This is a genomic window from Paenibacillus sp. 1SOY10, from assembly GCF_056836745.1.
This window is the reverse complement of record NZ_JBXENK010000002.1, coordinates 860523-918193: the sequence shown is the minus strand read 5'-3', so window position 1 is coordinate 918193 and position 57671 is coordinate 860523. Positions and strand designations below refer to the sequence as shown.

General features: G+C 51.1%; 56 protein-coding genes, 1 tRNA gene and 1 riboswitch (1 of these 58 only partly in view). Of the genes, 6 read left to right on the top strand and 51 right to left on the bottom strand.

Annotated features, from left to right (window positions below):
• Window positions 1-436, top strand: the 3' portion of a protein-coding gene (locus AC1VOR_RS10185) for an RluA family pseudouridine synthase (RefSeq protein WP_482617498.1). It extends 329 nt beyond the left edge of the window; only the last 436 of its 765 coding nucleotides appear in the window; its start codon lies beyond the left edge, outside the window; its stop codon occupies window positions 434-436.
• Window positions 437-506: 70 nt separating this feature from the next.
• Here the strand turns inward: AC1VOR_RS10185 and AC1VOR_RS10180 are convergent, their stop codons facing one another.
• Both AC1VOR_RS10180 and AC1VOR_RS10175 read right to left on the bottom strand, forming a co-directional pair.
• Window positions 507-917, bottom strand: a complete 411-nt coding sequence (locus AC1VOR_RS10180) for a MarR family transcriptional regulator (RefSeq protein ID WP_482617497.1) — start codon at window positions 915-917, stop codon at window positions 507-509.
• 108 nt (window positions 918-1025) lie between these two features.
• Complete coding sequence (locus AC1VOR_RS10175) at window positions 1026-2099, bottom strand: branched-chain amino acid aminotransferase (RefSeq protein WP_482617496.1); 1074 nt, start codon at window positions 2097-2099, stop codon at window positions 1026-1028.
• 139 nt (window positions 2100-2238) lie between these two features.
• Between AC1VOR_RS10175 and AC1VOR_RS10170 the strand changes: the two genes are divergently transcribed.
• Window positions 2239-3114, top strand: a complete 876-nt coding sequence (locus AC1VOR_RS10170) for a LysR substrate-binding domain-containing protein (protein ID WP_482617495.1) — start codon at window positions 2239-2241, stop codon at window positions 3112-3114.
• Window positions 3115-3166: 52 nt separating this feature from the next.
• On the opposite strand, the gene nadE is transcribed toward AC1VOR_RS10170, so the two are convergent.
• From nadE to AC1VOR_RS10120, 10 genes are all read right to left on the bottom strand, one after another.
• Window positions 3167-3988, bottom strand: a complete 822-nt coding sequence (nadE, locus tag AC1VOR_RS10165) for an ammonia-dependent NAD(+) synthetase (RefSeq protein WP_482617494.1) — start codon at window positions 3986-3988, stop codon at window positions 3167-3169.
• A 43-nt stretch (window positions 3989-4031) separates the two neighbouring features.
• Window positions 4032-4643, bottom strand: a complete 612-nt coding sequence (gene nadD / locus AC1VOR_RS10160) for a nicotinate (nicotinamide) nucleotide adenylyltransferase (protein ID WP_482617706.1) — start codon at window positions 4641-4643, stop codon at window positions 4032-4034.
• A 17-nt stretch (window positions 4644-4660) separates the two neighbouring features.
• A complete protein-coding gene (locus AC1VOR_RS10155; protein ID WP_482617493.1) occupies window positions 4661-6151 on the bottom strand; it encodes a nicotinate phosphoribosyltransferase in 1491 nt (496 codons plus the stop codon).
• A gap of 57 nt (window positions 6152-6208) precedes the next feature.
• On the bottom strand, window positions 6209-6787 hold the full coding sequence (locus AC1VOR_RS10150; protein WP_482617492.1) for a cysteine hydrolase family protein: 579 nt from the start codon (window positions 6785-6787) through the stop codon (window positions 6209-6211).
• 41 nt (window positions 6788-6828) lie between these two features.
• Entirely contained in the window at window positions 6829-7602 is a 774-nt protein-coding gene (locus AC1VOR_RS10145) for an NUDIX hydrolase (RefSeq protein WP_482617491.1), read from the bottom strand.
• Between the two features lie 180 nt (window positions 7603-7782).
• Window positions 7783-10215 carry a DNA gyrase subunit A gene (gyrA, locus tag AC1VOR_RS10140; RefSeq protein WP_482617490.1) on the bottom strand — a complete coding sequence of 811 codons (2433 nt, stop codon included), beginning with the start codon at window positions 10213-10215 and terminating at the stop codon, window positions 7783-7785.
• A 13-nt stretch (window positions 10216-10228) separates the two neighbouring features.
• Window positions 10229-12214: a DNA topoisomerase IV subunit B gene (gene parE / locus AC1VOR_RS10135; RefSeq protein ID WP_482617489.1), complete on the bottom strand. Its 1986-nt coding sequence runs from the start codon at window positions 12212-12214 to the stop codon at window positions 10229-10231.
• Window positions 12215-12304: 90 nt separating this feature from the next.
• Window positions 12305-13294 carry an ABC transporter permease gene (locus tag AC1VOR_RS10130; RefSeq protein ID WP_482617704.1) on the bottom strand — a complete coding sequence of 330 codons (990 nt, stop codon included), beginning with the start codon at window positions 13292-13294 and terminating at the stop codon, window positions 12305-12307.
• The gene (locus AC1VOR_RS10125; protein ID WP_482617488.1) at window positions 13287-14249 is read right to left on the bottom strand and encodes an ABC transporter ATP-binding protein; all 963 of its coding nucleotides are present in this window, start codon (window positions 14247-14249) and stop codon (window positions 13287-13289) included. The genes AC1VOR_RS10130 and AC1VOR_RS10125 overlap by 8 nt, the downstream gene beginning before the upstream one ends.
• A gap of 53 nt (window positions 14250-14302) precedes the next feature.
• A complete protein-coding gene (locus AC1VOR_RS10120; protein WP_482617487.1) occupies window positions 14303-15109 on the bottom strand; it encodes a GDSL-type esterase/lipase family protein in 807 nt (268 codons plus the stop codon).
• Between the two features lie 169 nt (window positions 15110-15278).
• Between AC1VOR_RS10120 and AC1VOR_RS10115 the strand changes: the two genes are divergently transcribed.
• Window positions 15279-15351, top strand: a tRNA-Lys gene (locus AC1VOR_RS10115).
• A 128-nt stretch (window positions 15352-15479) separates the two neighbouring features.
• Here AC1VOR_RS10115 and AC1VOR_RS10110 read toward each other — a convergent pair.
• The 3 genes from AC1VOR_RS10110 to AC1VOR_RS10100 all read right to left on the bottom strand — a co-directional run bounded on the left by AC1VOR_RS10110 (window position 15480) and on the right by AC1VOR_RS10100 (window position 17318).
• Window positions 15480-15986: a DUF4178 domain-containing protein gene (locus AC1VOR_RS10110; protein WP_482617486.1), complete on the bottom strand. Its 507-nt coding sequence runs from the start codon at window positions 15984-15986 to the stop codon at window positions 15480-15482.
• 32 nt (window positions 15987-16018) lie between these two features.
• Window positions 16019-16690 carry a PspA/IM30 family protein gene (locus AC1VOR_RS10105; protein WP_482617485.1) on the bottom strand — a complete coding sequence of 224 codons (672 nt, stop codon included), beginning with the start codon at window positions 16688-16690 and terminating at the stop codon, window positions 16019-16021.
• Window positions 16691-16772: 82 nt separating this feature from the next.
• Window positions 16773-17318, bottom strand: coding sequence for a CAP domain-containing protein (locus AC1VOR_RS10100; protein WP_482617484.1), 546 nt, complete (start codon window positions 17316-17318; stop codon window positions 16773-16775).
• Between the two features lie 282 nt (window positions 17319-17600).
• Here AC1VOR_RS10100 and AC1VOR_RS10095 point away from each other — a divergent pair, with 282 nt between their 5' ends.
• Complete coding sequence (locus AC1VOR_RS10095) at window positions 17601-18191, top strand: hypothetical protein (protein WP_482617483.1); 591 nt, start codon at window positions 17601-17603, stop codon at window positions 18189-18191.
• Window positions 18192-18225: 34 nt separating this feature from the next.
• Here the strand turns inward: AC1VOR_RS10095 and AC1VOR_RS10090 are convergent, their stop codons facing one another.
• From AC1VOR_RS10090 to AC1VOR_RS10070, 5 genes are read right to left on the bottom strand one after another with little or no spacing between them, the layout of a single operon-like run.
• On the bottom strand, window positions 18226-18930 hold the full coding sequence (locus AC1VOR_RS10090; protein ID WP_482617482.1) for an ABC transporter ATP-binding protein: 705 nt from the start codon (window positions 18928-18930) through the stop codon (window positions 18226-18228).
• Window positions 18927-19727 (bottom strand): ABC transporter ATP-binding protein, encoded by an 801-nt coding sequence (locus tag AC1VOR_RS10085; protein WP_482617481.1) that lies wholly within the window; start codon window positions 19725-19727, stop codon window positions 18927-18929. Before AC1VOR_RS10085 ends, AC1VOR_RS10090 begins: the two co-directional genes overlap by 4 nt.
• Entirely contained in the window at window positions 19724-21031 is a 1308-nt protein-coding gene (locus AC1VOR_RS10080) for a branched-chain amino acid ABC transporter permease (protein ID WP_482617480.1), read from the bottom strand. The genes AC1VOR_RS10085 and AC1VOR_RS10080 overlap by 4 nt, the downstream gene beginning before the upstream one ends.
• Window positions 21032-22015 (bottom strand): branched-chain amino acid ABC transporter permease, encoded by a 984-nt coding sequence (locus tag AC1VOR_RS10075; protein WP_482617479.1) that lies wholly within the window; start codon window positions 22013-22015, stop codon window positions 21032-21034. It lies immediately after the preceding gene.
• A 40-nt stretch (window positions 22016-22055) separates the two neighbouring features.
• Window positions 22056-23261: a branched-chain amino acid ABC transporter substrate-binding protein gene (locus tag AC1VOR_RS10070; RefSeq protein WP_482617478.1), complete on the bottom strand. Its 1206-nt coding sequence runs from the start codon at window positions 23259-23261 to the stop codon at window positions 22056-22058.
• A 501-nt stretch (window positions 23262-23762) separates the two neighbouring features.
• Here AC1VOR_RS10070 and AC1VOR_RS10065 point away from each other — a divergent pair.
• Window positions 23763-23924, top strand: a complete 162-nt coding sequence (locus AC1VOR_RS10065; RefSeq protein ID WP_482617477.1) for a nucleoside triphosphate pyrophosphohydrolase family protein — start codon at window positions 23763-23765, stop codon at window positions 23922-23924.
• Window positions 23925-23928: 4 nt separating this feature from the next.
• On the opposite strand, the gene AC1VOR_RS10060 is transcribed toward AC1VOR_RS10065, so the two are convergent.
• The 30 genes from AC1VOR_RS10060 to lepB form a co-directional block, all read right to left on the bottom strand.
• The gene (locus tag AC1VOR_RS10060) at window positions 23929-24834 is read right to left on the bottom strand and encodes a helix-turn-helix transcriptional regulator (protein WP_482617476.1); all 906 of its coding nucleotides are present in this window, start codon (window positions 24832-24834) and stop codon (window positions 23929-23931) included.
• A 95-nt stretch (window positions 24835-24929) separates the two neighbouring features.
• The gene (locus tag AC1VOR_RS10055) at window positions 24930-25391 is read right to left on the bottom strand and encodes a GNAT family N-acetyltransferase (RefSeq protein ID WP_482617475.1); all 462 of its coding nucleotides are present in this window, start codon (window positions 25389-25391) and stop codon (window positions 24930-24932) included.
• A complete protein-coding gene (purT, locus tag AC1VOR_RS10050) occupies window positions 25388-26575 on the bottom strand; it encodes a formate-dependent phosphoribosylglycinamide formyltransferase (protein WP_482617474.1) in 1188 nt (395 codons plus the stop codon). The genes AC1VOR_RS10055 and purT overlap by 4 nt, the downstream gene beginning before the upstream one ends.
• 135 nt (window positions 26576-26710) lie before the next feature.
• On the bottom strand, window positions 26711-30367 hold the full coding sequence (locus AC1VOR_RS10045) for a dynamin family protein (protein ID WP_482617473.1): 3657 nt from the start codon (window positions 30365-30367) through the stop codon (window positions 26711-26713).
• Between the two features lie 228 nt (window positions 30368-30595).
• Window positions 30596-30871, bottom strand: coding sequence for a hypothetical protein (locus AC1VOR_RS10040; protein ID WP_059052657.1), 276 nt, complete (start codon window positions 30869-30871; stop codon window positions 30596-30598).
• Window positions 30872-30896: 25 nt separating this feature from the next.
• Window positions 30897-31580, bottom strand: coding sequence for an endonuclease III (gene nth, locus AC1VOR_RS10035; RefSeq protein ID WP_482617472.1), 684 nt, complete (start codon window positions 31578-31580; stop codon window positions 30897-30899).
• A 112-nt stretch (window positions 31581-31692) separates the two neighbouring features.
• Entirely contained in the window at window positions 31693-34419 is a 2727-nt protein-coding gene (locus AC1VOR_RS10030; protein WP_482617471.1) for an S-layer homology domain-containing protein, read from the bottom strand.
• Between the two features lie 116 nt (window positions 34420-34535).
• The gene (locus tag AC1VOR_RS10025; protein ID WP_482617470.1) at window positions 34536-35117 is read right to left on the bottom strand and encodes a GerMN domain-containing protein; all 582 of its coding nucleotides are present in this window, start codon (window positions 35115-35117) and stop codon (window positions 34536-34538) included.
• Window positions 35118-35143: 26 nt separating this feature from the next.
• Window positions 35144-36541, bottom strand: a complete 1398-nt coding sequence (locus AC1VOR_RS10020; RefSeq protein ID WP_482617469.1) for an N-acetylmuramoyl-L-alanine amidase family protein — start codon at window positions 36539-36541, stop codon at window positions 35144-35146.
• Between the two features lie 246 nt (window positions 36542-36787).
• Entirely contained in the window at window positions 36788-37399 is a 612-nt protein-coding gene (locus AC1VOR_RS10015; RefSeq protein ID WP_482617468.1) for a GerMN domain-containing protein, read from the bottom strand.
• Between the two features lie 35 nt (window positions 37400-37434).
• Complete coding sequence (locus AC1VOR_RS10010) at window positions 37435-38940, bottom strand: N-acetylmuramoyl-L-alanine amidase family protein (RefSeq protein WP_482617467.1); 1506 nt, start codon at window positions 38938-38940, stop codon at window positions 37435-37437.
• A 244-nt stretch (window positions 38941-39184) separates the two neighbouring features.
• A complete protein-coding gene (gene leuD, locus AC1VOR_RS10005) occupies window positions 39185-39784 on the bottom strand; it encodes a 3-isopropylmalate dehydratase small subunit (protein ID WP_482617466.1) in 600 nt (199 codons plus the stop codon).
• A gap of 27 nt (window positions 39785-39811) precedes the next feature.
• Window positions 39812-41239, bottom strand: coding sequence for a 3-isopropylmalate dehydratase large subunit (gene leuC / locus AC1VOR_RS10000; RefSeq protein WP_482617465.1), 1428 nt, complete (start codon window positions 41237-41239; stop codon window positions 39812-39814).
• Between the two features lie 177 nt (window positions 41240-41416).
• Window positions 41417-42349 carry an AEC family transporter gene (locus AC1VOR_RS09995; protein WP_482617464.1) on the bottom strand — a complete coding sequence of 311 codons (933 nt, stop codon included), beginning with the start codon at window positions 42347-42349 and terminating at the stop codon, window positions 41417-41419.
• A 153-nt stretch (window positions 42350-42502) separates the two neighbouring features.
• Window positions 42503-43630 (bottom strand): glycine oxidase ThiO, encoded by a 1128-nt coding sequence (gene thiO, locus AC1VOR_RS09990; RefSeq protein ID WP_482617463.1) that lies wholly within the window; start codon window positions 43628-43630, stop codon window positions 42503-42505.
• A gap of 44 nt (window positions 43631-43674) precedes the next feature.
• Window positions 43675-44523, bottom strand: coding sequence for a thiazole synthase (locus tag AC1VOR_RS09985; protein ID WP_482617462.1), 849 nt, complete (start codon window positions 44521-44523; stop codon window positions 43675-43677).
• Window positions 44524-44528: 5 nt separating this feature from the next.
• A complete protein-coding gene (gene thiS, locus AC1VOR_RS09980) occupies window positions 44529-44729 on the bottom strand; it encodes a sulfur carrier protein ThiS (protein WP_482617702.1) in 201 nt (66 codons plus the stop codon).
• A gap of 5 nt (window positions 44730-44734) precedes the next feature.
• The gene (gene thiE, locus AC1VOR_RS09975; protein ID WP_482617461.1) at window positions 44735-45361 is read right to left on the bottom strand and encodes a thiamine phosphate synthase; all 627 of its coding nucleotides are present in this window, start codon (window positions 45359-45361) and stop codon (window positions 44735-44737) included.
• Window positions 45362-45396: 35 nt separating this feature from the next.
• The gene (locus tag AC1VOR_RS09970) at window positions 45397-46419 is read right to left on the bottom strand and encodes a ThiF family adenylyltransferase (protein WP_482617701.1); all 1023 of its coding nucleotides are present in this window, start codon (window positions 46417-46419) and stop codon (window positions 45397-45399) included.
• Window positions 46420-46602: 183 nt separating this feature from the next.
• A riboswitch (TPP riboswitch) is annotated at window positions 46603-46713 on the bottom strand.
• Window positions 46714-46782: 69 nt separating this feature from the next.
• Window positions 46783-47517: a KDGP aldolase gene (locus tag AC1VOR_RS09965; RefSeq protein WP_482617460.1), complete on the bottom strand. Its 735-nt coding sequence runs from the start codon at window positions 47515-47517 to the stop codon at window positions 46783-46785.
• Between the two features lie 25 nt (window positions 47518-47542).
• A complete protein-coding gene (locus AC1VOR_RS09960; protein WP_482617459.1) occupies window positions 47543-48646 on the bottom strand; it encodes a DgaE family pyridoxal phosphate-dependent ammonia lyase in 1104 nt (367 codons plus the stop codon).
• Between the two features lie 23 nt (window positions 48647-48669).
• A complete protein-coding gene (locus AC1VOR_RS09955) occupies window positions 48670-49338 on the bottom strand; it encodes a DUF4310 family protein (RefSeq protein WP_482617458.1) in 669 nt (222 codons plus the stop codon).
• 1 nt (window position 49339) lies between these two features.
• On the bottom strand, window positions 49340-50116 hold the full coding sequence (locus tag AC1VOR_RS09950) for a DUF4311 domain-containing protein (RefSeq protein WP_482617699.1): 777 nt from the start codon (window positions 50114-50116) through the stop codon (window positions 49340-49342).
• A 39-nt stretch (window positions 50117-50155) separates the two neighbouring features.
• On the bottom strand, window positions 50156-50494 hold the full coding sequence (locus tag AC1VOR_RS09945) for a DUF4312 family protein (RefSeq protein WP_482617457.1): 339 nt from the start codon (window positions 50492-50494) through the stop codon (window positions 50156-50158).
• A gap of 7 nt (window positions 50495-50501) precedes the next feature.
• Window positions 50502-50867 (bottom strand): SFCGS family glycine-rich protein, encoded by a 366-nt coding sequence (locus AC1VOR_RS09940; protein WP_482617456.1) that lies wholly within the window; start codon window positions 50865-50867, stop codon window positions 50502-50504.
• A gap of 31 nt (window positions 50868-50898) precedes the next feature.
• Window positions 50899-51258, bottom strand: coding sequence for a PRD domain-containing protein (locus tag AC1VOR_RS09935; RefSeq protein WP_482617455.1), 360 nt, complete (start codon window positions 51256-51258; stop codon window positions 50899-50901).
• Window positions 51249-52382, bottom strand: coding sequence for an amidohydrolase/deacetylase family metallohydrolase (locus AC1VOR_RS09930; protein ID WP_482617454.1), 1134 nt, complete (start codon window positions 52380-52382; stop codon window positions 51249-51251). The genes AC1VOR_RS09935 and AC1VOR_RS09930 overlap by 10 nt, the downstream gene beginning before the upstream one ends.
• A 20-nt stretch (window positions 52383-52402) precedes the next feature.
• A complete protein-coding gene (locus AC1VOR_RS09925; protein WP_482617453.1) occupies window positions 52403-54310 on the bottom strand; it encodes a BglG family transcription antiterminator in 1908 nt (635 codons plus the stop codon).
• A 27-nt stretch (window positions 54311-54337) separates the two neighbouring features.
• Complete coding sequence (locus tag AC1VOR_RS09920) at window positions 54338-54595, bottom strand: HPr family phosphocarrier protein (RefSeq protein ID WP_482617452.1); 258 nt, start codon at window positions 54593-54595, stop codon at window positions 54338-54340.
• 247 nt (window positions 54596-54842) lie between these two features.
• Window positions 54843-55403 (bottom strand): signal peptidase I, encoded by a 561-nt coding sequence (lepB, locus tag AC1VOR_RS09915; protein ID WP_482617451.1) that lies wholly within the window; start codon window positions 55401-55403, stop codon window positions 54843-54845.
• A 165-nt stretch (window positions 55404-55568) separates the two neighbouring features.
• Here lepB and AC1VOR_RS09910 point away from each other — a divergent pair, with 165 nt between their 5' ends.
• Window positions 55569-56492, top strand: coding sequence for a LysR family transcriptional regulator (locus AC1VOR_RS09910; RefSeq protein ID WP_482617450.1), 924 nt, complete (start codon window positions 55569-55571; stop codon window positions 56490-56492).
• Here the strand turns inward: AC1VOR_RS09910 and AC1VOR_RS09905 are convergent.
• Window positions 56480-57298, bottom strand: a complete 819-nt coding sequence (locus AC1VOR_RS09905; protein WP_482617449.1) for a carbon-nitrogen family hydrolase — start codon at window positions 57296-57298, stop codon at window positions 56480-56482. The two genes, AC1VOR_RS09910 and AC1VOR_RS09905, sit on opposite strands and share 13 nt — an antisense overlap.
• Window positions 57299-57671: the final 373 nt, after the last annotated feature.

Sequence of the window (57671 nt, the reverse complement as noted above, 5' to 3'; positions counted from 1 at the left end):
GCCTCCGCAACCGCAAGGCGCACTGTCTGATACGCTATTGAAGGATGAGCGAACGAACACGGTATCCGTCGTCCCGGCGGGAACGCCCGGTGGGAAGGATGCAAGACTGGATTACCGGGTGCTGGGCAGCTCAGCAGCAGACAACCTGAGTCTTGTCCAGGTAGAACTGCACACAGGCCGTTCGCATCAAATCAGGGTGCAATTGAGTCATCTCGGCTGCCCTCTCTACGGCGATCAGAAATATGGAGCCTCCCTGAACCAGCCTGGTCAGCAAATCGCCTTATGGTCAATGTACGTCGGCTTTCCCCATCCAGTGACCAAGGAGCCCATCGACCTGGTCTCCCCCCCTCCGCGTCAGTATCCGTGGAGCCTCTGGGAGGAACGAACGTTTAGCCAGTTGGCAGACATGCTTCGTGCAGGAGAGAACGGATTCTAAAGTGAGGTAACATAAAGGCGGGAGTTCTGGAGCATCTGCTCCAGGCTCCCGCCTTTGTCATTAATTCCGCCTATTTGGTTCCGGAGATCTTCCCCAGCAAATAAACCAGTAACTGTTGATTATGGGTGGATATGCGATCAAGCACTCCGCTCAAATAAGCATTTCGGACAGCAACGCCCCGCTCTACCTCAGCTTGCCCTTTATCCGTAATGGACACCCACACGTTCCGTCGATCATGCTCATCCCGGTCACGGCGAATCAATTCCCCGCGCTCCATCCGATCCAGCAGCATCGTAACCGCCGCAGGCGTTGTGGATAGGAATGGAATGAGGTCAGACGGCTTCAGGCTTCCTTGCTGCTCCAGCAGTTCCAGCACGGTAAGCTGGGACGTGGTCAACGTCGGAGCCAGTTCCTCTTCCATATGAGTCTGATAGTCCTTGACGATAAGGTCCAGCAATCTGGAAAACTCGGCGGTATGCAAATCTTACCCCTCCTTGCCTAACATCACCATCCTTCCTAATTCGCTATGTTCCTATGGAATTCCTTCTCAAGTTCCATCATTTGTCGTACTTGGCTTGCCGTGGCCGTCTCAGGCTTCACAAACCGTGTATCTCCAGCCCCGAGGGTCTTCACGGTCTCCCCGCTGGATACCCGTGAGCGTATCATAGAGCCGATGGGACAGCTCTCCGGTTTGTCCACCGCAAATCTCAATCTCACGGCCCTCCCACTGCATGCTGCCGATGGGCGAAATGACCGCAGCCGTCCCAGTACCGAATGCCTCCAGTAGGGTACCAGCCTCATGTGCTTCAAACAGTTCAGAGATCGAAATTTTCCGTTGTTTGACCGTAATCCCCCATTCCTCCAGCAAACTGATGACCGAATTACGAGTAATTCCAGCTAGAATGCTGCCGTTCAGTTCCGGTGTAACAACTTCATCCCCAATCTTGAAGAACACGTTCATACTGCCAACCTCTTCAACGTAGCGGTTCTCAATACCATCCAGCCACAATACCTGTGAGAAGCCAAACTCCTTGGCCACTTCCTGCGCTTTAATCCCGGCGGCATAGTTGCCTGAGGTTTTCGCCTCCCCGGTTCCTCCACGCACGGCCCGTACATACTGATCCTCCACGTAAATGCGAACGGGGTGAATCCCTTCGGCATAATAAGCACCAACCGGCGACAGGATAACGATCAATTGATATTCACTGGACGCACGCACGCCAAGCCCTGCTTCAGTCGCAATCATGAAGGGACGGATATAGAGCGAATTGCCTTCGCCTTCCGGCACCCAATCCCTCTCCAGCTCGATCAGTTGGCGAATCCCCTCAAGTACTTCCTCCGTGTCCACCTGTGGCATGCTAATCCGGGAACAGGACTCATTCAACCGCCGCAAATTCATGTCAGGACGGAACAGCGCAATCTTCCCTTGCGGTGTCCGATAAGCCTTCATGCCCTCAAAGACCTCTTGACCGTAATGCAACACCATAGCGGAAGGATCAAGCACCAGTGGTCCATAAGGAACGATCCGTGGATGATGCCATCCCAATCCATCTGTATAATCCATCAATAACATATGATCGGTAAAATATTTCCCGAAGCCCAATTGATCAGCGGCAGGCTTGGGCTTCTTATCCGTAGCAGGTGTAATTGGCCATGAATTCATCGTTTAACAATCTCCTTTATTTTGAGAATCCGAATCGGTAAGTTGATTTAACTATAACGATTCTCCATTCATTGATCAATAATATAATTTCAATTATAATCATTGATAAAATCTATCGTTAGTGAAGGGAGCTGGCGTATTGGAGCATCGCTTGCTAGAGTATTTCATCGCGGTTGCCGAAGAATTGCATTTCACTCGGGCTGCTGAGCGGCTGGGCATTACCCAACCCACATTAAGCCATCAAATTCGGCTACTTGAGCAAGAGCTTGGTACTCCCTTGTTCCAACGTACTGGCAAGAAGAATTATTTGACCCAGGCCGGGGAAATTCTGCTGGAACATGCCCGGCGAGCCGTCTATGAGCTTGAACAGGCCAAGCGACAAATCAAGCTACTAAGCGGTTTGCAGCAAGGACATCTGCGGATCGGCTGCTCGGGTAATCATTTACTGGAGAGCAAGCTGATTTCCTTCCATCGACAATATCCTGGAATCGGGTTAACCGTACTGGAGCTGGCAACTGAGGAAACGTACAATGGTCTGATGAATAATCAGCTTGATCTAGGCGTGGTGTTCCTCCCTTTACAGGATGAACAAATCGTGACCCAGCCTCTGTACGACGAAGAGCTGGTACTGGTGGTCTCCGACCGTCATCCGTTTGCCCGCATGGCAGAGGTACCTGTTGGCCAATTAGCTGAGCTACCGCTGGTGCTGTTCCCGCCTAAATTTTATGTTCGCCAGTTGTTTGATGCATCCTGCGCTGAACAGGAGATCGTCTTGAAGCCAATCATGGAGCTGTCCACCATGGAATCTCAGGTGCATATGGTTCGCCAGCAAGCTGGAGGAACCGTACTGCCAAGCTCCTACGCCCGGACCTTAATTGGCACCCATCTGGGAAGTGGCGTGGCTGTTGTTCCCCTCAGTGAGCCCACGCCACGGAAGAAGGTAGGTCTGGTGTACCGCAAGAGTACCTCCCTGGACTTCGCCCTGCAAGCATTTATAGAACATCTGACTGCATAAAAAAGGATGCTCCCAAAGTAAATATGGAAACATCCTCAAGCAGATCTGTTTGTTACTTTTTCCACCAGGCATCAAAGGGGGAAGCTGGAAGCTCACGTTTGTGTGCCGTTACCTGATAGCGTCGCTCAATATTAGCCTTTGCTTCAGGAGCAACCTCTTGCCCTGTTAAATATAGATCCAATACATCATAGGATAAGCCAAGCTCAGTCTCATCCGCTTGCTGTGGCTTGTTATCGAGCAGATCAGCCGTAGGTACTTTAAGATAAATACGCTCTTCTGCTCCTAATGCTTGCAACAACTCACGACCTTGCCCTTTCGTAAGCCCGGTCAATGGGAGTACGTCTGCTCCGCCATCCCCGTACTTCGTGAAAAATCCCGTAATGGCTTCTGCTGCATGGTCTGTTCCGACAACAAGACTTCCATGCTCTCCAGCGATTGCATATTGCGCAATCATCCGCATTCTTGCCTTCACATTTCCCTTGTGATAGTCTGCTAACGGCGCAGACGCGGTCTCCTTGTAGCTACTAGCCACGGCATCTACACTATCCTGAATGTTGAACACAAGTGACTTATCCGGCTTGATAAATGCCAGTGCTGCTTGTGCATCGTCCTCATCATGCTGAGATCCATAAGGCAAGCGTACCGCGTAGAAGGTAGCGTCAACTCCTTCCGCACGCAAACCTTCCACCGCTAACTGAGCCAATCTTCCTGCCAGGGAAGAGTCCTGTCCGCCACTAATGCCTAACACTAGTCCTTTAGCGCCTGAGGATTTTAGATAATCTTTCAAAAATTGTACACGCTCTTTAATCTCTACCTCTGCATCAATGACAGGCTTAACCTGCAAACTACGTATGATTTCTGCTTGTAAACTCATCTCTATCCATCCTTTCTATACCTCATTTATCTTAGTCAGCTATTTAGTACAGCTCATGCTGTTTAATATACTGATAACAAGACTCAGGCAATAAATATCTTGGCTCTCCTCCACGGTGAAATTCTTCCCGGATATACGTAGAGCTAATCTCCATCGCGAGGCCTTTATCAATCAGATGAAACGTATGTCCATCGTCCGCATTACGCAAAATCGGAGACTTACTGATGGCCGCTAACATGCTAATTCCCTCTCGAGCCATAACTATAAATTTATTCTCCTGAATCAGTTCTTCGGATTTTTTCCATTTTCCTTCGCCAATATCCAGCAGCAGATCGGCACCCATAATAAAGTAAATTTCATCATCGGGATACACGCTTTTAAAGTGCTTTAAAGTTAAATAAGTGGCAATTTCCCAAGCTGGTAAATCCATTTCATAGCGATTGCTAGTAAACTTATCATTTCCACGGATGGCAAGTTCAATCATATTCCACCGATGTTCATCGGAGATCGTAATCGTTTTATCCGTCCGCTTGCTAGAGCATGGTAAGAAGATCACCTGATCTAGCTTGCAACGATGAGCAATCGTGCTTGCTGTCCATAAATGTACATTCGTGATTGGATCAAATGACGAACCATAAATCCCGATCTTACCCATGATTGACGACACCTCTCCTAAGCCTCCAGGCTCCCATTCACCTTTTCTCGTACCGCTTCAATCAATTTCATCTTATTATCCCAGCACTGCTGACTCAAGTTCACAGGATATTCCGCAGGATTTAACATCCGCTTGTATTCCTCCCATAACACTTCAAGATTATTGCTGGCAAATGCTTGTATGTCAGCGAGCGTAGGAAGAGCATACACTAGCTTTCCTTGTGCAAAAATAAGCTGATGCAGCTCCTGTGCTTCAAAGTTCGTTACGAATTTTGCAATGTACGTATGCACAGGGTGGAACATTTTCAGCTTCTGCTCGGCTTGCGGTTTCTCACTCGCCAGTGCCACATAATCACCTTCGGATTTACCACTAGCTCGGTTAATAATACGGTATACCTTTTTGATGCCAGGTGTCGATATTTTTTCAGGATTAGCGCTTATTTTAATCGTATCCACCATGGTACCAGCCTCATTTTCAATCGCAATCAATTTATATACCGCACCAAGCGCAGGCTGATCATAAGCTGTAATGAGCTTCGTTCCCACACCCCACACATCAATTTTAGCGCCTTGTGCCTTGAGGTTCATAATCGTATACTCGTCAAGATCATTGGAGGCATAGATTTTAGCGTCCGTATAGCCTGCTGCATCTAGCATTTTACGTGCTTCCTTCGACAAATACGCAAGGTCACCACTGTCCAAGCGAATCCCGCGGAAGTTGATATTATCACCTAGCTCCCCGGCTACTTTAATCGCATTAGGCACACCAGACTTTAATGTATCATACGTATCCACGAGAAAGACACAATCCTGGTGAACCTCTCCGTATTTACGGAATGCTGTATATTCATCCTGATAAGCCTGCACAAAAGCATGTGCATGTGTGCCTGAAACCGGAATATGAAATAGCTTCCCTGCCCTTACATTCGACGTTCCATTGAAGCCTCCGATATAAGCTGCTCGTGTCCCCCAGATCGCCGCATCCATTTCCTGTGCACGTCTAGTCCCGAATTCCATGCTGATTCCATCACCAATCACTTGCTTGATACGCGATGCCTTCGTAGCGATTAGCGTCTGGTAATTTACAATATTCAGTACCGCCGTTTCAATGAGCTGGGCCTCGGCCAAAGGGGCTTCAACTCGTAGAATCGGTATATTGGCAAACACAAGCTCCCCTTCACGCATGCCATATAAATTACCGGTAAATCTTAACTCCTTTAAGTAGGCAAGATAATCTTCGGCATAGCCCTCTTCTCTTAAATAAGCAAGATCACTGTCACTAAATTTAAAATCATGCAAGTATCGAATCACACGTTCTAGTCCTGCAAAAATAGCGTAGCCATTTTGGAACGGCATTTTGCGAAAATACACTTCAAATATCGCCTTACGATTATGAATTCCGTCTCTAAAATAAGCTTCCACCATGTTAATCTGATAACGATCCGTATGAAGTGCCAAGCTATCGTCGGTATAAGGACTTTGTGGCAGTTTAACTTCTGTCATATTCATCTCGGGTTGCTCCTTCTTCATCTTGTCGTGTTGGTAATCATCGTGTTGAGGAATAACTTATCTTATCTCGGCACCTAATGAACCTTTGAAATGACGTAATGCCCAGGCGTGGCCCTCTGCGTCAAAGCTTGCAATCGCTCCTTCATGAATTACAATCTCAAAGCCTTTATTATAAGCATCTACAGCGGTATGCAATACACAAATATCACTACACACCCCCACTAAATGCAATACTTCAATTTTACGTTCACGTAGTCTTAACTCTAAATCCGTCCCTGCAAACGCACTGTATCTCGTCTTATCCATCCAATATACATTTTCGTTATCACGATTACCATCGTACACGGTCTGTAGTTCACCATATAAATGACGTCCACTTGTACCTGCAAGGTTGTGAGGAGGAAATAGCTTAGTTTCCGGATGCAATTCATCCCCCTGCTTATGCAAATCAATGGCAAATACAACATAATCCCCACGTTCGATGAACTGCCTAGTAACGGCTACAATCGTATTTTCAATCGCTTGCCCCGGCTCTCCACAAGTTAACGCCCCATCCGTAGCTACAAAGTCATTCGTATAATCGATATTGATCAAACCGTGCCTTTTCCCCGTGTTGTTCTCCATGTTTGTATTCATAATGCTTCCTCCTCAACCCTGTTTATATAAAATTGATTTTACTACCGTTTGTTATGATAAATCGAGTGGTTGACCGGTACATCCACAAACCGATACAGTTGTGTTGGCTTCTTAGAGGTTCTTGTTGTTTTCTCTCCTTTAACCTCTTCAATGAAAGGTAAGGATTTAATTTTTCTCGCAAACGCTGCATCCAGAGTAATGGCTGAATCGTCACTCACCGTAAGCAGTACCGCCTGCAATTCCGAATACGTAAATTGTTCTGGTAGAAAAGATTGTGCTACCGTTGTCTCTAGTAGCTCACGTGTAATTACTGAAATGGCGTCTTCAATGATAATTCTATGATCAAAAGCAAGGTCTAGCTGTAGCACATCTTTAACCGAGAACAATTCGACTTCAATGGCATCATCATTGGCCTTACGCTCCTGTAGCTGATGTTCTGGCACAATCGCATAATGTGCGTTGGAAATGATCCAACCTCTTGGGTCACGTCCCGGAGTGTCATATACCCCATAATGCTTGAGGTGAATATCCTTAACCCCAGTCTCCTCCATCAACTCACGCCTAGCAGATTCATATGCCGTTTCATCAGGGTTAACAAATCCCCCTGGCAAAGCCCATTTTCCTGCTTCCATATTGGGTCTACCTTCACTATCCGTCATACTACGCTGAATGAGCATCAACTTCAGATCCATCACCGGAGGCTTAAATTCCTGATGTGATGACACAATGGTAAATACCGCAATATCTGAAGTATAACCGTCTGGTGTTCTATACTTTTTTACATCATATTGCTGCAATGCCTGTTCATTGGACACGTGGGTAACATCCTTTCCACCAAAAACTTTTAACATTTAACATTTTGTTAATTGTTATTATAGATGAAGTTTTTAGCTTTGTCAATATATACGATCTGTTTCTTTTTGTTGGACAAAATGAAGAGGATATCCCTTGGTCATCTACGATGATTTTCGGGACATCCTCTAACTTTAATCAGGCTATTCTTTGACGATGAGGTCGACGATCTCATCGTTTTTGTCTACAGGCACCAGCACCTTGCCAATGGATTTCCGCTCAGCCAGCGGTGCTGATTCGGTACTGAAGTTATGGGTGTACCCTTCACGGGTCACGACCTCAAGTGTGATAGGCTCCTTGCAATGAATTCCGCCAACCAAGCGGCTGCCATTCGGCTTCACTCGCTTGCCTTCCTTGAATTCAAACGTCTGAAGTCCCTTGCCTCCACGGCTCTGCAACGTATAATCCAGCAGCAAGCTGCGTTTGCCGTAGCCGAGATCGGACAGCACGAGAATTTCGCCCTCCTCGCCCTCGACCCACAAGGCGGACACGACCTCATCCTCATCCTTCAGGTTAATACCACGTACCCCGGCGGATACCCGGCCCATCGGATTGACCTCATTCTCCGCAAAACGAATCGTCATCCCCTGCTTGGTCAACAGCAAAATGTCCTGCTTGTTCTCACTAGAAGATACGCTAAGCACTTCATCTTCCGCCCCCACCTTGCAAGCTGCTACGGCTCCGGTGCGCTTGGTCTCGTACTCCTTCAGTTCCGTGCGCTTAACCTGTCCACGCTTCGTCACGAAGACCAGACTTTGCGCTTCCTCGAAGCTCTTGAGGGCAATGATGCTGACGATACGGTCTTCCTTGGCAAGCGGGATGACGTTAACGATAGCCGTGCCGTTATCCTTCCACTTGAACTCCGGAATTTGATGCACCGGCAAGAGGAAATACTGTCCACGCTGGGTGAAAATGAGCAAATTCTGCAACGTATCCACTTCAAACAAATGCTTGATGTAGTCGCCTTCCTTCACTCCCGAGCCGTCCCGTTCCCCACCGGAGCGGGTGAAGGACAACATCCCTGTGCGCTTGATGTACCCCTCACGGGAAATCGTAACCAGCACATCCTCCTGAGCAACCAGCACTTCCAGATTGACCTTAAGTTCTTCTACTTCGTCCTGAATCAGCGAACGGCGGTCAATCCCGTATTTCTCACGGATTTCCAGCAGCTCTTTCTTAATCAGAGCGATCAACTTCTTGTCACTCTCCAAAATGCCGCGCAGAACTGTGATTTTCTTCTGGATTTCATCCAGCTCTTTTTGCAGAGTCACAATTTCCAAGTTGGTCAAACGGTATAACTGCAACGTCAAGATGGCATCGGCCTGCCGCTCGGTGAAGCCAAACATCCATTGCAGATTATTCTGCGCATCCTGACGGTTCTTGGAGGCTTTGATGGCATCAATGACTTCATCCAGAATATTGAGGGCCTTGACCAGCCCTTCCAGGACATGAGCCCGATCCTCCAGCTTCTCCAGCTCATATTGCGTCCGGAAGGTGACGATTTCCCGCTGGTGAGCAATGTAGGCATCCAGCATAGGCTTGAGACCAAGCTGGCGCGGTGCCTTGTTCACGATAGCCACCATGTTGAAATTGTACGTCACCTGAAGATCGGTCTTCTTTAGTAAGTAAGCCAAAATTCCTTGGGCATCCGCATCCTTCTTGAGCTCAACGACAATACGTAGTCCATTCCGTCCGCTCTCATCCCGAACCTCGGCAATGCCGTCCACCTTTTTCTCCAGACGAATGTTTTCCATGGCCGTCACCAGCCGGGATTTCACCACCTGGAACGGGATCTCCGTGACGACAATCTGCTGCTTGCCTCCGCGAAGCGTCTCAATCTCCGTCTTGGAGCGTACATAGATGCGCCCTTTCCCGGTAGAGTAAGCCTCCTGGATGCCTTCCTCGCCCATGATGATGCCTCCGGTCGGGAAATCCGGTCCTTTGATGAACAGTCGGATCTCCTGAAGTGTCATCTCCGGCTTCTCCATCAACGCAATACAGGCATCGATGACCTCACGCAGGTTATGCGGCGGAATTTCCGTCGCAAAGCCGGCCGAGATTCCGCTGACCCCGTTCACTAGCAGATTGGGATAACGCGACGGCAATACTACCGGCTCCTTCGCCGTGTTATCGAAATTGTCCTTGAACGGAACAGTTCGCTTCTCGATATCGCGCAACAGTTCCATCGCAATAGGTGACAACCGTGCTTCCGTATAACGCATAGCAGCAGCCGGGTCATCATCCTGCGAGCCCCAGTTGCCATGACCATCGACCAGCACATGCCCCATCTTCCATGGCTGTGCCATGCGGACCATGCCCTCATAGATGGAGGAGTCACCATGGGGATGGTAGTTCCCCATGACGTCCCCTACGGTCTTGGCCGATTTGCGGTATGGCTTGTCCGGCGTATTGCCGGAGTCGTACATGGCATATAGAATCCGCCGTTGCACCGGCTTTAGCCCGTCACGTACATCGGGAATGGCCCGGTCCTGAATAATATACTTGGAATACCGGCCGAAGCGGTCACCGACCACCTCTTCCAGAAACGCCGGCAAAAAGTTTTCCAGCATGCTCACATCAATTCACCTTCTATTCCTCAAACTCCGTGAAATCCACGTTCTCCACAATCCAGCGCTTGCGCGGATCAACCTTATCTCCCATCAGCGTAGACACACGGCGTTCAGCCTTGGCGGCATCTTCGATCTGTACCTGCAACATCGTCCGTGTCTCCGGGTTCATCGTCGTCTCCCACAACTGCTCGGGATTCATCTCTCCGAGCCCCTTGTAGCGCTGAAGCTCAAAGTTCTTGCCAAACTCCTTCAGATAGTTCTGCAACTGCTCATCTGTCCAGGCATACCGCACAGTCTCCAGCTTGCCGGAACGGCGGCCAATCTTGTACAGAGGCGGCTGGGCGATATATACCTTCCCGGCGTCAATTAACGGCTTCATATAACGATAGAAGAACGTTAATAGCAGCACCTGAATATGCGCTCCGTCTGTGTCCGCATCGGTCATGATGATAATTTTGGAGTAACTGCTGTCCTCCACTGCGAATTCTGGCCCAATGCCCGCACCAATAGCAGCAATAATTGCCCGATACTCATCATTCTTCAGGATGTCAGCCAGTTTGGCCTTCTCCGGATTCATCGGCTTGCCCTTGAGGGGCAGGATCGCTTGAATCTTGGAATCCCGTCCTTGCTTGGCCGAGCCTCCCGCCGAATCCCCTTCGACGATGAACAACTCGGTACGCGTATAATCCTTCGATTGTGCTGGCGTCAGCTTGCCGCCAAGATTGGAACTCTCGCTCCGCTTCTTCCCGGTACGCATTTCATCGCGGGCTTTACGAGCTGCTTCACGAGCCTTGGAAGCTTGTACCGCTTTCTTGATCAGCGTCTGCGCCACCTGCGGATTCTCCTCAAGGAAGATCGCCATCTTCTCCCCGACAACCGATTCCACTGCACTACGTGCCGAGGCGCTGCCGAGTTGATCCTTGGTCTGGCCGACGAATTCCACCTCAGACATCTTCACGCTGATGACCGCCATCATTCCTTCGCGCAAGTCATTACCTTCCAGGTTCTTGTCCTTTTCCTTGATCATGCTGTTCTTACGGGCATAATCGTTCATGGCTCTAGTGTAAGCCGTCTTGAAGCCCGTCTCGTGTGTCCCCCCACCCCGTGTCGGAATAGAGTTAACGAAAGAGGCGAGCGTCTCCGTGTAACCCGCATTATATTGGAGCGCTACTTCGACTTCGATATCCTCCCGCTCGGCGTAGAAATGTACGACCTCGTGCAGCACGTCCTTGCCGTCGTTCAGGAACTCGACGAACTGGCTGGCTCCGCCCTCGTAAAAAAACTCGTCAGAACGGTCGGAGCGCTCATCCTTCAAGGTCACCTTCAGGCCCGAATTCAGAAAAGCAATCTCCTGTAAACGTTCCGCGAGTGTATCATAATTAAGTCCAATTCCACTGGTGAACACGCGAGCATCCGGCTTGAAAGTCACCTTGGTGCCCGTTCGGTTAGTATTGCCGATGACTTCAAGTCCCGTCACCGGTTCCCCCACATGCTCACGGCCCTGATCGTCAACCCAATATTCGAAGCGCATCCGGTGGATCTTGCCGTCCCGATAGATTTGAACTTCGAGCCATTCAGACAAGGCGTTGGTTACCGAAGCGCCTACGCCATGCAGACCGCCGGATTTCTTATAACCCGATCCGCCAAACTTGCCGCCGGCATGCAATATCGTATAAACCACCTGAGGCGTCGGGATGCCCGTCTTATGCATCCCCGTTGGAATCCCCCGGCCGTTGTCGATCACGGTGACCGATCCGTCCTTATTGAGCGAGATGTCGATTTTGGAGCAGTATCTTGCCAAGTGCTCGTCGACAGCATTATCCACGATCTCCCATACCAGATGATGTAGTCCCGACGAGCTCGTACTGCCAATGTACATCCCTGGCCGCTTGCGTACCGCGACAAGCCCTTCGAGCACTTGAATGTCGTCCGCGTCGTAACCCGAAGACGAGCTGCCGGAACGTGTGCCGGGTACGTCCTCGAACAAATCGATTTGTTCGGCCATTCATGCTCCCCCTTTTACCTCTTTTATGTAGTCTTTTGGTAAATCACAATCAAAAAAATGCAAACAGATGTTTTGGTGCCTTTGTCCATTTTAATTCAAGATGTCTTGTTTCGTAAAGACAAGGAATGAAACGAGTAGTGAACACCCCCCCCATACCGTCAGTACAATCAGTGAAAATCCCAGCGTCATGCCCTCGATCGGGGCCGGAGTTCCCGCCAGATAGTGCGTAAGCCCGAGATTGACCATAAATAAATATTTGGCACTCGTCCACGAAGCCGCCATATTTGTCAGGATATTACCTGCAATTAACGCCGCCATCATAATGACGATGCTGGCCGAGGTGCTCCGCACAAGCACAGAGACCATGAATGCCAGACAAGCCACAACCACGCTAACAAACCAGATCAACCCGGCCTGCATAATGATATACAGCCATTGGGGCACCGCGTGGACTCCCGAAATATCAACCTCGGCTCCTTGCAGTTGGAACCCGGTGAACACCGGCAAGCTGAGCCCACTGTAACCGAAGAACAAGCCGGAGATCAGGTAGCAGATCACACAGGTTGCGATGATGGTCAGTGAGACGAACATCTGTAGTGTAATCAGCTTGCTGAGCAGAACCTTCCATCGCCTGATCGGCCGGGTCAATAACATCTTGATCGTTCCACTCGTTCGCTCCGAGGACACGATATCCGAAGCTATCCCCATAATCAGCAACGGGATAAACAAAGTCGCCGCATTGTCCAAAAATTCCCGGGTAAACGAAACTCCACCAGGTTCACGTGGATTGACATCATGCTCCAGATAGTATTTCATCTGTTGAATATAGATCCGGCGATACTTCTTCCATTCCTCTGGTACCCGGTCACTACCCAGCGAATTCTGATTATCTGTAATAGCCTGCTGGACCTCGCGCCGCCAGTCGGTACCGAATTTCTCCCGCTTGTCCTCCGCCTGCCGAAGCTGGGCATAGGTAAACATTGGCACAAGCACGATCAGCACCAGCAAAATGACATAGAATCGCTTCTTCTTAATCATCTTGATCGTTTCATTTTTTACTAAAGGAAGAATGTTATTCAATGCTCTCACCTTCCGTCATCTCCAGGAACAGTTGCTCCAGCGTCGGATTTACCTTCTGAACCGCTCCCACCCGGACACCCTCCTGCACCAGACGAGGGATAAGCTCCCCCACCTGCTCGAAGGGCATCTGGGTCACGAGGGCTTCACCGCGAATACCCGCCACGACAGAATCGTCGAGCAGCCGGTCCACTTCATCTACAATACGCACCTCCGGCACAGACCGAAGCAGTGCTTCACCACGGTCTCGCGGCTCCAATTCCCACACCACAACGTTTGAACTGCCTGCCATTAATTCCTGAACGCCACCCACGGTGAGAAGCCGTCCACGACCAATGATGGCTACGCGGTCACAGAGCAATTGAATTTCGCTTAGTAAATGACTGGACACAAATACCGCCATGCCCTCCTCCGCCAAACGCCGAATAAAGCTGCGCATCTCCTTAATGCCTTTGGGATCAAGCCCATTGGTTGGCTCATCCAGAATCAGCAGCTTCGGGCGGCCAAGCAACGCTTGGGCAATACCAAGACGCTGCCGCATACCGAGGGAGTAAGTCTTGACCTTATCGTCAATCCGCCCTTCCAGCCCTACCGTACGCACTACCTCGGCAATCCGTCCGTCCGGAATGCCCGGCGTCATGCGGGCGAAATGCTCCAGGTTCTCCCGTCCCGTCAAGTAAGGATATACCTCCGGGTTCTCTACAATCGAACCTACGCAGCTTAAGGCTTGCTCCGGCTCCTGCCGGATATCATGACCGCAAATAACTACCTTGCCCGCCGTCGGGCGCACCAAATTAACAAGCATACGGATTGTCGTTGTTTTCCCGGCACCGTTGGGTCCCAGAAATCCAAAGATCTCGCCCGCATTTACTATAAAGTCAACCTTATGTACAATCCACTTGCGGCCGATTTTCTTCTTCAAACCCTGAACTACCAGCACGGGGGTTGTCTCCGGCACTGCAATCTCCCTCCTTGTCCTGTCTGACTGTCTGATCTGTTGATTCATCTGCTCTATTCACGGGCCAAGCCCTGAACCATCCGCTGGGCAATAGCTTGGTATCCGTCTGCGTTAGGGTGAAAATGATCACTGGCCAAATAACGTGCCGGGCCTAGTGTAAATAAATCATAGGTAGGCACAATGAGTGTACCTTCATATTCGTTTAAAGTCTCTTGCGCCATCCGATTCCAGCGGGCTACGGCATCATTCCCCGTCTCCTTGATTCCCTCCAAATCGCTAAACGGATTATACAACCCGACATACACCAGCAAAGCTTGCGTGTTAATCTCCTTCAACTCCGCCACAATCTGGCGAAAGTGCTTCGAATGGATAGAGACCGCTTCCTCAATCTCTTCCGCGGTAGGCATATGTTCACCCGATGCCATGCGCTCCGTACCATCAAACAGATCGTTGCCTCCAATCGACAAGACGATGATTCCTGCCTGCTGAAGCGCATGTCTCACGCCAGGATCATCCAGCATGGGTAGCAGCCTCTCTGTATCCAGCCCATTAATACCCAGGTTATTAATCAGCTTGGACTCATGGCCTTGCTCCTGAATCAACTCCACGCTGCGGCGCGCAAATCCCTTACCTGTATCGTCACCGGTACCTTTAGCTAGCGAATCTCCAATCACCGTTATATCCCAGGCTCCCGCCTGGGCTTCATGCTCCTCTAATGCCGAAGGAATGTTCAAGCTTCCTTTGGCTGCCGAGGGACTGATGATATCAGTGACTGCATAAATAAACCCACCTAACAATAACAGGGTAGACAGGGCGGATACAGTCCCCGCCAACCTCCATATCCGGGATGCCGACTTCATGTCAATCTTCCCCCTGTTTCGTCATCATATTTAAATAAACTCTCCAACTTATGTAAATAACATAAAACTTCTCGTTTCCAGATGCAAATTTCTCAAAAAAAAGACTAGCTTTTTAAAATCAGCCGAGATATAATAATTCCTGTTCCCAAAAAAGAACATTAACAATTATGGGTTATTAGCTTAGCTGGTAGAGCAGCCGACTCTTAATCGGCAGGTCGTAGGTTCGACCCCTACATAACCCATATACCGAATCTCCTCGGCTCTTTTGTAGCGTGAGGAGGTTTTTTAGATCCATAGCACATCCGCAGCATGAAGAAGCGCGAGAAACGAGACCTGCCGTCCCGTTTCCCGCGCTTTTGTCTATCCGCTATTAGTTGCCACGAATCACCTTAACATCCGCCGGAATGATCTTTGCGCCCTCATAGAGCATAAAACGCCCATGCTGCCACTCAATACGCATCAAATGTCCATCGTCGGACTGGTATTGCCAGACATGCTGCTCCCCACCTTGCATAAAAGGTGTCTTGCCTACCACCGCAACATGGCCGCCATATTCTTCTTCCAGGTAATATTGCGTTCCATCCAGCTCCATTTGCGCAGGCACCTGACTAGGATCATCAAGCCGCCCGTCAATCGGGTGATACAACTGATACTGCAAGGACTCTCGTTCCTCTATAAGCAGGTAGCTGATATGGCTACCGTCTTGCAAGGTTAGCACCACCGCATTGCGCCCGCGGTTACCTACCCTTCCGGTCACCTCATAAGAGACAAGGGACACCTCGCAGATGTCCCCCGGGCCCAGGTCCAGCATGCTCTTCTCCGCAACTGGTGGAGTTGGCTTCGCGAACAGATTGCTTATTCTCTTCAACACGCTCATATCCGGTCAAGCCTCACTTCGCCATAGGTCCCTTATTTTTTGTCCTCATATTGCTTCATCAATTCGGCCAACTCGGCTTCTACCGCAGCATCCTTGCTTAAGGTTTCAAATTCATCATCCAGAGATCTACCCTTGGAGCTCACTTCATTGCTGGCTTCCGCCTGAGCTTCCATTTGCAGCATTTTCTCTTCCATGCGCTTCATGCCACCTGCTGCCGAATCGGAACCAAATCCGTTCATTGCCTTGTTGATTTCATTTTGCGCTTTGGCCGCATTATAACGAGCTACCAACGTTTCGCGCTTATTTTTCATCTCGGTCAGTTGCTTGCGCATTTCATCGAGCTTCAGACGAAGATTGTCTGCGGATGCTTTATTTTGATCATAGCTGGCTTTGTATTCAGCCATCTTGGCTTCCGCTGCTTTCTTCTCTTCCAAGGCCCGACGAGCCAGTTCGACGTTCTGAGCTTGGGCCGCTTGATGAGCCTGCTGCGTGCGACGTTCGACCAAGGCTTCCTGTTCTTCATACAGACCTTTGAATCTCTTCTCAATGGCAATTTGCGCGGCTACCGCTTTCTCGGCGTCCTCCAAATCCTCCTGCATGTCCCGAATATATTGATCCGTCAATTTAATAGGATCTTCAGCTTTGTCGATCAAGGCATTAATATTGGACATGGTCAAATCACGTAATCTTTTGAATATAGACATTGTTTTATTCCTCCCGGTATAGAAATTCAGATTATGTTTATGTTTACGCTGCAACCGTCAGGAGGTTTCAAATTTAAGTTATTTATTTCCCGATAAATTCCTGAACCCAATGACCGTTGTAATAACCGACACCAATAAGCTTGAAATCCGGATTCAGGATATTCTCCTGATGGTCGGGACTATTCATCCAGTCCTTGACCACCTCTTCGGCGGAGCGTTGTCCCTTGCCCAGATTCTCACCAGCATATTTATACGTAATACCAAAGGAATCCATCATTTCGAAAGGAGACCCGTACTTCGGTGAGGTATGGCTGAAGTAACGATTATTATACATATCAATCGCCTTGGTTTTGGCCATTTTTGTTAAGTTAGTATGAACCATAAGCGGCTTCAGGCCAACGGCCATCCGCTCTTTATTTATAAGCGCGACTACTCTAGACGCATTTTGCGTCTGAATTTGCGCGTATGCTATCGCCAGAGCTTTCGATTTATTAGTTTCAGCCTTAGTTTGCGTTGCTGCATGGGCTGCTTCCGCACCCCAGCCGCCCCCGTCTGTTATAATAGTTGATACGGCCAGAACGGACAATAATAAGCCGGCCAGCCCAATTTTTTTGCCCCATTGTTTCATGATGCTTGCTCCTCCTCGGCTGATTTCCCCCACTTCTCGTTTCTTGTCACATTTTAACATATTTCCAGGACAAAGGCTCGATAAAAAAATTGGAAAAAGACGGATTTTCATCTTCCTTCATGATACAAATTCCTGTTATGTCGCCGCAGCGTGTACAAGACCTTAGTCCAGTATAAATTCCGTCTTCGGTCCGTTTTTGAATCAGTTAAAAACTAGTACGATATTCATATCGCAAGACGCATAGGTATAACAGTTATTATCATATATAACGGTGGTTGAATCATGAACAATACAATGAAGATCTACATATTGCTAAGCAATCCGAATACGATTGTAGCCAAAATGATTGGCTTATACACGAAAGCTCCCTTTAATCATGCCTCGATTTCCTTTGATCACGAGCTTCGCGAGGTGTATAGCTTTGGACGCAAGCACCCGCTGATACCGATTTACGGTGGTTTCGTCAAGGAGGACGTACGCTGCGGGGTATTTGAAAAGGCCAGTTGTGCGGTGTACAGCCGGACTGTCAGCGCGGACACTTATCTTCATATGCGGAGTTTTGTGCAGCAGATTGAAGCCCATGGAGAGCTGTATAATTATAATTTTCTGGGTATTCTCGGCATTATCCTTAACATGGAGATGGGGGGAGATCGGTCTTATTTTTGTTCTCAATTCGTCAGCCAGGTATTTCAGGAAGGCGGAGTCAAGCTGCTGAACAAATCAGCCGGACTTACCACCCCCGCCGACTTCTCCACCTGTACTTCTCTTAAGCTGGAATACAGCGGCTCACTGGAAGTCTATCGCAAGATGCACCGTTATTCACAGCTTTCGCAATCGGTATTTGAACCGAACCACCTGTTTGCGGCTAATTAGTCACTTCCCCTAAACATGAGAAAAGCCCATCTGGTCAAGCCAGATAGGCTTCTTTCACTTCTTCGTTGGCAAGTAATACCGCAGCTTCATCCTCCATGATGATCTCCCCGGTCTGCATGACATAACCCCGGTGAGCGATCTGCAACGCCTGATACGCATTTTGCTCTACAAGCAGCACGGTCATGCCTTCCCGATTCAACTGCCCGATGATGGCAAATATCTGCTCCACGATAATAGGCGCCAGCCCCATAGACGGCTCATCCAGAAGCAGAATTTTCGGGCCCAGCATCATGGCCCGACCGATGGCCAGCATTTGCTGTTCCCCGCCGCTCATCGTTCCTCCCATTTGCGTCAAGCGTTCCTTCAACCGCGGAAAGTGATCAAAGACCGTGTCCATGCGTCGCCTGATCAGCTTCTTGTCTTTGACGGAGAAAGCCCCCATCTCCAGGTTCTCCTTGACCGTGAGTCTGGGGAAGATACGGCGACCTTCAGGTACATGGGCAATCCCCTCCAACGCCGCCCGGTGCGGTGATAACGTGGTCATATCTGTCCCGCCAAACCAAACTTTGCCACGGGTGCTCACCTGGCCACAAATCGCCTTAAGCGTCGTCGACTTCCCCGCCCCATTTGACCCGATAAGCGATACGATCTCCCCCTCATTGACCGTTAGCGACACACCCTTTAACGCCTCGATCGCTCCGTAGTAAGCGTGGACCTCTCGTAATTCCAGCAAGCTCATGATATCCCTCCCTCCTTCACCGCCGACTCTTCAACTGCACTCGTACCCAGGTAAGCTTCAATTACCTTGGGATGTGAGCGTATCTCATGCGGCTCACCCTCAGCGATCTTCACTCCGTAATCGAGCACCAGAATCCGTTCGGAGAGCTCCATGACCAGCTTCATATCATGCTCGATCAGGATCACCGTCATCCCGGTCTCTTCCTGAATTCTTCGTATGAGCTCAATCAACTCCACCGTCTCTCGTGGATTCATCCCCGCTGCGGGTTCATCCAGCAGCAGAACCTTCGGTCTTGCCGCCAGCGCCCTGGCGATTTCCAGCCTCCGTTGCGCGCCATAAGGGAGATTGGCCGCCTGCTCGTTCAGCAAATCTTCCAGACCTACAAACTCTAGCAAATGGTAGGCCTGCCGGTGCACCTCATCCTCCTCATGACGGAACGCTGGCAAAGACAATAAAGTGCCCAAAATTCCGGATTTCAAATGGATATGCATGCCAACCATCACATTCTCTAGCACCGTCATACTGCTGAACAAGCGGATATTCTGGAAGGTCCGGGCAATTCCGCGTCCGGTAATCTGATGTGGCTTAACGCCAACAATCGAGTTCCCGTCCATTTTGATTAGTCCCTCATCTGGCGTATAGATGCCTGTAATCATGTTAAAAAAAGTCGTCTTTCCCGCTCCGTTGGGCCCAATAACCGCCGATATCTTCCCACGTGGAAAGGAAAAATCCACGCCCCCCACCGCGGTCAAGCCGCCAAAGCGCTTGACTAGCCCACTGACCTTCAGAATTGTCATTTCGCCGCACCTCCGCTTTGCGTCTTCGCCGGGGGATGAGCCGCCAGTGTCCCGGACAAATCATTCGCAGCCTTCAGCCGTGCGGGATCCACCTGCTTATTCTTGGCGGCTATCAGCCCGTTGGGCCTGAATATAGCGATTAGAACCAGCACCAATCCAAAGATCAAACGCTGCATTTTCGACGGGGACAGTGAATTGGGAATATGAATGACCCCTTGCAGGGTCAGTTGATTCAACCAGTTCGTCACCTCGGTAAGCACCTGCAGATTCAGGATTGTAATCAGCGCAGCCCCAAGTATGACGCCAGGTACACTCCCCATGCCGCCCAGCAGCACCATGACCAAGATAGTAATGGACTCCAGTAGCGTAAAGCTCGTTGGGTCAATGAATGTTTGCTTGGCTGCAAACACGACACCCATCACGCCAGAGAAGGAAGCACCGATCGCAAAGGCTGATAGCTTGGTACGAATAAGCGGGATGCCCATGGACTGAGCGGCGATCTCATTCTCCCGAATTGCCTTCCACGCTCTGCCCAGCCGGGAATGCTCCAACCGCCGAACACTAAATATAACAATCGCCAAAATACCGATAACTATAAAATAATATTGATTGGGAAAAGCAAACTGAAAGCCAAACAAATTGGGTGCCTGAATCGAAGATAACCCCATCGCCCCACCTGTAATGTTCACCGGCCGATCCAAATTGTTGAATATAATCCGAATAATCTCCCCGAAGCCAAGGGTGACGATTGCCAGATAGTCGCCCTTGACGCGCAATACGGGAAGCCCCAGCAGAAGCCCAAACAAAGCCGCCATAAATCCACCCAGCAGGAGGAAAATCCAGAATGCCCCACCTGATAACGGAAACAGATCTCCGGCAATAAATTGATTTGCTTGCGGTGTAGCAAAGATAGCATAGGTGTAAGCTCCAACTGCGAAAAACGCTACAAATCCAAGATCCAGCAGTCCGGCAAAGCCAACAACGATATTAAGTCCTAATGCCATAGCAATATAAATACCGCACTGTGTAGCTACCTCCATATACGACTGGTGTGCGGGCCCCCCTGAGGTCGCAAACGGAATAATGATTAGCAGCAACAGGGCACCGACGGACCACTTGATTCTGGCCGGGAACGTCGTATAGTGCAATAAGAGCAATGAGCCCAGCAGCAACAGGAAAGAAAGCACCGATTTATCTGAGAAATAAACACCAGCCGCAGTAACGAGCACGAATAACGCGAATAAGGAAGCCTGTGCACCTTGACGGCGTTGTATCCATTGCGTAAATTGATTCAAGGCACCCACCTACACTTTCTCTTTCACGGCCTTGCCGAATAAACCTTCCGGCTTGAAGATCAATACCGCGATTAGTATCAGAAATGCCACCACATCTTTATATTCTCCACCGAGCACGCCTCCCGTAATAATAGACAAATTCGCTGAAGAGAACATTTCCAGTACACCGATGAACAAGCCACCAAACATAGCCCCGCGGATATTCCCGATACCCCCAAGCACCGCTGCGGTAAAGGCCTTCATCCCTAAAATGAAGCCGATATAAGGATCAATTGTTCCGTACTGCTGAGCGAATAACACCCCGGTTCCGCCCCCCAAGGCAGAACCGATAAAGAAGGTTAAAGCTATCATTTTGTTCACGTTGATCGACATCAAGGAAGCCGTTTCCCGATCTTGGGCCACTGCCCGCATCGCTGTGCCCCACTTCGTCTTATTGACAAAGAAATCAAGGCCGATCATAAGCGCTACTGCCACCACTACAACAATGATCGTATTCGTCTTCAGGAAGGCGTCGTCAAATCCACCCCACCACGAAGAGATTCCGAGCTTCACGTTACCCCCGTATAACGAAATGCCGGTAACGACAAAGTTCCCTGTGCGAATATCCGCAATAAAACGCACGATATCCTGAAGCAAGAAGGAGACCCCAATAGCAGAAATTAACGAAATCAGCTTTGGAGCCTTGCGGAGTGGCCGATAAGCCACCCGCTCGATTCCAATACCAAGCACACCCGTGAACAGCATCGCCGTGACCAATATGAGAAAGTAAGCTACCCCATTTGGTAGTCCGCCAAGCACGCCTGCCGAGCTCATGGTCAGCAGCACAGCCGTCCCTACGAAAGCACCCGTCATGAAGATTTCCCCATGTGCAAAGTTGATAAATTCAAGAATGCCATACACCATCGTATAACCGATAGCTACGACGGCATAGACAGCGCCCAGCGTCAAGCCGTCCACCAAAACCTGGGGGAGTGTTTGCAGGATGATATCCATAAAGTCCGTACCCCTTCTACTTTAAAATCCGCTGCTGTGATTATTTGGGCTGTTCAATTTCCGACACTAAGGTGCCGGGGTAAGTTGCCGTTTGAAATTTGTAGATGAACACTTTGGCAAATTCATTGTCGCCCTTATCATCGAAGCTGACTTTGGTAGCAATACCGTCAAAATCACTCGTCGCCCGAATTGTATCGCGAACCATTTCACGAGAAGGTAATTTCCCCTCCCCCTCTTCAATCGCTTTCTTCACGCCATCCAGAATAATATTCATAGAATCATAGCCATAAGCAGAATAGTTCTCCACTGTTTTACCAAATTTCTCCTTATACTTATCTGCCCATGCCTGATTCGATTTTGTAATATCTGTAGATACAGAGCTGTAAGCTACATCCAGCACCTTGTCTCCTGCAATGTCTATCATCCCCGAGGAATCCAGAGCATCCCCGCCCATAATAGGTACTTTTATTCCTTTCTCCCGAGCCTGCTTGACGATTAAGCCCGCTTCAGCATACATTCCGCCAAAGAAGATGAAGTCCGGTTTCTTACTAAGTACCTGGTTCAATACACCGTTGAAATCCTTCTCCCCAATCGTAATCCCTTCATATCCCGAGATCGTGGCGCCAAGCTCTTCGGCGGCGCTTCTGAAGGCCTCAGCCAGCCCTTGTCCATAAGCCGTTTTGTCCTGAATAACAAAAATGTTGCTAGCTCCTACCGTATTGACCGCATATTCAGCGCCCGCAGGTCCCTGGAAGTCGTCACGAGCTACAATCCGGTTAGCAATCTTGAGCTTACGGTCCGTAAAGTCCGTTGCCGTACTTGCCGGAGATACCATCGGGATATTGTATTTTTCATACACGACCGAACTTGGGATAGATACGCCCGAATTCAGATGGCCCAGCACAGCAAGAACTGCCTGATCGGCACCAATCAACTCAGAATTGGCTACCCCTTTCTTCTGATCCCCTTGATCATCATAAGGTACAAATTGCAAATCGAACCCGAGTTCCTTAAATTCATCCTGCCGCTCCTCAAGTGCCATCTGGCCGCCAAGCTTGATCGATTCCCCTTGAATCGCAGAGCCCCCGGACAATGGTGATTGCGAGGCAATCTTGATGACCGTTAGATTCCCGTCTCCCGAACCTGACGATGCGCCTCCTCCCGTAGTGGAGGAATTACACGCCGAGAGCAACCCGATGAATAAGCAAGAGATTGTGAGTGATGCCAGTAATTTTTTGACTTTCATAGAAACGTCATCCCCTTCATTAATAGTTGCGCCGTCCTTACTGACGTTCAGCCAGTTCGTGCTTGCGCCCTGCCACATGTTCCTCATCTGTCTCTCGGATGTATTGTGTATGTCAGTAATCATGACATTTGAGAATAACCTTACTGCCCAAACTACCAAATACTATATTTTCCTACCTTTACATTTTGTGAACAAACGATATTTTTTCGATAACTCCTTATTTATGTCATATTTAGTGACTCGAAACTGACAAATCCCTTCATTCATAACATGACATACTGTCGTCTAGTATTGGGTTGTAAGATGAGAGAGGTTAATCCAACAGAAAGGTTGATCAAGATGCAAGAACGAGGAATAAGCTTTGAGGATATTATTGAACGGTCAAAAAGGATAAGAGAAAGTTACCACAAATTAGAGCAAAAACATCATGCAAGTCCCTGGTCGATTGAGGAGGATGCACTTGCCTTCCTGACAGACGCAGGGAGAGTTGGAAGGTTGACAATGGCGCAGCAACAGCGATGGCCCATTGCCGGCAATGAAGTAGAGGAACTGGAACATAAACTGAGTGAATGTATATGGTGGGTGATCGTGCTTGCGGAGCGTATGGATATTGACATCAGCCACTCATTAGAGCAGTTCCTAACCAAGCTGGAGCAATCATGATCGCTTAGCCCTTGGTTAGGTTATCTTCCAATGCCTTTATTTTACTAAGAAGAGTGTCACGAACACTTTGCGGCTCAATATGTTGCAGAGTAGCTCCAAAGGAGAGCAGGTAGTGATAAAGCCATTCGCCATCAGGGAACGACGTTGTAACTGTAAAAGACCCATCTTCGTTTTGCACAACGTCTTTTTCGTAGAATTCATCATATATCCTAAATGCTCCTAAAAGGGACACTCTCAATACAATAGGGATCAAGCTGCCGGCAAATCCGCTGTCTATAGGAGCTGGTGGCTCTGATCTTGGTTCAAACAACTCATTCGTCATTTCAATGTTATATATACGAGTTACCTTGAAGGTCCTGTAGGCTTTTTTCTCAAGCTGATAAGCAATCAGGTACCAGGCTCTATGCTTGAATACCAATTGCACCGGCTCACCATGACGTACACTCTTGACGCCCGCAGCATTGAAATAAGCAAATTTAATCACCCGAGATTCAGTAATGGCTAATCTCAGCAGACTAAACTTTTCTTTATGCTCTTCATTACTTCCCCAAGGAGAAAAATCCACTTCAATCCAATGATTATTCTTTTGTTGAAAAAGGCTGCTCAAACGCGATAATATATCATCCAGATCAGGATATTGAGTGGCGGAAAGATTCTGCAAAGCAATCAAAATCTGCTGCTGCTCTTGCTCGGAAAGTACAGATTTGTTCAGGACAAAATCCTCAAGCAGGGCAATGCCGCCGCCTTTGCCTTGATTCGTATATATAGGTATACCCGAGCTGCTGAGCGTATCAATATCTCGATAAATCGTTCTGACCGATACTTCAAAATGGCTAGCTAACTCCTTGGCGGTAACCCTCTTTTTATCGAGCAAAATGTAGACGATTTCAAAAAGCCTGCTTATTTTCATACGCCCTCCTCCTCTGACAAAAAAGCTTCACCCCTCCCTCAGGAAAGGCGAAGCTATACAGGTATATCCAAGATACATTCAGCGTGTATTAGTGTCTAAGCTTGTGATAACGGCTTGTTCATCCGATAGCCAGCACAGCGGAAGCCGCAATGCTCATAGAAAGCTTTCACCAAATGATGATTATCTCCGGCAGTAGACAGAATCAACTCAGAACTCCCGCGACTGCTCGCCCACCGTTCTGCTTCTTCAATCAGTCGTCTACCAATGCCCGAAGCACGATGCGCTTCATCTACAATCAATGCCGTAATTCTTGTCACCGGCTTCTTCATGTCATGAGTTTGATGCTGCTTGAGGAATGCCGCTCCTACTACAACACCGTCCAGTTCTGCTACCAAATTCCCGAATAGCGGCTGCTCTTCCAGCATCGCTAGCCTCTCCTTCAATACGCTGGACGTCGTTGGATAACGAAGCTGGCGCATCAAAGGAAGCATGTGGGCAACATCGTCACAGCATCCTTTACGAATGATCAACGCTGGAGCTAACACCTGTGTACTCACTTGGACCAAACCACCTTTAATGAATTTGCCGCTTCCTTGGCGCGGCTACGTGCCGTTTCCACATCTTCCGCCGCACTCAGGGCAACGGCCATCCGCCGGCCCGGCTTGCAAAGCGGCTTGCCGAATACTCTGACCTGAGTTCTCGGCAGACTTAACGCTTCCTCAATTCCGGCAATCTCAAAATCCTCGCCCTCCCGGTCTTCAGTGCTCTTCAATGTTGCTGAAGCCCCAGGCGTCAGCAAGGATACCGAAGGCACAGGCAAGCCCAGAATGGCCCGCACATGCAAGGCGAACTCTGATAAATCCTGCGTCACCATAGTGACCATGCCCGTATCATGAGGCCTTGGAGAGACTTCACTGAACACGATGCCTTCCTCCGTAACGAACAACTCTACGCCGAACAGACCATATCCGCCGAGAGCATCCGTAATTTTGCGGGCAATGTCCTCTGCCTCACGAAGCTGCGCTTCACTCATCAGATGCGGCTGCCATGATTCCACGTAATCCCCGTCACGCTGCACGTGACCTACCGGTGGGCAAAACACCGTACCGGATACCGAGCGTACGGTCAATAGTGTAATCTCGCTGGTGAACGGGACAAACGCCTCGACGATGACCCGTGTATTCTTGGCCCGGGCACCTTCCATCGCCATTTGCCAGCAATCCTCAAGCTCTGCGAGACTGCGGCAAACGCTCTGTCCCTTCCCCGAGGAGCTCATCAGCGGCTTGATCACGCAAGGCATGCCGATATCGGCCACCGCATCCTTCAGTTCCGCCAAGCTGTTCGCGAAGCGATAAGCCGCCGTTGGCAAGCCAAGCTCCTCCGAAGCCAAGCGGCGAATCCCTTCACGATCCATCGTCAACCTCGCAGCAGTTGCCGTAGGAATGACTTTAAATCCTTGTTGCTCAAGCTGGACCAGCGCCTTTGTCGCAATCGCCTCGACCTCCGGAACAATCAAGTCCGGCTTGGTACGAAGAATCAGCGATTTCAACGCCTCCTCATCCAGCATATCCATGACATATGACTCATGAGCCACTCCCATCGCCGGTGCATGCGCATAGCGGTCAACGGCAATCGTACGCACGCCGAGACGCTGCGCCTCAATGACAACCTCCTTGCCTAATTCGCCGCTGCCCAGCAGCAAAATCGTCTTAGGACTTTTTGATTCAGGAGCTCCCCACATAACGACGTCATGTCCCCCTTAACGCTTAGTTAACAATCCTATTCTATTTTCGGGCTTTATGTCGAATATTGCAATAGGGAGTAATTAAAAAATAGGATATATATTAAAGAAAAGTTACAAAACTTTAAACGCCCTTTACAATTCCTCCGCCTCTCCGCCAAGACGAGCGGAAATCTCTTGCCAATAAACCAATTGTTGGGAGGTGGCTCGGGCTCCCTGGATGCTCTCCTCCCATTCCTGCCAAAGACCGCCGAAATAGATCGCCGTGTTCTCCAGCGCAGCGGCAATTTCACGAGCATAATGCTCCCGGAACTGAGCCTCCTGTGCGCTCACGACCTCCTTGAGCTGCTTCACTAGTGGCTCTTCCAATTTATTACGCAGGGCTGCGCGACCTCCTCCTTCAAAGAAGGTCCGGGGGTTCTTGAACATCGGCCAGTACGTCTCAACCGGGAACGAAGCGTCAGCAAGCATTCCTTCAGGAATAGGCGGTGTACTCCACTTGACGACGCCTTCCGGCGGAGACAGCGGCATATCCAGTACGGCCTCATGCTTGTTACACCAAGCCTCCGCCGCATAGTTCAGCAAGTCCTGTGCTTTGCGTTCCAGACGTAGCGAAGTCGTCAGCAATTCACGTTCAAGCTCGGCAGATACCTGATTGAGCCAGCCTCTTAGCGCTATAGCAAAGTTGCGCTTCATCGGACCATGATGCTCTTGAAGCAGAGAGGGATGGAAGAACTCGGCGAACATCTCTAGCGCCAGCAATCTAAGCCTCTGGACCACATGATAGAGTAGCTCCTCATTCTCTTGATTCCATTCCCGGCTAATATTCATCTGCCGATATTCAGACAGCGCCTGCTCGAAAATATGCCGCTTGTCTGGCAAGTCAGATAATTTCCGCCCGGCATCCTTGGCATTTTCTCCGGCAGCCGTGATCCATTGCAGCAGACGTTCTTTCATTTGCCCCAGGAGGGAGTCCGCTGAGGAGGCTGCCAGTTGTCCCAAATCATGCTCCATGAACTCGGCGAAATGGCTGCGGAACAAGGCAAAGCCTTCGTCAGCAGCAGCTAAGCCTTGCCCGGCCTGAAGCGCCCGCAAGCTGGATACGGCGTACACACTAGGCTGCTGGATGCCAGCCCCGGTTAACCCTTCCCCTACATGTTCTACCACAGCAGCCAGTTCCTCCTCCGATGCCGCCAGATCAGCCGCATTGACCAGGAAGAACATTTTATCCAGCGCGAAGCTTCCTTTAATTCGCCCGAGTTGGCTTAATAGCTGCTTGTCGGCTCGGGAGAACGCATGATTATAATAGGTCACAAATAAAATAGCATCCGAGGTTTTCATATATTGAAAAGCGACCCCTGTGTGCCGGGCATGGATGGAGTCGGCTCCCGGCGTGTCCACCAGCACGATGCCCTGGCGGGTCAGTGGCCCTTGATGATACAAGTCAATCTCGGCGACAAAGCAAGCCTTCGTCTCCTCCGCCGCATAGCTGCGGAATTCCTCCAGCTCCACTAGCTCCGTCTGGCCAAGCTTGGAAGCCGAGGTCTCCCAGCCTGCAAGTGCGGCTTGCAAAAAGCTAAAATGCGGTCTGCCTGCAGCCGGAATATCCCCGGCCTTCAAACGGCGAACGCTGTCCATCCATTGCTGCTCCTGCCATGGTCCCAAGCCCAGCGCTTGAAAGGAGAAGGCCAGATCCTCCCGCATGGCTTCAGCGCTTTTGAAGCGGATGCTTGCGGTGCGGTGGCGGTTCTCGGCGCCGGGAGCCAGCACGCGGATAATCGCCGCGGTGGTCGGATGCGGCGATACCGGTAGCACAGCTTCGCCCAGCAAGGCGTTGGCGAAGGAGGACTTCCCGGCGCTGAACGCTCCGAACAGCGCCACAGTGAAGACGCCGCTGCGCAGCTCGGCCGCGCGGCGAAGCAGCTCCCGCACCCCCGTCCCGAAGGCGGGGTGGGGAGCCAGCAGTTCGGCCGCAACCTCAAGGCGCGCGGCCGCCTGCCTTGCCCGCCCGTGCGCCTCCGCAGCCGGGCCCGGGGCGATGCCCCCGGCTGCGGCCTGCTCCGGCGGCCCTGCGGGAGCCGCCGCCAGCGCCAGCGCCGCCTGCGATGCCGCAGCAGCGGCGGCGCCCTCTTGCGTTGCCACGCCGTCCGCTTCGCGGCGCGGCAACGCAAGCTCAGCCCTCACCTCGGGCAGCAGCCCGGGGGTGAGGGGCACCCGCGCGCCAAGCTGCGCGGCAAAGCGCGCAGCGCGCTCGCGGGCAGCCGCGTCCAGCGCAGCCAGAGCGCGGGCCGCGGGCAGGCGCTCCGCCAGCTCGGCGCGGCGGGCGACCCGCGCCGCCGCGTCTGCGGCAAGACGCGGCGAAGGCACTGCCAGCAGCGCGTCCAGCATGCGCGCTGCGGCCCGCCGGTAACGCGCTCCGATCCTGGCGGATACCGCTGCCGCGTAATGCAACGTCGCTTCGCCTGACAGTGTCGCTCCGGCAGGCAGCGGATCTATAATCCACGCCGCTTCAGGCCGGGGCATCGCTTCATCAAGCTGCCCCTCCCAAGCTTCACTCCACACTTCCAACTCCTGACCAATCCGCCGCAGCTCCTGCCTAATATGCCAATCCAGCCCTGCATCGACCTGCTCAGCTAAGGCGAGCAGGAACGCCTCCTGCCGCCCCGCCTTCTCCCCTTCCGTACGGCCTCCACCGAACCAGCCCTTAGCCTTGAATCCCGGCGCCTGACTTTCCAGGTACCGCCCTGCCAGCTCACGAAGGGGCGGCGTCATTAATTGTGCCGTATCGGCGATATGGCTGATCCGGCCAAGCCCATCCTGCTTCCACGCTTCCATATCCGATACGGCAGGTTCTCCACTCTCTTCCAGGTCTCGCAGTTCGCTCTCCAACGCTTCAGCATCGAATTCTCCGCCGGTCACTTCCTCAAGACGCTGACGCTCATCCTGCCTGGTATCCCGCACTCGCTCCAAATGAGCCTGCACCGTCCGTTCCGCCGAGGCATAGACGCCATACTCAATCAATTCTGGCCCCCTAGACAATAACGCAGCAAGCGTCTCCTTGAGCCCGTCCAACATATTCCCGGGAGCTTCAGGAGCTTTTAGAGAAATATAGAAAATGCCCTGCGGCTTGATGTTCCATATATCAAAAGCTTGAACCACAGAATCCTGAAATTCAGCCCAGGATAACTCTTCCTCCCGATGCTTATCGATTTGATTAACAATCATATATATAGGCTTGCCGTAATCCATCAACGATTGGGCAAAGCTCAGATTCGTCTCGGAAGATACATGGTTATAATCCATGACATAGAAGACGACATCCGCCAAATGCAGGGCTGAATAGGTAGCAAGCGCATGGCCCGTATCATTGGAATCCACTCCGGGTGTATCCAGCAAAGCCCCCCCATACAAGGGAAGCTCAAGCTGCGCCCACAGCTCGACTCGTGTATAGGCTTGACCGTCACGGCAATAGTCCGCCACCTCTTCAAGTGGCACCTCCACACGAGGTTCACTTGAAGTCGCTGAAGTCAGCAAAGCCCGGGGAGCCCCTTGGCGAATAAGCACTACATTGGCGCTGGTTGGTAGCGGCCCCGTTGGCATCACCGTCTTGCCGCACAGGGTATTAATGAGACTCGATTTACCTGCCGAGAAATGACCGCAAAAGCCTACCATAAATTGTTGTCCTTCCAGCTTCTCTTCCAATTCCCTAAGCTCCGCTACCGCAGGATCTTCTTCTTCCACCATCTCCCGCAGCAGCCGCAGCCGCTCCTGCAAGGAAATATCCGTCACCATTCCACTTAGACCTCCGCTCTCCTTGCACCCATATGTCTTCTTCTATATAGTGCCGTTTTGAATTATCAATATTTTAACATCTTCCGCTTGCCTTGCAAACGGTTTCTCTTTTGCCCATGAATGCAAAAAAACTCCCCGCCAGATCATGTCTGACAGGGAGCTCTTACCATCCTATGGATTCTTGAACATGTTAGATCAGCGGCGATTGCCGCGAAGTCATCGGTCAGCTTAGCTTACAGCACCCGCTGCTTCCGTAGGAAGCAGAATTTCGAACACTTTGCCGTGCTGCAAAATCGTAATACCGCGACTCTTGTCCTTCATAACCACAACCTCAGGTTTAGCTGACATTCTTTCCAGATAGTGCTCGGGCACCTCGCCGGAATCGCTGACCACCAGGCCTTCTACCTCGCGCTCGTCGTTTTCGCCAAGCTGCAAATCAATCACTTGCTCAAACACATCGGAAAATTGTTCAAAGTTGTCGGTATACACAGAAATGCATCTCATCTTGGTCTCTCATCCTCTGCTATCATTATCTTTTTTGGGTCATACGTTCCTTATTTTTTCTAGGTTGTGGTGATTTCATACGTTTCTTGCCTTCACGGCATACCTCAAGTAGCGGACAGATCTCGCAGCCCGGGTGTTGTGCCTTACAGTGATATCTTCCGAAGAAAATCAGGCGGTGATGCGTCAGGGTCCACTCATCCTTAGGCACCCGCTTCATTAACTTTTTCTCCACCTCCAGGACGGAATCATTCCATCCCGCCAGACCAAGCCGCTTGCTGACACGCTCCACATGCGTATCGACTGCAATGGCGGGCACATCAAACGCATTGGATACAACTACGTTTGCGGTTTTTCGACCAACGCCCGGCAATTGAACCAACAGCTCGTGTTCTTTGGGCACTTCACCGCCGTATTGCTCCAACAAAATCCGACACAAGCTTTGAATATGCTTGGCCTTGCTACGGAACAATCCGATACTGCGAATGTCTTGCTCCAGCTCCTCCAAAGGAACCGCTACGTAATCTTCCGGCGATCTATACTTGCGGAACAAATCGGCCGTGACTTTGTTCACGGTTGCGTCGGTACACTGCGCGGACAGCAGCACGGCAATCGTAAGCTCAAAGGCATTGCTATGGTTCAGCTCGCAGCGCGCATCCGGAAACATGTCCCCGATGGTGTCCAAAATATGACGGACATCTGCCGCATTCATGTCTCCTCACCCCTTCACCGGTTCATTGATCAAATCAAGCTCCTCATTCAAGAAAAAACCGCCTTGGTCCGGGAAACATCCCGCATCAAGACGGTTGAATTCACGAAAATGATTATTGCTTTTCCACTTCAACCAACTTGTCCCCGTTGAAATACAAAACAATTTTATCACTTTCTTGTAGCGATTGCACGGATAATGTCGTGTCACCTTGGTGAATATACGTATCCGCCGTGACTACGAAACGATATTTATTGTCCGAGATGCTTGAGCGGTAGACGATAATTTCCTTGCTAATGCCGTCATAGCGTGTAAATTTGCGTTCTTGCGACTCCAGCACCTTCACAACCACTGCATTATTCGTATCCTTACGAACTTCAACACGGTCGTTAACCGTCAGTGAATTAATAGTCGTGCTGACTTCTGTTCCCCGCTGTACCTTCACACCATTAGCTAGGGAATAAGCCTCGGTTGCTCCCGCAAACGATTTGACCGTCAAGGTCGAACCATCCACCTGTTGCACCTGACCCAAAATCAGCTTAACAACCTGAACGGATGTAGCCGTTTGACCGTTAAATGTAACGTTAATGGTCTGACCCGCCTTCAGATCGCTCACACGAATCGCTCCACCATTCTCGCCTAGCAGCACAGCCTGATTTACATAGAAGTCACTGGTGGTTTTGTCCGATGTAACCCGAATACGACCATTCGAGGTATTCACCGATGTAATTTCGAATTGAATTGCCGTCTTCACCGCCAAGGTTTGCAAGGCATCCTGATTGGTGCTTAGCATAGCCACAACCGAATCACCTACCTTGATGTCCGATAAGGAAGCGCTAGCCTTACCATAAAGGCTAATCGATGGAGACGTTCCTTGGTAAGGAATTTCCACGGTCTTCCCGTCAGACAATTGAATAGTAATTCGTTTGGCGCTCGTATTGGCAGATACAAACGTGCCTTCATACTTGTAAGTGACTTCAAGGTTTACTACGCGCGAACCTACCACCGTCAAGTCGATTCTACGTCCTTTGGAAAGTACGGCTTCCAGCCCCGCTAGTGTAGGTGCCGTAGAATTATAGGAATACTTCGTCTTGGAGTCGATGACAAATACGTACGGCTTCTCTGCCGAATCGACCACCGTCAAAGCCTTGGTCTTCGGATCGTAGTTGAGAACAGTAGCGCTGGCCAGCAACTCGGATTGACGTCCTGTTACGACAATCTTGGTTACTTCATCGTCGGGGTTCAGAGTCAATTCCACTTTGTCCCCGCCACTCGCATCGGTAATCAAATCATCGAGCGTTGCATCCAGAATTCCGTTGATCTCCACCGTGACATTCTTGGCTAACCGCTTGATTTCATCGCGACCGCTAGGATTGGTATAGCTCAGCAACGTATCTCCAGACAGGTCAAGTAGTGTACCTGTAACCGTCCGCTCGGTTGCCTGGGTGATTTCCAAAAGTGTCAAGACGCTGTTAGTCACTTTAAAGTTAACCGACGCCCCTTCGCTTACTTCTCCCATTTGGCTTAATACCTGACCCTGATAGAGCAAGGTAGTGTCGCTATCATATTTGAAAGTTTCCTCAGCTCCGTTAGTCGCCTTAATGGTTACTGTCTTCCCGGTGAGATCTATCTTGGCAACCGTCCCATTGCTGGTCTTGTTCACTAATGCAGATTCCACCTGTACAATAATCGGCTTCTTCTCTGACGTGAACGTCTCACGTTGTACAATGACTGTACTTTCTGGAGTGAGGTCCTGAGCCTTGATCGCATTACCGTTCTGGTCGAGGAAGGCGGTACTGCTATCGTACGTGTACGTTACGGGAGCATTATTGACCAGCAACAACAACTGATTGCCAAGCACCCGTAATAGCGTTCCTTCCACCTTCTCAAGTTGCTGCTCCGCATCAATGACTTCTACGTAAGCCGCAGCCCCCACTTTATCGACTGCTAACACCTTGGTATATAGCTGCAAAGCGTTTTGTGTCGTACGCGTCTCCGAATCTTTCGTGAAATATGCAGTACGGCTATCAAGTGTAAAGCTCTTTACCTGGCCGTCCGTATATAACGTAAGCTTATTGCCTGTCAATTCGGTCACAATGCCTTCATAGGCATTCGCGTAACCGGCATTGTAATGATCGCCTCCACGACTGAAGAAAGTAGCGATTTGAGCTCGGGTCACCTTACCCAGTGGATCAAAACGATTGCCTTCAACCCCCTTGGTCAGGTTGAGCTGAACAGCTACATTCACATAACCGCGGGCATTAGCAGAAATGCTTGTCTGATCGGCAAAGCCTGTTGACATCGTTGCCGAAGCCTTGGCTTCCGCATCCTTGCCCAGCGCCCGAACGATGATCTTGGCGACCCACTCCCGCGAGGCTTGTTGCTCGCCCCATGATTCATTATCTTTGGTAGCCGCAATCTCTTCATTCTTATCCAGCAGATTCTTGGACAGCGCAAGCTCCAGGTAAGGCTTGAAATAATTGCCTACCTTAATCTCTTCCGGAGCCCCTGAACCGTCACCCAATTGGGAATCCAGATTCATGAAGCGTACAGCCATCGTAATGGCTTCCTGGCGGGTAACACTGTCACCAGGACGGAATTTTCCGGCATCGCCCAAAATGATTCCTTCCGCTGCCAGCTTGTATATATGCTTCTCCGCCCAAAATCCGTTCTGTACATCGCCGAACAGAGGAACCGAAGCGATATTTTGCGTAATGTTGTTCACTGTCGTTTCGTCAGCAAATGCTGCAGTACCGACACCGCCGAGGCACAAGGCCGTAACTAACATGGTTGAAACCGCTCTTTGTGTGCTGCGTTTAAAAGTACGTTGATATGATGCCATCAAATTCTCCCTTTCTACAAAAAAGATCTCTATAAGTGTGTGTTCAAAAAGTCATCTCCTTGAACACGCACTATAACCATGTTCGACGGCAGGCAAGCAAGTTCCTCCCTAATGGCTTAATTTCTTGTTAACGGATGCTCCAATTCGACATGTCCCATCAAAGTATCGACCTGCTGTCCATCAACAAGCAATTCGATAGCCTCGACCTCGCTGAACTGAAATAGCGTATTACGCAGCGCATCAAGGGCAAGCGCTTCTCCACCTGCGCCGAGCCGCGCGTCATCAGGCAACGACAAGTCAACCGTCAGCGTTCCGTCCTTTAACTCTGCCTTGTGAAATTCGGCTTTATCCCATAACGACAATAGCTGAGCGTCGCGACTATCTTGCAGTGCCTTTAACGCCTCCAAATATTTATCCGCATCCGCTTGAAACGTAATTTCACGGCTCACCTTGCTCAAATCCAACATCTGCTCGTTCGTAAAATAAACCTCAATCGAAGCAGTTTGCTGGTCTGGCTTATCCACGTTACCAGCCCCTTGAGACGGGTCCGTGACCTGTGGATCGGTTACCCCGCTTCTCTGATTCGTCCCGGCGTTTCCCGCTCCTGCCTCCGGAGAGGCCCCGGGCTTTTGGCCACAGCCGGTGCTAAGCACCAGCACTAGCGCAAGTACACCCAAGATCATTCCCTTTCTGTTCACGGCTTGCTTCCTCCTTCATCCAGCACTCAGTTGTAACCGAGATATTCTTTGATGCCATCCGCAATGCCCCGCGCAGCCTTCTCCCGGAATTCCTTGGTCGCCAGCAACGCATCATCGTCCTTGTTACTCAGATATCCGCATTCCAACAGTACGGCTGGCATGCTTGTCTCCCGCGTCACATGCAAGCTTTGCGTACGGATCTTACGGTCTGGCGATCCGGTGGCTTCCACCAAATGTTCATGCATGACTTGGGCCAGGTTCAAACTTTCCTTCCGGGTGTAATAGGTCTCAATACCGCGAGCCGTAGCCGAGCCTGCATTAGCATGGACCGAAATGAAGATGTCCGCCTTGGCGTTCTCCGCAATCTTCACCCGTTCAGGCAAGGTAGGATAGGAATCATCGTTACGGGTTAATACGACCTCCATGTCTGTCTCCTGCTCCAGCAGCTTCTGCACCATTAATACGACGGCCAGATTAAAGTCCTTCTCCCGTTTTTTGGTCACGCTAAGAGCTCCCGGGTCACTTCCTCCATGGCCAGCATCCAGTACGACCGTATTCTTGCCGTCATCGAATCCTGCACCAGGATCCACATTCAAATGCACAATGATAAGTCCATCGTCTTCATTAATGAGTTGATAGTTAACTTTGTTATTTAGATCCAGCACAACCCGGATGGTAGATGGGTTGTTGCTAAACAAGGCATACCTTACCTTGGAAACATCGGGGTAATCCGTCACTTCAATTGAACCGCTCTGATTGGCGTCCAAACCATGACCGTCCGTCAGTGTCCCGGCAAATTGCGCTTGAGGCAAATCGATAACAAGACGTTCAGGCTCCCCCATCGTAAAAATGCTGGGGTTCACATTCTTATCGACCGCAATCATCAAGCTGTTGTTGCTAAAGGTAATTCCTTGAACGGTTGCCAGTCCATTATCCGCTGGCGGGGTCTCCGTTCCCGACTGGTCTGTCCCGCTGTCCTTGTCCGGAACCGGAGTTTTCAGATAAGCGGATTTGGACGCGTTATCCCAGCTCACCTTCAGCCCCATTTGTTCCCCGACAAAACGCATAGGCACCAATGTTGTGTCCTTGGTCATCGTCGGAGCAATAGGTAACTTTACTTCATTACCGTTGACCGAAGCCAACGTCTTGTCGACGGTCAGAATAAGCGTTGTACCCGATTGCTTTATGGTTACCGTGCCCGTCTTTTTCTCCCAGTTGACTTGAAACCCTAGCTCCTCCGCGACGACACGAATTGGAATCATCACATTTCCATTCACATTTTGTACTTGTCCGCTCTTGGGTAACGCAAGCGCTTTCCCGTCCAGATAAATACTTGTACTACCCGCCGCTGCATGTCCCATTTGCGCAAACGCAAACAGCAACATCCACGCAAACATGAGCGTCGCCAATCCTTTTTTCTTCATCTGTCACCCCTACCATCCTCAATTTTTTGACTCATGACGTCGAACCAATTCCTTCCTGACTTCGACATCATCAGACGACATATTAGACGTGCTTGCCTGTAAAAAGTTGCGAAATTATGGCATTATTCGCTCAGTTTCCTCCTGACCGTCTCTTCGCACTTTCCCCTTCTTCCTAACTGGAAAATAAAAAAATGCCCCCTACATCAATACGATGAGGAAGGCATTCTATATTTGTTTCTTATAGTTTTATCTTGTCATAGGGTGTTCCAGATCGGCGTGACCCATCAGTGATTCAACCTGCTCACCATCAACAGTCAATTCAATCTGTTTCACTTCTTCAAATTGGAACATGGTTTGCTTCAATGCTTCAATCGCCAACGCCTCGCCCCCTGCTCCCAGACGGGACTCAGCGGGAAGCTGAACATCCAACAGTAATTGCCCGTCAGCTTCCGTATAGCTCACACTGCCCAGAACGACCTTCTCCCACAGAGACAACATACCGTCCTCTGCCGTTTGCAGTGCTTTAAAAGCTGACTCGTATTTGGAATGCTCGCCCGATACCTCAATCTCCCGGCTTGCCTGCTTAAGCTCCATTAATTCATTATCGGTGAAGTACACCTCAATGGTCTGCTTGCTTGGAGTGGCCTCTTCTTGCTTCGTATCTTCCGTCCCCTTGTTCTCAGGACTATTGTTCTCGGAATCATTGCTTGCCGGATCAATCTGCTGTGCGCCACCGCCTTGAACCTCGACGTTTGTCCCGCTTCCATTCCCTGCCGGGGCAGCCGTGGGCTTATTACCGCAACCCGCAGCAACTCCCAACAATACTATCAAGGCTAGTAACATTCCTATCTTTTTCATTCTGCTCCCCCCTATCATTTCGGTCTCTTCTCATATTATAACCCAAAATACTCCTTGATGCCTTCTACGATGCCCTCGGCTACCCGTTGCTGAAAGGCTTCGGTGTACATCAAGGCCTCATCATTCTTGTTGCTGAGATAGCCTGCCTCCAGCAAAACAGCCGGCATCAAGGTCTCCCGCGTCACGTGCAGACTACTGTATCTGACCTTGCGATCCGTCAGACCTGTAGCGTCCACTAAATGCCGATGCATGATGTCGGCCAGCGGAATACTTTCCTCTCGGGTATAATACGTTTCTGAACCACTTGGGTTGCTTGGCGGATCAATACTGTTCCCGTGTATGGAAACGAACACATTTGCTCCCAACTCATTGGCAATCTTCACCCGCTCCTGCAAAGACATCGTAACATCCGTGTCCCTCGTTAATACAAAATCGATATCCGGCTCCTGCTGAAGCAAGGCCTCTACCTTCAAAGCCACCGCTAGAGTGAAATCCTTCTCCGGCTTCTTCGTAAGGCTGATAGCGCCTGGCTGTGTGCCTCCATGGCCCGCATCAATGACAACCACCGGCTTGCCGTCCAGTCCGAGGCCATGCCCCGGCGTCGCGGGGTCTGCGGTCAATTCAACCGTCACAAGTCCACTTCCGTCATTATTCACGTGGTATTGCATCTTATGATTGAGGTCAACAACAATCCGTATCGTAGACGGGTCCGTGCTGAACAAGGAATAGCGCACCTTGGATACATCCGGATATTCCAGCACCGTCAATTCTCCCCGGCCAGTCTCATCCAACGGGAAATTAGTATCAAAATGCTCGGCATAAGCTGCATTCGGGATATCCACCACAAGTCGATCCGGTCCTGTCATGGCAAACACATTAGGGGTCACTTTACCGGATACTGCAAACATCAAGCGATTTTCGCTGAAGCTGATTCCTTGAATCAGTGCCAATTCGGAAAAATTGCCCCCATCGGTGCTGCCAGAGTCCGGGGAAGACGTATCGCCATCCTTTCCGCCAGGCTGCTCTACAGGTACAGTTACAGGCTGGTCCTCCTCAGGACTTGGGCTGCTCGTCCCCGGGACCACCTCACTGGATTCTCCGCTGTCAGGATGATTCAGGTAAGCCGATTTCGTCACGTTATCCCAACTGACCTCTAGCCCCATCTGCTCACTAACGAAACGAAGGGGAACCAGCGTGCGCTCATTTTTCAGTATAGGAGCCGCGTCCAGTTCAACCTTCTCGCCGTCAACAAGCCCCGTGGCTTGCCCTACAACCAGCTTGAGTTCAGTGTCGTCTTGCTTAATAGTGGCTGTGCCGCTCGTCTTCTCCCAGGCTACCTCGAAGCCGAGTCCTTCGGCCACTACACGAAGCGGAACCATAACCTTGCCACTGACCAGACCTGCCTCGGCACCGGCTGGCTGCTCCAGAGCCAGACCATCCAGATAAATATGCGTCTGCGCCGCTGCAACCGCTTCCCTTGCTGCTGTCGGAAATACGATCGAACATATCATTACAAACAAGATCAAGCTGAGCTTCTTCATCAATTAATCCCTACCCCATCCTCATAATTTGCCGGATCAATAACTCACTGACGGACGAATACATCACATACACTTACCATTAAAGCTTCATCAAAAAGCGCCAATAATCCCAGAACGTTGCTAATTACTTCCATAGTACCAGAAAAAACACCCGTCTGATAGACTTATATTTTCATAGAATGACAAAAAAAGCCCCCGGCCCATAACAGCCGGGAGCAAGTCTAAGTCGAATTAAAAATGTTGCTTATGCAAGGCGGGCAGATCTCTTACTCTCATAAGCCGAGATCAAGTCCTCATGTTGCAGCGTCAATCCGATATCATCCAGACCTTGCAGCAAGAACTGCCGACGGTGCTCATCCAGATCGAAGCTAAGGTTCAGACCATGCTCATCTGTAATTGTCTTCTGTTCCAAATCAACCGTCAGCTTATATCCCTCATGCTTGGCTGTCCGTTGGAACAAATCTTCTACCTGCTCCTCCGACAACTTGATAGGCAAGATGCCGTTCTTGAAGCAGTTATTGTAGAAAATGTCAGCGAAAGACGGCGCAATCACGCAGCGAAAACCATAGTCCAGAATTGCCCAGGGGGCATGTTCCCGTGATGAGCCGCATCCGAAGTTCACCCGTGAAACCAGGACGGAGGCTCCTTCGTAGCGCGATTTGTTCAATTCAAATTCAGGATTGACATTGCCTTCCGTATCAAAGCGCCACTCGTAGAATAAAAATTGTCCAAACCCGGTACGCTCAATGCGCTTCAAAAATTGTTTAGGTATAATTGCATCGGTATCTACGTTCACGCGGTCCACCGGACCGACAATCCCCGTATGCTTTACAAATGCTTCCATGGATTGTTCTCCCCTTCTTCGCCTAGATTAGCTTACGACTTCGTTTCTGACATCCCACTCGCGGACATCCACGAAACGGCCCTTGATTGCTGCCGCTGCCGCCATTGCGGGAGAGACCAAATGGGTTCTTCCGCCACGTCCTTGACGACCTTCAAAGTTCCGATTGGAGGTCGAAGCACAGCGTTGTCCCGGCTCAAGAACGTCAGGGTTCATAGCCAGACACATACTGCATCCTGCTTCCCGCCATTCGAAGCCCGCTTCCGTAAACACCTTATCCAGGCCTTCCTTCTCGGCTTGCAGCTTAACGCGTCCCGAGCCTGGAACGACAATCGCCGTTACTTTGCTGGATACCTTGTGGCCCTTGGCCACCTCGGCGGCTGCACGTAAGTCCTCAATCCGTCCGTTAGTGCAAGAACCGATAAATACATAATCGATTTCAATTTCTGTGATGGACGTCCCGGGGGTCAATCCCATATATTCCAAGGCTTTCTCAGCAGCCTTACGCTCGTTCTCACTCTCAAAGTCAGCCGGATTCGGTACCTTGGCGTCAATGCCCGTACCCATACCAGGGCTGGTTCCCCAAGTAACCTGCGGAATCAATGAATCCACATCGAATTCCACAACCCAGTCATAAACAGCACCTTCATCGGATACAAGGCTCTTCCACTCAGCTACGGCCTGCTCGAAAGCATCTCCCTGAGGCACATGCTGGCGACCACGCAAATACTCAAACGTCGTATCATCAGGGGCTATTAAGCCCGCTCTAGCTCCGCCTTCAATAGACATGTTGCATACTGTCATCCGCTCTTCCATGGACAATTCCTGAATAGCCTCGCCCGTGTACTCAATAACATAACCGGTGGCGAAGTCGGTGCCGTACTTGGCAATGACGCCCAAGATCATATCTTTGGCCGTAACACCCGGCTTGCGCTTGCCGACAAAACGCACTTCCAGCGTCTTCGCCTTGGCCTGCTGCAAGCATTGGGTAGCCAGCACGTGCTCAACCTCACTCGTACCGATTCCGAAAGCCAGGGCGCCAAATGCGCCATGCGTCGAAGTGTGGCTGTCTCCGCAGACGATGGTTTTGCCCGGATGAGTCAAGCCCAGCTCCGGTCCCATTACGTGAACCACACCTTGATCAATCGTATCAAGATCGTACAGCGTCACACCGAACTCATTACAGTTCTTGGAGAGCGTGTCGATCTGTTGCTTGGAGATCGGATCAGTGATGTTGTAACGGTCTTTGGTCGGAACGTTGTGGTCCATCGTCGCGAACGTCAATTCCGGACGGCGAACCTTACGACCACTCAGACGCAGGCCTTCGAAGGCTTGCGGCGAAGTCACCTCATGTACCAGATGCAAATCGATGTACAGAATGCTCGGCTTGCCTTCTTCCTGAAAAATAACGTGATTGTCCCAAATTTTCTCATACATTGTTCTTTTGTTATTGCTCATTTCATTCACCCCACACAAGGATTCGAACTATTTCTCAAAGCGCAAATCAGGACTTCTAACCCAGCCCATTCGGCCTTGAATACTGAGATCAATATAACATGACAGTGTTAATTGCTCCAAGATATAATTTCTATAATAGTAATAGGAAATACCTATAAGTAAGAGGATGTTCAAAATCTATGGGACTGGATTCACCAGGGCCAGCAGCACCGGCAGGGCAACAAACGAAGCCAGCGTCGTCCAGACGATACAGCGGGAGACCAGACCCGGGGAGGCATCGAAGCGTTCGGCAAGCACGACAGCATTCACCGCCACAGGCATAGAAGCCAGGATCAGCAGGACGGAGAACAAGGTGCCCGTGATTCCGAGCAGCAGCAGCCCCCCGCAAGCAGCAAGCGGTGCAATTACCATTCTCATAATGATTCCCATCCAGAAGGCTGGTGGCTTAATCTCCTTGACTTCCGGACGACCCACCTTGATCATTTGCGCCCCAAGTACAGCCAGGACGACCGGTGAATAGGCTGCCGCTACCATAGATATGCCTTGCTCCAGCTCTGTGGGGAGATGTAGATCGCTGATCTTCAGCAGGGAAGCCCCTATCGCAGCATATATCGCCGGGAGAGTAAAGACAGACCGAACCGCATTTCTTACAGAGAACCGGGAGCGGGCCGCAAAATATACCCCTACCGTGTTCACGATAATCATCTGCGTCACCACGTAAACCGTCGCCTTATCAAGGCCCAATTGGCCAAAAGCGAGCAGGATGAGCGGGAGTCCATAATTGGCGCTATTGGTTAGCGTCGAGATCAGAGTCAATCCAGCAGTCTCCGGCTGTCCCAGCCTTCCAATGGCAGCAAATAGTTTGGCAATTGCCCACATAATTAGTAGATTTACAAATGCAAAGGTAATGGTAGCGTACATTTCATCCAAGGAGATACGGGCATTTCTCAAAGTATCAAAAATGATGGCCGGACTAAGCACGTACAAATACAAGGTTAGGAGCGGCTTGGTATCCCACTGGAGGAAACGCGCCAGCAGCGCCCCCGCTATCACTGGAATTGATAGCGGCACAATGACTTGAAATAGGGTAGATATAACGGTTTGCAGCATAGCCTGCTCTTCCTCCACTCGCTTTAATGTCTATCTAATTGCTTTCCATATTGTAACGTCCCTGGGCTCCTGTCGTCCAAGATTAGAAAGCAATATCATTAATAGACATAGCCTATACAATACTCTCAACACGGGCGCGTACGAAGACGCGACTCAGCGTGCCATAGCGCCGAACCGGTCTGGCCGGAACGCCTGCTGCCACCCCGGCAAGGCGCGACCTTCCGCGCAGTCGGCAGCCAGCTTGGCGGTGATCGGGCTGAGCAGTATGCCGTTGCGGTAATGGCCCGCTGCGAAGAGCACACGCTTTGCCCGTCCCAGCCGGCCGATCAGAGGGCGACCGTCAAGCGTTGCCGGACGCAAGCCAGCCCAGCGGTGGAACGGTTCCTTGCCGCCCAGTTCCGGCAGTATGTTCTTGTTCCACCGTAGCAGTCGCTGAATACCTCGCTCCGTGACGCTAGTATCGAAGCCTGCGACATCCTCAGAGGCGCCGCAGACCAAGGTCCCGTTCGCTTTCTGTACCAGATACCCCTGGCTGCCGAATACCATATGTCGCAGCGGCGTTTGTTCTTTAGCCCATGCATAGGCGCAAATCTGTCCACGGATGGGCTGCACGGGAATTCGCAGACCAAGCCGGTCGGACAATTCTCCCGCCCAGGCACCGGTGCAGACCAGAACCTGCTCCGCCGCAAACACCTCGCCGCCACGCGAACGTACTTCGACCCGAGGCTCCCAGGCCGCCAATTCCAGCGCACCAAGCTCATCGTGAATGATCACCCCGCTACGCAAGCAGGCTTCTTTCAGCGCCGCTACAAAGTCCGGCGCGTAAATATGGCTCTCCTCCGGCGTCCACAGGGCCGCCTTCACCTCGCTTGACAGCCCCGGCTCCATGCTTCGCAGCTCCGCCCCGCGCAGGATTGCGCCGCTAGACCCATGCTGACGCTGCCAGTGAAGCCGGCTCTCCAGCGCCAGTAAATCTGCCTCGTGGTATGCAGCGTAGAGACTCCCACATTCCGTATACTCGAACTCCATGCCCGACATCTCTCGCACTACGCGCTGCCAGGCCGGATATAGTTCCAGACTTTCACGGCATAGCATAAAGAACTCGTCTGGCGCTTCCGGATTCTCAGAATACGGTGCCAGCATACCCGCCGCTGCACCGGAGGCCTGTCCGCCACAGACACCAGTCTCAAGCAGCGTAACAACCGCCCCCCGCCGACGCAGCTCAAGAGCGCATGACAGCCCGATAATACCACCACCCATTACAATCAATGAGTTGGTCATTCCCGTCCCCCTTCCCGGATACGCAATATTACGATTGACCCTGCTCATTTCACAATGAGTTCATCCAGACCACTGCTGGCTGATGCATAGCGCTTCCTGGGGGCCCGGCCCGACAAATACGCGAGCCGGCCGCTCTCAATGGCCAGCCTCATAGCAAGCGCCATATTAACGGGGTCTTTCGCTTTGGCGACAGGGGTATTCATGAGCACAGCGGCTGCGCCCAGTTCCATGGCCAACGCCGCTTCACTTGCCGTGCCAAGTCCTGCATCCACGATCACCGGAACGTTCGCTTCTTCGGCGATCAAGCCGATATTGTATGGGTTGAGGATGCCCAGACCCGTGCCAATCGGTGCACCGCCCGGCATAATTGCAGCCGCGCCCTCCGCTTCCAGCTTGCGGCAAATTACAGGATCATCAGATATATATGGCAGTACGGTAAATCCTTCTTTAACCAGTATCTCTGTAGCCCGAAGCGTCTCGATCGGATCGGGCAGCAAGGTGCGCTCGTCGGCGCTGATCTCCACCTTAATCCAGTCGCTCAGACCCGACGCCCGCGCAAGCCGTGCGATACGCACCGCTTCTTCCGCCGTTCGTGAACCTGAGGTATTGGGCAGGAATTGAAAAGCACGCCATTCAATATGCTGAAGAATAGAATCGTCTTCGGTCGATTCCAGATCAACCCGCCGGATGGCAAATGTCAGCACCTCCGCGCCAGATACACGAATGGCTTCAGTCTGAACGAAAGGATTGGGGAACAATCCGGTGCCAAGAAAAAAACGCGACCTCATTTCCCGATTCCCAATGCGCCAGATGTCTCCTCCGCTTGTATCAACACCTGCCAACTCCTGATCACTCCCCGCTTCTCGTCCCGCCTGCTCGCTCTTTCCAATCATACTCATCATCCTCCTCCCACAAAATGAACCAACTCGATGTTCATCCCCGGCTCGGTTGCCGTATCCGCCCATTGCTCCGGCGTTAATACCTCGCCGTTCACCTCCGCCACCACCGGGCGCCCTTCGAGTCCGAGCAATCTGACAACGTCCTCGATCGTGGACGCATTAAGCTCGCGCTTACTGCCGTTGATGATCAGCTCTTTCATCTGCGTCACCCTTTCCCTTGCTCCAATTTTTGAATAAAGCTTCGACACACGCCCGCTATATCGTCGCTGCCAACGATCTCGCTTATGGCGCATACCCGCGTCGCCCCCGCTTGAATGACCTCTTCCACATTACCAAGCTTGATACCGCCAATCGCCACGAATGGAATTGCGATTTGCTGCGACACGGCGCGAATATAGTCCAACCCCACCGGATCCACCACATCCGCTTTGGTCTGCGTCGCATAGATCGGGCCCACCCCGATATAATCCGCTCCCTGCTCTTGTGCCAATAGCGCCTCTTCCATCGCGTGGGTCGAGATGCCAATAATCCGGTTCCCTACCTTGCGTCGTGCTTCGTCAAGTGACAGATCGCCTTGCCCCAGATGTACGCCATCCGCATCAACTTCGAGCGCGAGTTCAACGTCATCGTTTACGATAAATGGCACGTCGTACCGTCTCGTCAGTTCTCTGAGTGCTTGGGCTTTGCGCAGCCGTTCTGTCCGCGCTCCCGTTTTATCGCGGAACTGAACAATATCCGCGCCTCCCATGATTGCCTGCTCCATGACCTGGACCAGATCACGCCCCGGATGAAAGTTCTCTCCGGTAATCACATATAGCCGAAAGTCCCTCATACTTCTCCCGCCCCTTCTTTGTTTTTCTGTACTGCTCATCCTCCAATATACCGCGCATAAATCGTCCGGGCCCGGGCCAGATCAGCCGTTCCTTGCACCAGCACACGCCCATCAGCGAACAGCACAATTCGCTCGCCTTCCGGCAAGAAGCCGCGTAACAAGTATGGATTGGTCTTAAGGTCTGGCATCACCTTTTCCAGCTTCTGTGCCCAGACCTGCAGATCAAACGGCGCGTGTCCAGCAATCTGGACGGAATCACGCCCGCAAAGAGAAATTGCCGTTTCCTCTTCGCGTTCCAGCGCCGGATATTTGTTCAATCTACAGCAAGGACAATGGTCCCGCGGCTGGCCCAGCTTCAGCACATGATGATGGTTATTCCATACGTCGAAGGAGATCAGGCCGTCCCGTCTCGCCTTGTCGTCTCCAATAAGGAATTTCAGTGCCTCTGCCGACTGATACGAAGCGACCAAATCGACAACAGGGGAGATGACGCCCACTGTATCACAGGTTTCACCGCCGGAATCAGCAGACGGAATCAGGCAGCGCAGACACGGGGTCAGATTCGGTATAAAGATGGCGCTCATGCCGCGAGAACCAACCGCCCCACCGTAAACGAACGGGATGCCTTCATGATAGCAGGCGTCATTTAATAGAAACCGGGTTTGAAAATTGTCCGTCCCGTCCAGCACCAAGTCAACGTTCTCAATGAACTCCAGTACATTCGCTGGTGTGATATCGGCCAACATCGCTTCAATGGATACCGATGAATTAATACGCCTTAGCTTACGCTCGGCCGCGACGACTTTGGGAAGTGCCAAATCGGCGTCTTCTTCGTCATACAGCATCTGCCGCTGCAAGTTGCTGCGCTCCACATAATCACGATCGACGATACGTACCTTTCCCACGCCCGCTCGGACCATATGATTCGCCAGCACCGTTCCGAGAGCGCCCATGCCGATGATGGATACAGAGCGTTCCTCAAGCTTACGCTGTCCTTGCGTCCCAATCGGTGCGAACAATATCTGCCGCGAATAACGTTCGTCCGGAGCACCCGACATAGGCGCATTGCTCCCCTCACTGGCCGCCACTGCCTGCACTTCGTTCACAGTCCGTTCAGCTTTCACTTTCATTCACGCCTCCTTGCTTCAGGCGATGCTGGCCAAGCTTCGCAGTCTAATTGTCTCGTTCTGCACCTCGTTAACGATACAAAAAAAGCCATTCGAGAATATACGAATGGCTTAAACAATTCGAATGAGGTTCTCTACGCCAGCATTACCTGGATCAGATTAACGGTCCGAAGACACAAGGCCTTCATCTCAGCCGGACTTCATCCAGCACCCGCATTCTTATTTGGTTTGAATTCAGCATAACGAATCGCTTAGAAAATCGCAACCGCAAAGCTCGTTAAAATTTAGAAACGGTTATCTTCCCCAGGAAGGAAGAGCTTCGATCAATTCCTCAATATCCGCAATCCGGGTAAGTCCCGTCTCCGGGTGGATAATCGACGTATAAATATGCGGCACGATGGTCTGTGCCCCGTGCTCCGCACAGACTTCAACCACTTGGCCGATGGAGTGGGCATCGATCCCTCCGGTCGGCTCGAGCATGACGATGCCTTGACGCACCGCTGCCTTGACCATATCCGACACCTCGTCCAGTCGCTCAGTCCCTTCTATCGGGTACAGCTTGACCGAATGTACACCAAGCTCTGCCAGCATCGCTGCCGCTGCGTCACAGGATAACTGTTCGCGATAAGCACTGCTTCGTGGACCGGTCGTCACCCATACCCGTCCTGGTGTCCCGCTCGGTGTGACCAAGGCATTAACCAAGGTGTGTGGGCTACCTGCCACCCGGAGCCCACCCAGCGTATATCCGGCTGCCGGGAATACCTGGTTCACATGCTCTGGCCGAGTCTGCACCGCTACATCGACAACTCGACTCCACATGGCGGGATCTCCACCGCCCAGACCCACGGAGACGGGAATATTAGCTCGTTGCAGTTCGAGTATTCGGGCCACAGCTTCCTCATTGGTAGCGAAATGCTTAACCATAACGCCGATGTAAATTCGGCCCCCAGCCGCCGCCGAGATAGCGGCGGCATTGGCAACATCCTTGGCTAATACATTTAATTTGACAACAGGATTTTGAGTTGGCATCTCACTTCTGCTCCTCTGACTTACTTTATTGTCCTTGCACAATTTGCTTGATACGGGCCGCAATCATCCGCTCTTGCCCTGGCAGGAGTGGTCTCGGATCGATATACAACACACCGATAGCAGCTTTGTGACTGCGCGTGTAGATCGCCGGATTACCAGACTCTAGCAGTTCAGCCAGCCGCCGGGCGCCGAAGCCCAGCACTTCCTCATCCAGTTCCAGCTTCGCCCGGAAGATGGCTCTGCCTGCTTCATCCTGTACGATGCTACCCCGAATGCCGGAGATGTCCCGCAAGTCTTCGACCAACCCGACCATGCGCTTCTTCTGATGCTCGGAGTCGTCCGTCCGACTTGCATAGCGCTCTAAAGCCGCAAGAAGGCCAGCAATGCCTTCCTTGCCAATCTTCATCGGTCGGCCGATGCCCGTGTACTGCGCTCGGCAGGCCCGCATGTATTCCGAGCGCCCGCAGATCATGCCGGAAGTCGGTCCCTCCAGCGCCTTGGCTCCGCTGTAGATAACGATATCCGCTCCACCCGCAATATAGCTTCGTAGATCCTCTTCCGCAGCAGCGTCCACAATTACGGGCAACCCATTCTCACGCGCGGCCGTGATCATCGTTTCCAAGCTTTGCATACCCGTCTGTGTGGTGCGGTGAGACTTCACGAAGAACAGTGCCGCTGTTTTTTCGTTAATAGCTTCGCGGATATGCCGCTCCTCTGTAAAATCGACATGGCCGACTTCCACCGTTCGTCCTCCGCCCAACGCAATCATCTGTTTAATGAAGGCGCCAAAGGGCTCGGAATGTCCCTTCTGAACCACAATTTCGTTACGAATTCCATCCGAATCGGGCATGCGTTCAATTAGCGACGGATCATTGCCTGCAATCACCGCAGCTACCGCGATCGCCATTCCCGCCGAAGCTCCTGAGGTGGGGCAGCCATCCTCAGCTCCGGTCGCTTCCGCAATGACAGCACCTGCCGCCTCCATAAAGTCGGAGATATCCACATAATCCATCGCCGCCTCGCGGACCGTTGCAGCGACTTCTGAAGCCACCGCACTTCCTCCGAGAGCACTCATTTTGCCGCTTGCATTAATTACCGGCTTACAGCCGTACTGCGCGAATATATTCATTGCACCATCCCGTTTCTGATCTATTACGGTGCGATGGGGAAGAAAATCCCCATAATCATGGCGCCAATAATTGCTCCACCCGCAATAGGTTTTTTGTAATAATAGAAGACAGCGGACATCAGCGTGGCACCAATTCCAACAGGAATGGAAGCCATAATAGCAGAGATAATGAGCAGAGGACCGAGATACCGTCCGGCCGCATTGCCCGCGCCCATCACAACATCGGCGCCGTAAGTCGATTGAGCCGATTTAATCGTGAATTTGCGAATTGTAATGATCAGCAGACCTATCAAGAATCCAATTAGTGCTCCAGTCGCCAGGGACAAGGGAAAGTTCTCCAGCGGGGCCGTCAGACCAGCGCCCAGCAAAATCGCCGGAATGCCGATGCCAACACCGGTCTGAATCGATCCACCCACGTCAAGGATTCCGACCAGCGGACCTTCCAGCACCCGGGCGAACAGGAAGCTCGCCCCAAATGCTGCCGCTGCGCCAAAGCTGCCACCTTCAATCCCGGCCTTCAGCAGTGATACGATCGCAATATCGTTGAATGCGCCCACGCCATAGATATAATACAAATGCGTACCAGCAAATGTTCCCGACGCTACACAGGCGACGAACAGAGTAAAAGCCCACTCGGAAAACCAAAAACCCTGCTTGGCCGTGTCATTTGTCTGAATATCCGTATTTCCCACGTTATTCCACCACCGTTCCAAAGAATGCATGTAGATCAATCAATCCTTGAGGAATATCAATATTTAAGCTGTGCAACAAAGCTACGTCGAAAGCCCTGAAGAAGCCACTAAAGATGAAGAGCAGTACAACGGCGACTGTAATTGACTTGGTGACTTTATTCCAGCCACTATCATCAAGGCCTTTACCAATAAGAATCCCTAGGACCAGCCCTGGCACCGCATTGCCCATGACCAGATGGGCACAGCCACCCAAAATCGTGGCCCATATCCCTGTCCGCTTGCCCGCGTCCATGGCCGCCGTCCAGAAGACCAGCGGCATGATCGGATTCAATAGCCAGTTGGCTGCCGGCACAATAACACCACTTGCCACCGTTTGCAACCCGGCCGGAATCGAGGATGCCGTAAAGTTCAGGAACGTCACGACGACAGCGCCGACAGCAGCTCCGGCAAACGCCATTTTTTTAGGATTATGCATGGTGTCTTCAACTTTACGATTGCGAATCATTAGCACAGCGGCTGACCAGTGAGGTACAATTCGGTGATCCACATCGCCCGTCAGCGCACCGGCCCCAACAACAGATGCCCAGGCGTTGAACAGAAAGCCGAGACCAAAGGAGAAGTGAGCGACGGGATCATCTTCGCAGGCGTTCAGTTCCCCGAGGCTGCGAAACGCCCCCAGACCCTGGACGGTCGGGGCATGGAACATTCGCGCTGCACCCGCACTGACACCAAAGCCTACCAGCAAACCAATAATGATGGATTCAAAAATGATAACTATACCGTTCAAGTGAGTCCCTCCCAATCTTTAAGTAGCTAATCAACGCAAGCGAAGCGCATGCTGGGCTAGAGACAGCTTCTCTTTCCGTTCTTCGTACGGAATATCAGATAGCTTCACATAACGCAGACTTACCGTTACGTTCATTCGAATATCACAACAGGTTCTTGTGCGTGGGAACAGAAATCCGAGAAACCGCTCCTTGTAGGTCAATTCAGTGGCAGAAAGAACCTCTACGTCTTGTGGGACAATTTGAAGAATGATCTCCGGCAACTGCTTGGTTACTTCCACCTTCACCTGGCTTAAGGCGCGCTGGAAAGCTCCTGCCCTACTCTCTGCGCTTCCGCTTACGGTAACGATCATTTCCTGTTCTCGATACACGATGTGGTCACCCCCTGTTTTGCTTGATATATGCTTCCGTCAGACTCTTGCCCAGTTCTTCAATATCGAGAAACCCGAAGCCAATTGCTTTCTTGCCTTCCCGGATAGCCGTCACACCGCTCTCTACGGAACGAAGGCCGTAAACCATCGGGTATTTATATTTGTTGTTGGCATTGATAGCGCCCGCACCACCACTGCCGCAGAAAGAAATGCCGAAGTCAGCCTGCTCGGCGTTCATCACGTCCCCCAGCTTCATATCCGCGCCAACACCAGGAATCAGAATAGCGATTCCGCCCGCAGCTTCCACGCCTTTGGCTACGTTTTGCCCTTTGCCTAATCTATGACCAATCACAACTTTGACCTTCTCTTCCATATTTTCCACGCTCCTGCTCTTAGGATTTGGTTTAGGTTTTAGCTGCTTCAAAATGCACTGTCAGATAAAAAATTTCAGCATCATCCAATGTTCTATTCTCTGGTAGTTGATAACTTGCTAGCACCTGTCTGCTCACTTCAACAAGCTCTTTGCTGACCTCATCGAACATGCCTTCTTCCAGTTCCGGTAAGTAGCTGTCACTGCGTACCCGGCGAACAAAAGCGGTCAGGTGAACGCCCATCGCGAGAGCCCTCTCGAAGGACAGCATGACTCCCTTCTCTGTTGCCAACTGCTGCGCCAGCCGAAGTAAATCAGTGATTTCGCCAACTTCCTCCGGTCTGATTGCATCCTGCCGCTTCATTTCCTCCAAGGCTTGTTCCGTTATTTGCATATTACAATCGCTCCGTCTTTGACCGTATAACAAGCCTTTAACACTTGCTGCCCGGTTAATATTTGCCCATCTGCATCCACAAGCTCCACCGACTCGTTCACGAGCCGTAACAGCGTAATATCGGCGGGCGTTCCTTCCTTTAGTGTTCCGATCCGGTCGGCCTGCTTAAGCACCTTGGCCGGAGCCAGCGTCGACATCTCTACTACCTGCTCCAGTGAATAGCCAACCGCCAGGAGCTTTGACATCGTTAAAGTCTGGCTATATACCGGGCCGTTACGCCAGTTGTCCACATAAATATCTGTGCTAATCGAGTTCGGGTTAACTCCAAGCTGGCGGGCTTGCTCCATGACCCGAAAGCTAAAGCTGGCGCTACCGTGGCCAATATCCAGCAATACACCCCGATTCAGCGCGGCTCTCGCTGCCGGAATCAACTCTCCAGCCTCCGAAAGAAGGCCTCCTGGCTTGCCGTGAAAAGCATGCGTAACCACATCGTCCGCTTCGAGTAAATCCAGCACCTCATCCAGTTGAGGGGGTGCGTTACCGATATGCACCATCACCGGGACCTGCGCTTCGCGAGCTGCCACCTTGGCAATCCTTAGCGGTTCAACACCACTATTCCTGACTACCGAACCGCTCATTCTGGCCTTGATTCCCACGATAACCTGCGGGAACTCGCGAATTCGTTCAACTGTACGATCAATATGCAGTGTGGTGATATCTTTAAGCTCCGACTTGCTACCTTCCAAGCCCAGGCTTGAAATATTTAGCCACGCCTTGACGTCTGTCTTGTTCTTCTTCACACTTTCCGCCATGAAGTGATGAAAATTCTGTTCGCCTGAACTGCCCGCATCCACCACCGTCGTCACACCCTGTTGCACGCCGACAATATCTGCTTGCGCGCCCATGCCTTCAACCGATTCGAAGACGTGGGCATGCAAATCGATCAAACCGGGAACCACGTAGCACCCCGTCGCGTCTAGTTCATTTCCACCTGCACCGACAAGACTTCCCGGTTCACTGAATTCTGCAATCTTTCCGTTCGACACAGCAATATCGCAAATACCGCGGCGCCCGGTCAAAGGGTCTATGACCTGCCCTCCGCGAATGATTAAATCCGGCTGCATCTCTCTGCCTCCCTGCTGCTTCACTCCAAATAGCGGAGTATCGCCTGAATTTCACTACTGTTAATCTGGATATGCTCCTCTTCCAGGATCTCCCGAAGCGCTTCTTCGGACAAAGAACGAAACTCCTGCTCAGCCGAAGTCGTATCAGTTTGGCGATATTCCGTGCCGAATGCGATCCGATTCATCATATACAGCAGATGAAGCGTTAACCCATCAACTCGCTCCGGCGAGAGGCGATCTCCAAACCGATCTATAATTCGCTTGCCGAGCATGTAGCCTTTGAAAATAATATTCTGGAAACGGTAGGCCAGCGAAGAGGGGCTGCCTCCTGTCAGAGAAGTCTCCGCGTGGTCTGCCCCTCGCGGTACCCCTCCCGTATCTTCAATCCGTTTTAACTCCGCCCGTATAGCCTGAAAGTCCGGCTTGCCCGGAATTACATTTACCACCACAACCGGCACGTTTAGTACGACAGGAACACTGGCGGAGAGCGGGAATACACTGATGGTCAGATCGTAACGGGCCTGATCCAGCACCTTCTGAAGCTCCATAATAGAGCACACTGCAGCGACATGGATCATCGGTATCTCTTTTTCAATAAGGGTCTTGAGTAGCGTGGAGGTCCCCATACCTGTGCCGCAAACCACGATTGCCCGATACTTGGGAAGCTCATCTCTACGTTCGTAGGCTGTCTGAAACAGCAGGGCTAACGAAGCAACATGCGAATCATTCAGCACAAGAGCGTATGCGTTGAAGGCAATCCGCCCCGCTTCCTGCACATGCTCAAACATCGCCCTGTAAGAACGCAGCACTTCCTGCAGTAATGGATGCGGTTCAACGACCCCATAGCTGTGCTTATTCAATATCTCGGCAACGCGGGCTAGCAGGGAATTGAACAGTTGCATGTCTTCTGCGAAAGATACCCCCGTACGCTCTCCGACTTCATAGAGCAACGCTCGCACTATCGCAAAGGTATCCGACGAGTCGAAGCCGCTGCTAGGCACACTACTCGTCCCAGGGTCGATCGCCATCGTTGCCTGTAGTGAAACATAACGGACGGCTTCGTCGGTCATCTGGAACCCCCATTTTTCCGAAGCATCGGACAATACCTCACGGAAAATGGTGTATCCCTTCATCCCTTCGATCATTCTTCCGGCTTCCGGGTCTTCCGGCAGCAATTGCAACTCGTACTCGCAACGCTGGACGACGATGCACATCCGGATAAAAACGGACACGATAACACGATCTGACAGGAGCACCCCAAGTCGTCGCTCCATCTCTTCGACCACACAACCCAACGCTTGAAATAACCGCTCTCCACCTTGAATGCCGAGCCAGAATCGCTCCAAAATAGTGCTGTAATGGGGCGGTGCCTGCCTCCGAGCTACACCCTGCACGATTTCAAACAAATCGCTGCCGTCCACTGAATCCTGGACAACGCTCTCTAGTGCCATTCGCCGGTGCTTCTCCTCGCCGACGATCTTCAGCCCTAACCTGGAGCGTTCGATAGACAGTTCCCATCGGTTCAAAAATTCCTCAGTTAGCAGCAGATCGGACTGCGTGGTGCTGCGAGTGACCTGATTACGCTTCATCAAATCTCCGATCGTGATATGTGAAGGACTCATAATCAAGTCCAGAATGATGCAACGGACCCGCTCCCATTGATTCATAAATACCTGACCGGCGGCGTTCTCTAACTTGGCCAGCAATTGCGCCCGTTCTTCATCCTCACAGTCAATCCAGATCCCCACGCTTGGCTTGGACTGCACCTCAATATTCTCTTCACGCAGCCACAACCGAACGGACTCCAAATCATATTTGATCATCCGCTCACTGACCTGAAACTCATCGGCGCAGTGCTTGATACGCAGCGGATATTGCACCTGCAAAATCTTTTTGAGAAGAGCTCGTGATCTCATGGATAGCGTCATCCTGCGTCTCTCCTTTTTGACGGTACATTAGTCCAGGAACGATTCCAGAAGGCCTCCGATTTCGCGTAAAGCCTCTTCTTCCTGGCTGCCTTCCGTTTTTAACAACACTCGGTCCCCAGGTTGGAGTTCCAGGGTCAGAATGCTAACTATACTCTTTGCATTCACCTCTCTCCCATCTTTTGTAAGCGTAATCATACAAGGGTAAGCTTTGGCCTTCTTCATGATTTCTCCAGAAGGTCTTGAGTGAATTCCCTGTGGGTTGGAAATAACAAATTCTTTCTGCATAAAGCTCCTCCGTGTCTCATCATATTTCATTCTCTCTGTTCTGTCGTTTCAAGCATGTCAGGAAAATATACATCGACTGCTGTCAATAATCACAAAATAACTTAGATCCCAGCTCCTGAATAGATCCAAACTGTTTCACCTTCTATGAGGCAATAGAGTTTTAAACGCAAAAAAAAGCCGTCCGCTTATCAGAACAAAGTCTGATGCGAACAGCTTTTACTTAAGCTGAGACTAAATCGGTTTCCAATTAGAAAGAGTCAACTCCCATAACATGATCGAGCGGCACCGGACCAATGCTGCGACTATCATTGCTGTTGTTCCGGTTATCTCCCATCACAAACACGTGCTGATCAGGAATTTCCCAGATTTGCGGGGCTGCACCGGTGTCCATCGCTTCTTTGATGTAAGCTTCCTCAAGCTGTTCACCGTTGCGATATACCTGTCCATCCTTCACCTCAATGGTATCCCCCGGCAAACCGATGACTCGCTTCACATAGAAAACATCGTGATCTTTGCCAGACATCCAGGTAATAATGGGGTGTTCCTTAACATCATCCAGGAAGGTGCGATCTCGCTCCACCCGACTATCAATAATGACGATGTCGCCAAATTTGGGTGCCTTCTCTAGCACGTGGGCGAACTTCCAGGCATAAATCCGCTGTTTGTCACTGAGGGTGGGCTCCATTGAATGCCCGTCTACTTTATAAGGTTGGATAATAAAAATACCGATAATCATGCTAAGCACAAAGCCGAGTACAATGGATATGCCCCAGCCGCCAATTTCTTTCCACCATCTGTTCTTGTTCAAACCTACGTCCTCCAAGCCTTTGTTGTTTGATCTTATTATACCGGGTATTGAGGCGACAAGACAAATCCCTCTGATTTCCCCTATTAAATATGTTATGCTTATAGGTATATACTATAAGTGAGTGTTCAAAAGTCATCTTTGGATAAAAATAAAGGGGTTATTGCCATGGAATTACGCCAGCTTCAATATACTTTGCAAATTGCCGAAGAGAAGAATTTCTCCCGGGCAGCAGACAAGCTGCATATCGCCCAGCCTTCGCTCAGCCAACAACTCTCCAAGCTGGAGCAGGAGCTTGGGGTCAAGCTGTTTCAGCGCAATACAAGCACTGTAGAATTGACCTATGCCGGATCTAGCTTCATTGAGCACGCGCAGAGAATTATGGATGCCGTTGCCGAACTGCGTCAGGAGATGGATGATATCTCCCAATTACGCGCCGGACGCGTTGTCATCGGGAGTATGCCAATCACGGGCTCTCATCTGCTACCCTATGTGCTGCCCGCCTTCAAGCAGAACTACCCGGATATCCGCGTAACCCTGCTGGAAGATACCTCACTTAATCTGGAGAAGCTTACCGCCGGCGGAAGCACGGACCTGAGCCTCTTGTCCTTGCCGTTACAGGAACCAACGCTCTCCTACGTCCCCATTGGCGAAGAGATTATCGATTTGGCTGTACCGCCGGATCACCGGCTAACAAACATCCCCGGCATTCGGGAACAAGGCGTCCCGCTGGAGGAATTAAGAGACGAAGCATTCATCGTACTCAAAAAAGGCCAGGGCTTCCGCAAACTTACCGTCGATCTGTGTCGTAGCGCCGGATTTGAGCCAAATGTAGTATTTGAGAGCAATAATATGGAGACGGTGCAGTCCCTAGTGGCCGCAGGTATGGGGATTACCCTCGTCCCGCGCTTTATCGCTCGGGCGAAGCGTAGTGAACTGATACCGGCTTATCTTCCACTAACCCAGCCTGTTCCGAGCCGTACCCTCGTCATTGCGTACCGCAAGGGACGGTATTTATCCAAGGCCGCCGAAGCATTCATCGATACTTTCAAAGCCACGATGGAACAGCGCGAATCGCTCTATAATTCGTAAGTTGCCGGACAGCGGTCAGTAAAAACAGGAATACTGCTGCGCACCTGCTCCACCAGCGACAGATCGATAACCCCGCGAACGACCGTTTCGCCCTCCCCACCTTCCGCAACGATTTCACCCCAGGGATCAATAATGAGGGAGTGCCCGAAGAAATCATTCTGGCCACTTCGGCCAGTGCGGTTGCAAGCGATGACGTACATCTGATTCTCAATAGCCCGGGCCATCAGCAGCGTACGCCAATGATTCAACCGGGGATGAGGCCACTCGGCCGGGACGAACAGTACCTTCGCTCCCTTCAAGGCCAAGGTGCGTGCAAGCTCCGGGAAGCGGATATCGTAACAAATGGCCGCTCCAGCAAGCGTGCCGTCCATTTCGAAGATCACATTCTCCTCACCTGGCTGCAGATGCTTCTCCTCCTCCATTAAACGGAACAGATGGATTTTGGAATAGCGACCGATGTTTTCACCCAAGCGGTTGAAGACATACATCGTATTGTACATGCGTTCTCCCCGACGCTCGGCAATGGACCCACCCACGATATGAACACTATGGCGGCGGGCAAATGCTGATAGCCAGGCTCGGCTATCCCGCCCGTCAGGATCAGCCAATTGCTCCAGATTAGCCAGGGCATATCCTGTGTTCCACATCTCCGGCAGAACAAGGACATCCGGCTTCTCCGAAGCCGACATCGCAAGCTTCATCGCTTGCTCCAGACGTTCCCTGTTAAGCTCTGGCTGACCAAGGGCAATATCGCTTTGAATTAGCGCAATCTGCCAATTCATGATTTGCTTCGCTTCGTTCCTCATCTTTTCCCGTCCCTTCGCTATGGGCTTTGCTATCATCATAGGTGGATCAAACAGCTTCCGCAAGCTATCCGTATACCAAGATGGGACTAACTTCTTTGTGTCTTTCCTTTGCAATGGCGCCGAACGCGTGGTATTCTAGCATTAATTAATTTCGTTTATATGAGTCCAAACGCAAAGACGGGACCAGTAAGAAAGATAGCAGCGCAAAGAGAGTAAATTCCACCGGCTGAGAGAATTTACAGGCTTGCCCTTTCCGAACCCTACCCCCGAGCGGCCGGCTTCCAGGCCGGACAGCGCCCCTGTTAACGGGTATTCGAGTCGGATGAGAACCTCATCAATTAAGGTGGTACCGCGGAAGTCATACTTTCGTCCT

Excerpts from the sequence above, each read along its gene's own strand:
- AC1VOR_RS10175 (WP_482617496.1), bottom strand. The coding sequence starts at position 2,099 with ATGAATTCATGGCCAATTACACCTGCTACGGATAAGAAGCCCAAGCCT.
- nadE (WP_482617494.1), bottom strand. The coding sequence starts at position 3,988 with ATGAGTTTACAAGCAGAAATCATACGTAGTTTGCAGGTTAAGCCTGTC.
- nadD (WP_482617706.1), bottom strand. The coding sequence starts at position 4,643 with ATGGGTAAGATCGGGATTTATGGTTCGTCATTTGATCCAATCACGAAT.
- AC1VOR_RS10155 (WP_482617493.1), bottom strand. The coding sequence starts at position 6,151 with ATGAATATGACAGAAGTTAAACTGCCACAAAGTCCTTATACCGACGAT.
- AC1VOR_RS10150 (WP_482617492.1), bottom strand. The coding sequence starts at position 6,787 with ATGAATACAAACATGGAGAACAACACGGGGAAAAGGCACGGTTTGATC.
- parE (WP_482617489.1), bottom strand. The coding sequence starts at position 12,214 with ATGGCCGAACAAATCGATTTGTTCGAGGACGTACCCGGCACACGTTCC.
- AC1VOR_RS10120 (WP_482617487.1), bottom strand. The coding sequence starts at position 15,109 with ATGAAGTCGGCATCCCGGATATGGAGGTTGGCGGGGACTGTATCCGCC.
- AC1VOR_RS10110 (WP_482617486.1), bottom strand. The coding sequence starts at position 15,986 with ATGAGCGTGTTGAAGAGAATAAGCAATCTGTTCGCGAAGCCAACTCCA.
- AC1VOR_RS10105 (WP_482617485.1), bottom strand. The coding sequence starts at position 16,690 with ATGTCTATATTCAAAAGATTACGTGATTTGACCATGTCCAATATTAAT.
- AC1VOR_RS10100 (WP_482617484.1), bottom strand. The coding sequence starts at position 17,318 with ATGAAACAATGGGGCAAAAAAATTGGGCTGGCCGGCTTATTATTGTCC.
- AC1VOR_RS10095 (WP_482617483.1), top strand. The coding sequence starts at position 17,601 with ATGAACAATACAATGAAGATCTACATATTGCTAAGCAATCCGAATACG.
- AC1VOR_RS10090 (WP_482617482.1), bottom strand. The coding sequence starts at position 18,930 with ATGAGCTTGCTGGAATTACGAGAGGTCCACGCTTACTACGGAGCGATC.
- AC1VOR_RS10085 (WP_482617481.1), bottom strand. The coding sequence starts at position 19,727 with ATGACAATTCTGAAGGTCAGTGGGCTAGTCAAGCGCTTTGGCGGCTTG.
- AC1VOR_RS10075 (WP_482617479.1), bottom strand. The coding sequence starts at position 22,015 with ATGGATATCATCCTGCAAACACTCCCCCAGGTTTTGGTGGACGGCTTG.
- AC1VOR_RS10070 (WP_482617478.1), bottom strand. The coding sequence starts at position 23,261 with ATGAAAGTCAAAAAATTACTGGCATCACTCACAATCTCTTGCTTATTC.
- AC1VOR_RS10065 (WP_482617477.1), top strand. The coding sequence starts at position 23,763 with ATGGCGCAGCAACAGCGATGGCCCATTGCCGGCAATGAAGTAGAGGAA.
- AC1VOR_RS10060 (WP_482617476.1), bottom strand. The coding sequence starts at position 24,834 with ATGAAAATAAGCAGGCTTTTTGAAATCGTCTACATTTTGCTCGATAAA.
- purT (WP_482617474.1), bottom strand. The coding sequence starts at position 26,575 with ATGTGGGGAGCTCCTGAATCAAAAAGTCCTAAGACGATTTTGCTGCTG.
- AC1VOR_RS10045 (WP_482617473.1), bottom strand. The coding sequence starts at position 30,367 with ATGGTGACGGATATTTCCTTGCAGGAGCGGCTGCGGCTGCTGCGGGAG.
- AC1VOR_RS10040 (WP_059052657.1), bottom strand. The coding sequence starts at position 30,871 with ATGAGATGCATTTCTGTGTATACCGACAACTTTGAACAATTTTCCGAT.
- nth (WP_482617472.1), bottom strand. The coding sequence starts at position 31,580 with ATGAATGCGGCAGATGTCCGTCATATTTTGGACACCATCGGGGACATG.
- AC1VOR_RS10030 (WP_482617471.1), bottom strand. The coding sequence starts at position 34,419 with ATGGCATCATATCAACGTACTTTTAAACGCAGCACACAAAGAGCGGTT.
- AC1VOR_RS10020 (WP_482617469.1), bottom strand. The coding sequence starts at position 36,541 with ATGAAGAAAAAAGGATTGGCGACGCTCATGTTTGCGTGGATGTTGCTG.
- AC1VOR_RS10015 (WP_482617468.1), bottom strand. The coding sequence starts at position 37,399 with ATGAAAAAGATAGGAATGTTACTAGCCTTGATAGTATTGTTGGGAGTT.
- AC1VOR_RS10010 (WP_482617467.1), bottom strand. The coding sequence starts at position 38,940 with ATGAAGAAGCTCAGCTTGATCTTGTTTGTAATGATATGTTCGATCGTA.
- leuD (WP_482617466.1), bottom strand. The coding sequence starts at position 39,784 with ATGGAAGCATTTGTAAAGCATACGGGGATTGTCGGTCCGGTGGACCGC.
- leuC (WP_482617465.1), bottom strand. The coding sequence starts at position 41,239 with ATGAGCAATAACAAAAGAACAATGTATGAGAAAATTTGGGACAATCAC.
- AC1VOR_RS09995 (WP_482617464.1), bottom strand. The coding sequence starts at position 42,349 with ATGCTGCAAACCGTTATATCTACCCTATTTCAAGTCATTGTGCCGCTA.
- thiO (WP_482617463.1), bottom strand. The coding sequence starts at position 43,630 with ATGACCAACTCATTGATTGTAATGGGTGGTGGTATTATCGGGCTGTCA.
- AC1VOR_RS09985 (WP_482617462.1), bottom strand. The coding sequence starts at position 44,523 with ATGATTGGAAAGAGCGAGCAGGCGGGACGAGAAGCGGGGAGTGATCAG.
- thiS (WP_482617702.1), bottom strand. The coding sequence starts at position 44,729 with ATGAAAGAGCTGATCATCAACGGCAGTAAGCGCGAGCTTAATGCGTCC.
- thiE (WP_482617461.1), bottom strand. The coding sequence starts at position 45,361 with ATGAGGGACTTTCGGCTATATGTGATTACCGGAGAGAACTTTCATCCG.
- AC1VOR_RS09970 (WP_482617701.1), bottom strand. The coding sequence starts at position 46,419 with ATGTCGGGTGCTCCGGACGAACGTTATTCGCGGCAGATATTGTTCGCA.
- AC1VOR_RS09965 (WP_482617460.1), bottom strand. The coding sequence starts at position 47,517 with ATGCCAACTCAAAATCCTGTTGTCAAATTAAATGTATTAGCCAAGGAT.
- AC1VOR_RS09960 (WP_482617459.1), bottom strand. The coding sequence starts at position 48,646 with ATGAATATATTCGCGCAGTACGGCTGTAAGCCGGTAATTAATGCAAGC.
- AC1VOR_RS09940 (WP_482617456.1), bottom strand. The coding sequence starts at position 50,867 with ATGGAAGAGAAGGTCAAAGTTGTGATTGGTCATAGATTAGGCAAAGGG.
- AC1VOR_RS09935 (WP_482617455.1), bottom strand. The coding sequence starts at position 51,258 with ATGCAAATAACGGAACAAGCCTTGGAGGAAATGAAGCGGCAGGATGCA.
- AC1VOR_RS09930 (WP_482617454.1), bottom strand. The coding sequence starts at position 52,382 with ATGCAGCCGGATTTAATCATTCGCGGAGGGCAGGTCATAGACCCTTTG.
- AC1VOR_RS09925 (WP_482617453.1), bottom strand. The coding sequence starts at position 54,310 with ATGACGCTATCCATGAGATCACGAGCTCTTCTCAAAAAGATTTTGCAG.
- AC1VOR_RS09920 (WP_482617452.1), bottom strand. The coding sequence starts at position 54,595 with ATGCAGAAAGAATTTGTTATTTCCAACCCACAGGGAATTCACTCAAGA.
- AC1VOR_RS09910 (WP_482617450.1), top strand. The coding sequence starts at position 55,569 with ATGGAATTACGCCAGCTTCAATATACTTTGCAAATTGCCGAAGAGAAG.
- AC1VOR_RS09905 (WP_482617449.1), bottom strand. The coding sequence starts at position 57,298 with ATGAGGAACGAAGCGAAGCAAATCATGAATTGGCAGATTGCGCTAATT.